The 57,671-nt window shown below is 72.0% G+C and carries 43 protein-coding genes and 1 tRNA gene (2 of these 44 running past the window's edge); 19 read left to right on the top strand and 25 right to left on the bottom strand.

All coding sequences use genetic code 11. The annotated features are described in order from the left end of the window. From I847_RS0113130 to I847_RS0113120, 3 genes are all read right to left on the bottom strand, one after another. A protein-coding gene (locus tag I847_RS0113130; protein ID WP_034610159.1) for a hypothetical protein crosses the window boundary here: on the bottom strand, window positions 1-861 show its 5' portion. 462 nt of this gene lie to the left of the window's left edge; the window shows 861 of its 1,323 coding nt (coding positions 1-861); the start codon lies at window positions 859-861; its stop codon lies beyond the left edge, outside the window. 191 nt (window positions 862-1,052) lie between these two features. After that, on the bottom strand, window positions 1,053-2,303 hold the full coding sequence (locus tag I847_RS25730; RefSeq protein ID WP_028050066.1) for a PASTA domain-containing protein: 1,251 nt from the start codon (window positions 2,301-2,303) through the stop codon (window positions 1,053-1,055). Between the two features lie 143 nt (window positions 2,304-2,446). Continuing rightward, window positions 2,447-4,585 carry a glycoside hydrolase family 3 N-terminal domain-containing protein gene (locus I847_RS0113120; protein WP_051274876.1) on the bottom strand — a complete coding sequence of 713 codons (2,139 nt, stop codon included), beginning with the start codon at window positions 4,583-4,585 and terminating at the stop codon, window positions 2,447-2,449. Between the two features lie 107 nt (window positions 4,586-4,692). On the opposite strand from I847_RS0113120, the gene I847_RS0113115 reads away from it, so the two are divergent. Further along, window positions 4,693-6,219, top strand: coding sequence for a glycosyltransferase 87 family protein (locus I847_RS0113115; protein WP_028050064.1), 1,527 nt, complete (start codon window positions 4,693-4,695; stop codon window positions 6,217-6,219). On the opposite strand, the gene I847_RS0113110 is transcribed toward I847_RS0113115, so the two are convergent. The 3 genes from I847_RS0113110 to I847_RS0113100 all read right to left on the bottom strand — a co-directional run bounded on the left by I847_RS0113110 (window position 6,220) and on the right by I847_RS0113100 (window position 8,428). Further along, window positions 6,220-6,675: a hypothetical protein gene (locus tag I847_RS0113110; RefSeq protein WP_028050063.1), complete on the bottom strand. Its 456-nt coding sequence runs from the start codon at window positions 6,673-6,675 to the stop codon at window positions 6,220-6,222. It abuts the gene before it with no gap. Between the two features lie 125 nt (window positions 6,676-6,800). Continuing rightward, on the bottom strand, window positions 6,801-7,352 hold the full coding sequence (locus I847_RS0113105; RefSeq protein WP_028050062.1) for a hypothetical protein: 552 nt from the start codon (window positions 7,350-7,352) through the stop codon (window positions 6,801-6,803). Window positions 7,353-7,369: 17 nt separating this feature from the next. Further along, window positions 7,370-8,428 carry a hypothetical protein gene (locus tag I847_RS0113100; RefSeq protein ID WP_155856143.1) on the bottom strand — a complete coding sequence of 353 codons (1,059 nt, stop codon included), beginning with the start codon at window positions 8,426-8,428 and terminating at the stop codon, window positions 7,370-7,372. A gap of 570 nt (window positions 8,429-8,998) precedes the next feature. Here I847_RS0113100 and I847_RS0113090 point away from each other — a divergent pair. Next, complete coding sequence (locus I847_RS0113090) at window positions 8,999-9,616, top strand: class I SAM-dependent methyltransferase (RefSeq protein WP_028050059.1); 618 nt, start codon at window positions 8,999-9,001, stop codon at window positions 9,614-9,616. A gap of 60 nt (window positions 9,617-9,676) precedes the next feature. Here the strand turns inward: I847_RS0113090 and I847_RS25725 are convergent, their stop codons facing one another. Further along, window positions 9,677-10,375 carry an ANTAR domain-containing protein gene (locus I847_RS25725; protein WP_051274875.1) on the bottom strand — a complete coding sequence of 233 codons (699 nt, stop codon included), beginning with the start codon at window positions 10,373-10,375 and terminating at the stop codon, window positions 9,677-9,679. Next, the gene (locus I847_RS0113080; protein ID WP_028050058.1) at window positions 10,372-11,115 is read right to left on the bottom strand and encodes a GAF and ANTAR domain-containing protein; all 744 of its coding nucleotides are present in this window, start codon (window positions 11,113-11,115) and stop codon (window positions 10,372-10,374) included. Before I847_RS0113080 ends, I847_RS25725 begins: the two co-directional genes overlap by 4 nt. Window positions 11,116-11,193: 78 nt before the next feature. Between I847_RS0113080 and I847_RS0113075 the strand changes: the two genes are divergently transcribed. Next, window positions 11,194-12,252: an ANTAR domain-containing protein gene (locus I847_RS0113075; protein ID WP_081680896.1), complete on the top strand. Its 1,059-nt coding sequence runs from the start codon at window positions 11,194-11,196 to the stop codon at window positions 12,250-12,252. A 9-nt stretch (window positions 12,253-12,261) separates the two neighbouring features. Here the strand turns inward: I847_RS0113075 and I847_RS0113070 are convergent, their stop codons facing one another. From I847_RS0113070 to I847_RS0113035, 7 genes are all read right to left on the bottom strand, one after another. Continuing rightward, a complete protein-coding gene (locus I847_RS0113070; RefSeq protein ID WP_028050056.1) occupies window positions 12,262-12,708 on the bottom strand; it encodes a hypothetical protein in 447 nt (148 codons plus the stop codon). Window positions 12,709-13,355: 647 nt separating this feature from the next. Further along, the gene (locus I847_RS23635) at window positions 13,356-14,759 is read right to left on the bottom strand and encodes an ABC transporter substrate-binding protein (protein WP_081680894.1); all 1,404 of its coding nucleotides are present in this window, start codon (window positions 14,757-14,759) and stop codon (window positions 13,356-13,358) included. A 622-nt stretch (window positions 14,760-15,381) separates the two neighbouring features. After that, window positions 15,382-16,602 (bottom strand): S8 family serine peptidase, encoded by a 1,221-nt coding sequence (locus I847_RS23630; RefSeq protein ID WP_051274873.1) that lies wholly within the window; start codon window positions 16,600-16,602, stop codon window positions 15,382-15,384. Beyond that, complete coding sequence (gene eccB / locus I847_RS0113050; protein WP_028050055.1) at window positions 16,602-17,981, bottom strand: type VII secretion protein EccB; 1,380 nt, start codon at window positions 17,979-17,981, stop codon at window positions 16,602-16,604. Before eccB ends, I847_RS23630 begins: the two co-directional genes overlap by 1 nt. A 14-nt stretch (window positions 17,982-17,995) precedes the next feature. Next, window positions 17,996-19,342 carry a type VII secretion integral membrane protein EccD gene (eccD, locus tag I847_RS0113045; RefSeq protein ID WP_231384213.1) on the bottom strand — a complete coding sequence of 449 codons (1,347 nt, stop codon included), beginning with the start codon at window positions 19,340-19,342 and terminating at the stop codon, window positions 17,996-17,998. A gap of 66 nt (window positions 19,343-19,408) precedes the next feature. Next, entirely contained in the window at window positions 19,409-20,881 is a 1,473-nt protein-coding gene (locus tag I847_RS27610) for an FHA domain-containing protein (protein WP_155856142.1), read from the bottom strand. After that, the gene (locus I847_RS0113035) at window positions 20,878-22,251 is read right to left on the bottom strand and encodes a hypothetical protein (RefSeq protein WP_155856141.1); all 1,374 of its coding nucleotides are present in this window, start codon (window positions 22,249-22,251) and stop codon (window positions 20,878-20,880) included. The genes I847_RS27610 and I847_RS0113035 overlap by 4 nt, the downstream gene beginning before the upstream one ends. Before the next feature lie 253 nt (window positions 22,252-22,504). Here I847_RS0113035 and I847_RS0113030 point away from each other — a divergent pair, with 253 nt between their 5' ends. The 10 genes from I847_RS0113030 to I847_RS0112980 all read left to right on the top strand — a co-directional run bounded on the left by I847_RS0113030 (window position 22,505) and on the right by I847_RS0112980 (window position 38,159). Then, entirely contained in the window at window positions 22,505-22,816 is a 312-nt protein-coding gene (locus tag I847_RS0113030) for a WXG100 family type VII secretion target (protein ID WP_028050051.1), read from the top strand. Between the two features lie 29 nt (window positions 22,817-22,845). After that, the gene (locus I847_RS0113025) at window positions 22,846-23,130 is read left to right on the top strand and encodes a WXG100 family type VII secretion target (RefSeq protein ID WP_028050050.1); all 285 of its coding nucleotides are present in this window, start codon (window positions 22,846-22,848) and stop codon (window positions 23,128-23,130) included. Between the two features lie 93 nt (window positions 23,131-23,223). Then, window positions 23,224-23,763 carry a hypothetical protein gene (locus I847_RS0113020; protein WP_028050049.1) on the top strand — a complete coding sequence of 180 codons (540 nt, stop codon included), beginning with the start codon at window positions 23,224-23,226 and terminating at the stop codon, window positions 23,761-23,763. A 77-nt stretch (window positions 23,764-23,840) separates the two neighbouring features. Next, entirely contained in the window at window positions 23,841-25,106 is a 1,266-nt protein-coding gene (locus tag I847_RS0113015; protein WP_196804558.1) for a S8 family serine peptidase, read from the top strand. A gap of 61 nt (window positions 25,107-25,167) precedes the next feature. After that, window positions 25,168-26,655 (top strand): hypothetical protein, encoded by a 1,488-nt coding sequence (locus I847_RS25720; protein WP_155856140.1) that lies wholly within the window; start codon window positions 25,168-25,170, stop codon window positions 26,653-26,655. A gap of 828 nt (window positions 26,656-27,483) precedes the next feature. Next, window positions 27,484-31,449 carry a type VII secretion protein EccC gene (locus tag I847_RS0113000; RefSeq protein WP_028050047.1) on the top strand — a complete coding sequence of 1,322 codons (3,966 nt, stop codon included), beginning with the start codon at window positions 27,484-27,486 and terminating at the stop codon, window positions 31,447-31,449. 112 nt (window positions 31,450-31,561) lie between these two features. Beyond that, a complete protein-coding gene (locus I847_RS25715) occupies window positions 31,562-32,329 on the top strand; it encodes a hypothetical protein (protein ID WP_155856139.1) in 768 nt (255 codons plus the stop codon). A gap of 654 nt (window positions 32,330-32,983) precedes the next feature. Continuing rightward, window positions 32,984-36,136, top strand: a complete 3,153-nt coding sequence (locus I847_RS0112990) for an Ig-like domain repeat protein (RefSeq protein WP_081680883.1) — start codon at window positions 32,984-32,986, stop codon at window positions 36,134-36,136. A 135-nt stretch (window positions 36,137-36,271) separates the two neighbouring features. Further along, entirely contained in the window at window positions 36,272-37,237 is a 966-nt protein-coding gene (gene ligD, locus I847_RS0112985) for a non-homologous end-joining DNA ligase (protein WP_028050044.1), read from the top strand. Window positions 37,238-37,331: 94 nt separating this feature from the next. Beyond that, window positions 37,332-38,159, top strand: coding sequence for a PhzF family phenazine biosynthesis protein (locus I847_RS0112980; RefSeq protein ID WP_028050043.1), 828 nt, complete (start codon window positions 37,332-37,334; stop codon window positions 38,157-38,159). A 235-nt stretch (window positions 38,160-38,394) separates the two neighbouring features. Here I847_RS0112980 and I847_RS26780 read toward each other — a convergent pair whose 3' ends face one another. From I847_RS26780 to I847_RS0112965, 3 genes are all read right to left on the bottom strand, one after another. Continuing rightward, complete coding sequence (locus tag I847_RS26780) at window positions 38,395-38,811, bottom strand: hypothetical protein (RefSeq protein ID WP_155856138.1); 417 nt, start codon at window positions 38,809-38,811, stop codon at window positions 38,395-38,397. A 204-nt stretch (window positions 38,812-39,015) separates the two neighbouring features. After that, window positions 39,016-39,089, bottom strand: a tRNA-Met gene (locus tag I847_RS0112970). Between the two features lie 87 nt (window positions 39,090-39,176). Beyond that, window positions 39,177-42,140, bottom strand: coding sequence for a UPF0182 family protein (locus tag I847_RS0112965; RefSeq protein WP_034610196.1), 2,964 nt, complete (start codon window positions 42,138-42,140; stop codon window positions 39,177-39,179). A gap of 173 nt (window positions 42,141-42,313) precedes the next feature. Here I847_RS0112965 and I847_RS0112960 point away from each other — a divergent pair, with 173 nt between their 5' ends. Continuing rightward, the gene (locus I847_RS0112960; protein WP_028050040.1) at window positions 42,314-42,865 is read left to right on the top strand and encodes a PPA1309 family protein; all 552 of its coding nucleotides are present in this window, start codon (window positions 42,314-42,316) and stop codon (window positions 42,863-42,865) included. A 3-nt stretch (window positions 42,866-42,868) separates the two neighbouring features. On the opposite strand, the gene I847_RS0112955 is transcribed toward I847_RS0112960, so the two are convergent. Together I847_RS0112955 and I847_RS0112950 are read right to left on the bottom strand one after the other, a co-directional pair. Then, window positions 42,869-44,008 carry a PDZ domain-containing protein gene (locus tag I847_RS0112955; protein WP_028050039.1) on the bottom strand — a complete coding sequence of 380 codons (1,140 nt, stop codon included), beginning with the start codon at window positions 44,006-44,008 and terminating at the stop codon, window positions 42,869-42,871. A gap of 10 nt (window positions 44,009-44,018) precedes the next feature. After that, window positions 44,019-45,017 carry an NAD(P)H-binding protein gene (locus I847_RS0112950; protein ID WP_231384212.1) on the bottom strand — a complete coding sequence of 333 codons (999 nt, stop codon included), beginning with the start codon at window positions 45,015-45,017 and terminating at the stop codon, window positions 44,019-44,021. Between the two features lie 191 nt (window positions 45,018-45,208). Between I847_RS0112950 and I847_RS0112945 the strand changes: the two genes are divergently transcribed. Continuing rightward, the gene (locus I847_RS0112945) at window positions 45,209-46,594 is read left to right on the top strand and encodes a zinc-dependent metalloprotease (protein ID WP_028050037.1); all 1,386 of its coding nucleotides are present in this window, start codon (window positions 45,209-45,211) and stop codon (window positions 46,592-46,594) included. Window positions 46,595-46,633: 39 nt separating this feature from the next. Here the strand turns inward: I847_RS0112945 and I847_RS23620 are convergent, their stop codons facing one another. Beyond that, entirely contained in the window at window positions 46,634-47,272 is a 639-nt protein-coding gene (locus I847_RS23620) for a M48 family metallopeptidase (protein ID WP_051274868.1), read from the bottom strand. Window positions 47,273-47,458: 186 nt separating this feature from the next. Here I847_RS23620 and I847_RS27135 point away from each other — a divergent pair, with 186 nt between their 5' ends. Both I847_RS27135 and I847_RS0112930 read left to right on the top strand, forming a co-directional pair. Then, window positions 47,459-47,617 (top strand): DUF5679 domain-containing protein, encoded by a 159-nt coding sequence (locus I847_RS27135; protein ID WP_175348182.1) that lies wholly within the window; start codon window positions 47,459-47,461, stop codon window positions 47,615-47,617. Between the two features lie 148 nt (window positions 47,618-47,765). Beyond that, window positions 47,766-48,710 (top strand): ThiF family adenylyltransferase, encoded by a 945-nt coding sequence (locus I847_RS0112930; protein ID WP_028050036.1) that lies wholly within the window; start codon window positions 47,766-47,768, stop codon window positions 48,708-48,710. Between the two features lie 2 nt (window positions 48,711-48,712). Here the strand turns inward: I847_RS0112930 and I847_RS0112925 are convergent, their stop codons facing one another. Further along, on the bottom strand, window positions 48,713-49,060 hold the full coding sequence (locus tag I847_RS0112925) for a WhiB family transcriptional regulator (RefSeq protein WP_028050035.1): 348 nt from the start codon (window positions 49,058-49,060) through the stop codon (window positions 48,713-48,715). Between the two features lie 482 nt (window positions 49,061-49,542). Next, window positions 49,543-51,510 carry an ATP-dependent helicase gene (locus I847_RS0112915; RefSeq protein WP_028050033.1) on the bottom strand — a complete coding sequence of 656 codons (1,968 nt, stop codon included), beginning with the start codon at window positions 51,508-51,510 and terminating at the stop codon, window positions 49,543-49,545. A 160-nt stretch (window positions 51,511-51,670) separates the two neighbouring features. Here I847_RS0112915 and I847_RS0112910 point away from each other — a divergent pair, with 160 nt between their 5' ends. Then, window positions 51,671-51,931: a mycoredoxin gene (locus I847_RS0112910; protein ID WP_028050032.1), complete on the top strand. Its 261-nt coding sequence runs from the start codon at window positions 51,671-51,673 to the stop codon at window positions 51,929-51,931. Here the strand turns inward: I847_RS0112910 and nudC are convergent. After that, window positions 51,928-52,890: an NAD(+) diphosphatase gene (gene nudC, locus I847_RS0112905; protein WP_369751733.1), complete on the bottom strand. Its 963-nt coding sequence runs from the start codon at window positions 52,888-52,890 to the stop codon at window positions 51,928-51,930. The genes I847_RS0112910 and nudC overlap by 4 nt on opposite strands. Window positions 52,891-53,008: 118 nt before the next feature. Between nudC and I847_RS0112900 the strand changes: the two genes are divergently transcribed. Continuing rightward, window positions 53,009-53,956, top strand: a complete 948-nt coding sequence (locus I847_RS0112900; RefSeq protein ID WP_028050030.1) for a phosphotransferase — start codon at window positions 53,009-53,011, stop codon at window positions 53,954-53,956. A gap of 129 nt (window positions 53,957-54,085) precedes the next feature. Here the strand turns inward: I847_RS0112900 and I847_RS23615 are convergent, their stop codons facing one another. Then, on the bottom strand, window positions 54,086-57,671 hold the 3' portion of the coding sequence (locus tag I847_RS23615; RefSeq protein WP_081680910.1) for an ATP-dependent DNA helicase. 5 nt of this gene lie beyond the right edge of the window; 3,586 of the gene's 3,591 nt are visible here — the last part of the coding sequence; its start codon lies off the right edge, out of view — the gene reads right to left on this strand; it ends in the stop codon at window positions 54,086-54,088.

The following is a 57,671-nucleotide window of genomic DNA, read 5'->3' as shown; positions in this document are numbered from 1 at the left end:
CCCCGCAGCTGCACCGCCCCGTCCGGCCGTGGGCGGCGCAGCGGCCGCCGCCGCCGCATCCGCAGCGGCCTGGGCCGCGGCAGCGTCAGCGGCAGCCTGCGCAGCAGCCGCGGCCGCGGGGTCCGTGGTCGGCGACGGCTCAGGGGCCACGGTCGGGGTCGGGGTCGGGGTCCGGGTCGGTGTGCTGGACGCCGAGTGGCTCGCCGTGGCGGTCGGGCCGGCGTCGACGTCGTCGGCGCCGAAGGAAGCGTTCGCGACGGCGGCGGCGCTCAGCACCAGCGCGAGCGCGAGACCCGCGACGAGGGCCGTACGTCGGCTGTGCGACGGTGCGCTCACGACGGGGACGACCTCGGACTCCTCCGGGACGGCGGAATCGCCGTCGAGGACGTCCTCGGACACGTCGGCGAGCATGGAGGTGGCGATGACGTCGGTCTGGTCGGGGTCCGACGACGACACCTGGCCGGTCGTCTCGGGGACGGAGCGTCGCGGGTCCGAGACCGGGGCAGGGACGCTCGTGTACGCACCCAGCGCGGTAGCCCACTCGCTGACGGCCATGCTCGCCGTCTCGACCGAGAGCCCTCGGCCCTCGAGCCGCGCGAGGAGCTCCTCGTCGGTCACCGTGTCCTCGCCGTACCGGCGTTGCCGTAGGTCCGCGCCGACCCCCTCCTCGGCGGCGATCACGAGAGCGTCGATGACCGACCGCTCGTCGCGGGACGCGGCACCCATCGCGTCCGACAGGAGCGCCCGGACCCGCGCCGGCTGGTCGACGATCCGTGACCCGTGCTCCTCGACGACCCTGCCGAGCGCGAGCATCGACGGAGGCGGGAGCTCGGGCGGGTGGCTGGGAGATGTGTCGCTCATCGTCGGTCACTCCTCTGTGGGGCCACAGGCAGATCGTCCCGAATATCGGGGCGAATGGGAACAATCGGACGTTCGCCGATCTGGTTGAACGTCCGAGTTCACCCAGTGGACCGTTCCGCGTTGAAGCCGGGCTGAAGCATCTCCGAAGCCGTGCGTTGGGCTCGGGGGACGTGGCGCCGGCCGGCGCCGCATCAGCCCGCGCTGGCGACCATGACATTGATCGTGCGGCCCTGCCTGACCAGCGTCCCGGGGGCCTCGACCTGGTCGATCACGGTGCCGGGGGGCTGGTCGGAGGGGACCTCCAAGGTCTTGCCGGCGAGCGCCGTGGCATTCAGGACGTCGAGCGCCTCCTGCCTCCGCATCCCGCGAACGTCGGGCACCTCGACGTTGCCGGTGGACACCCACAGGTCGATCTCGGCGCCCGAGGCGACCGAGACGCCGGCGACGGGATCCGTCTTCGCGACCTGGCCCTGCGGATAGAGCGGAGTGTCGGCGATGCTCCGCACCGGGTTCACCGTGAGGCCCGCATCCGTCAGACTGCTGACCGCTTCCTGCTCGGTCTTGCCCGTCACGTCGGGGACGACGACAGCCGCAGGGCCGGTGGAGATCGTGGCCACGACGATCGTGCCCTCGTCTGCCGGTGTGGCTGCGGCCGGGTCGGTCGAGATGACGGCCCCGTCGGGCACCGAGTCGTCGGCCGCGTCGACGGTGGTACCCCAGACCAGGCCTGTCTCCTGGACCGCCGCCTTCGCGGCCGACACCTCCCGCCCGACGACGTCGGGTACCGCCACCTGGTCACCGGCGGGATCCGGTCGCAGCACCAGCCAGAGACCGCCGCCTACGGCCAGCACCGCGACGACCGCCGCCACCCAGGTCCAGGACCAGCGCCGGCGCTCCTCGCCGGCGGCAACCGTCGTCCGGTCCGTACCGGTCGACTCCGAGCGAGGGCTGACCGGAGACTCGACGTCGGGAGGGGCGGCGTCGGCCTCGACGGACGTCTCGGGCAGGTCCGTCCGCCAGGGGTCGTCCTCGGGGGACAGCCGGCCGGTGCTCTCCGGGGCAGAGCGACGTGGCGCGGACGTCGTGGCCGGGATGCTCGTGGAGGCGCCGAGCGCGATCGCCCAGCCGCTCACGGCCGCCGTGGCGGTCTCGGAGGACAGACCCCGAGACTCCAGCCGGGCGAGCAGCTCGTCGTCGGTCGCGGTGCCCTCGCCGCGGCGTCGGCGGCCCAGGTCCGCGGCGACGCCCTCCTCGGCGGCGATGACGAGCGCGTCGATGGCGGACCGCTCGTCGCGCGCCCCGGCGCCGAGGGCGTCCGAGAGCAGCGCACGGACTCGCAGCGGCTGCTCGGCGATCCGCGAACCGTGCTCCTCGACCACGCGACCGAGCGCGATCTCGGTCCGACCGGGCTGCTCAGGCTCCTGCTGCGATGTCTCGGGCATGGGTCATCCGCTCCTCGGCGCGTCCACGTGCGATCGTCCACGACATTCGGGACTCATGGGAACAATCGGACGTTCACTGATCTGGCTGAACGTCCGACGTTCGCCCTGACGTGAGAGCGCGCGCTGAAGAGCGTCTGAAGGCGCTACGCCCGCGTGAACGACACCGGTTCCCCGCTCGCGGAGTCGGGCGCGATCCAGAGTGCGAACTCCCCCGGGTCCACGCGGAACCGTCCGTCCGGCCCGTAGTAGCCGAGCCGCTCGTCGTCGATGGTGAACCGGACGGTCTGCGACGCACCGGCGGCCAGCTCGACGACGGCCCAGTCGAGCAGCTCCTTGACCGGTCGCGTGACCGCGGCGACCTCGTCGCGCACGTAGACCTGCACCACCTCGGTGCACGCGAGGTCTCCGGTGTTCGTCACGACGACGGAGGCGGTCACCGGCGACGCACCTTGCACCATGACGCCCGAGTACTCGACGGAGCCGTACGTGAGCCCGAACCCGAACGGGTAGAGCGGCGCGGAGAGGCTGTCCTGGTACCGACCCCACTGCCCGTCCCGCGCGAGCGCGATGGGGCGCCCGGTCGAGCGGTGGTTGTACACGAGCGGCTGCTGCCCCGCCGACCGCGGCAGCGTGATCGGCAGGCGTCCGCGCGGGCCGACGGCCCCGAAGAGCACGTCCGCGATCGCGTTCCCGCCCTCCGAACCGGGGTGCCAGGCGTAGAGCACCGCGTCGGCGTGCTCGGCGATCCACGGCAGGGACAGCGCCCGTCCACCGAGCACCACGACGACCAGCCGGACGCCGACCGCCTTGATGGCCTGCAGCGTCTCCAGCTGGCCGACCGGAAGGTCGAGCGTCGTGATCGAGTTGGCCTCGCCGGACCGCACGGGGTGCTCGCCGACGAACGCGACCACCGTCGACACCTCGCGAGCCGCCGCCAGAACCTGGTCGCTGTGCGTCCACGGCACCGACCGCGCACCCGGTCCGGTGAAGCGCGTGAGCCCGTCGGCGATCGAGACGACCTCGTCCGCGCGACCGTCCAAGGTCCACGTCCCGAAGAGCGCATCGGTGGCGTCCAGCAGCGGACCCGTGAGCAGGATCCGCTCGTCGGACGCAGCCGCCAACGGCAGGATGCCGTCGTTCTTCAGCAGCACCAGCGACGCTGCGGCCGCCGAGCGCGCCGCGGCGCGGTGCTCGTCGGAACCCGAGACCTGGGCCTCCAGGTCCTCGTCGGTGTACGGGTGCTCGAAGATCCCGCACCGGAACTTCAGGGTGAGCACCCGTCGCACGGCGTCGTCGAGCAGGTCGACGGATACCGCACCGTCGGACACCAGCTGCTCGAGGTGCGCGAGGTAGGCCCCGGAGACCATGTCCATGTCGACACCTGCCTCGAGCCCCTGACGGGCGGCGTCCGCCAGGTCGGCGGCGACTCGGTGCTGCACGATCTCCCCGACGCCGTCCCAGTCGCTGACGATCGCGCCGTCGAAGGCCCACTCGTCCTTGAGGATCTCGCGCAGGTATCGCCTGTTCGCGTGCACCGGGACGCCGTCGATGTCGTTGAAGCTCGACATGACGGTGGCGACGCCCGCCCGGACGCACTCGTGGAACGGGCGCAGCTGCAGGTTGCGCAGGCTGTTCTCGCCGGCCGTCACCGAGTTGTAGTCCCGGCCGCCCTCGGCCAGCCCGTAGCCGACGTAGTGCTTGGCGCACGCCGCGATCGCGTCCGGGGCCGACAGGTCGTCGGTCTGCAGCCCGCGGACCGTGGCCGCCGCCAGCCGACCGGCCAGCACCGGATCCTCCCCCAGGCTCTCCGCGACACGGCCCCAGCGGTGGTCGCCGGTGATGTCCATCATCGGCGTGAACGTCCAGCCGATGCCGACGGCGCTCGCCTCGACCGCGGCCAGCCGGGCGCCACGCTCCACCAGCCCGGCGTCCCAGGTCGCCGCCTGTCCGAGCGGGATCGGGAAGACGGTGCGGTGCCCGTGGATGACGTCGCGAGCCATGAGCAGCGGGATGCCGAGGCGCGACTCCTCGACGGCGATCCGCTGCACCGCGTTGACCGCCCGGACCGCCACGCCCTCGTCGCGCACGTTGCCGGCGGTGGCGCCGCTCGCCGACAGGGACGTGCCGATCCGACCCGCCCGCAGGGACTCGGCGTCGTCGGCAGCGCTGACGTTGGCAGGCTGGTGCAGCTGCCCCACCTTCTCCGCGAGCGTCATCTGGGCGAGCAGCAGCTCGGTCCGCTCCGCGGGGGTGCGGGTGGCATCCAGCCAGGCCTTGTCCATCGGGGCGTGTCCCTCTCGTCGTCGGCGGCACACACCCTATTAGGACCGGCCCCGCGCGGGACGCACCGGGTGCGACAATCGGTCCGCCCGAACCCTGGAGCCCTGCGTTGGCGGTCGACCTGAGCACGACACCCGCGGCACGACGAGCCGCGCGCCTCGCGCTGCCCCGGTTCGCGCCCCGGACGCTCGGACGGCTGATCACGGCCGGCGCTGCGGTCCTGGCGTTCGTGATGCGGTGGATCGTGTGCGGTGGCGCGCGGGGCGTCCGCGGCTACCACGGGTACGACGACGGCGTGTACTTCGCCTCCGCGGTCGCCCTGGTGCACGGCCGGCTGCCCTACCGCGACTTCCTGTTCCTGCACCCGCCCGGGATCACGCTCGTGCTCGCGCCGTTCGCGGCACTCACGCACGTGACCAGCGACTCGAACGCGCTCGTCGCGGCGCGGGTCGGCTTCATGCTCGTCGGTGCCGCGAGCGCCGCCCTGGTCACGCGTATCGCGTGGCGGTGGGGCGCCGTGCCCGCTGTCGTCGGCGGCCTGCTCTACGCGGTGGCGGCGCCGGCCGTCTACACGGAGCGGCTCACCATGCTCGAGCCCCTAGGCACGGTCACGCTGCTCGGAGGTGTGCTGCTGCTCCTGCGCTCGGCCGACGAGGGTGCGCGCCCCTGGTGGACCTGGGCGGGCGGCGCGGTGCTCGGCCTGGGCGTCGTCGTGAAGATCTGGGACGTCGTGCCCGTGCTCGTCGTGCTGGTCTCGCAGCTCGCCGTCCGTGGGTGGCAGCCGGCGCTTCGCGCGGCGCTCGCGGCAGCCGCGGCGGCGTCGGTCGTGGTCCTGCCGTTCGCGGCGCCGGCCGGATCGACCATGTTCCGCTACGTCGTGCTCGACCAGGTGGGTCGGGCCCGCGACGGCCTGCCGACGATGACCCGACTGCTCGACATGACCGGTCTGAACGTCACGAACGTGACCGACGACCCGTCGCAGCGAAGGGTGCTGCTGGTCGTGGTCGGCGCGGTCGTCGTGACGGCGGCGGTCGTCGCCTGGCGTGCGCGCCGGGGACGGTTGTGGGTGGTGATGCTCGCCGCCCAGGGCAGCGTCGTCCTGCTCGCACCGACCTACCTGCCGAGCTACGCGGCCTTCTGCGCGCCCGCTCTGGTGCTGGTCGTCGCCGCCGGTGTCGCGGCCGTCCCCGACCGCACCCGTGTACCGGTCGCCGTCCTGGTCTGCGTTCCGCTCGCGCTGGTGGTGGGCGCGTTCCGACCGTCCACCCTCGTGGACTTCCCGACGGCCGCGATGGCCGCGCGCCTGCCCGACGGATGCATCCAGGCCGACGCACCGGCCGCCCTCGCGCTCCTCGACGTGCTCTCACGGGATCTCGACGAGGGGTGCGACGTCGCCGTCGACCTGTCGGGCCAGACGTTGGATGCGGGCGGCACGGACCCGAGCGGTGCGTCGGTCGATCGGATCGACAACCGGCCGTGGCAGCTGAACGCTCGGACCTACCTGATGTCCGGGGAGGCGATGGTCCTGGCGCGCGCCGTGGGGAACTCCTTCGACCCCGAGACGCTCGCCGTCCTGCACCGGTGGCCCGCCGCGGTGGACGTCCGGGGCATCCAGCTGAGGCTGCCGCCGGGCTAGCTACCCGGCTGCGGCAGTCCCGAGGACGACCAGGTTCGAGTACGTCACGACGAGCTTCACCGCGCCGACGCTTGCCACCGCGAACCAGATGAACCACGTGTAGGCGGACCGCGGGCGGTTGGCCAGGACCAGGAAGATCAGCACCAGCGGGATGGTCACCAGGACCATGAACACCGGGACCGAGCCGACGAACGCCTGCCCGGCCGCAGAGACCGGGTTGCCCTCGTGGATGCCTTCGACGTGCGGGATCCTCGACGTCGTCAGCGCGTCGCCGACCGCGCCGAGCATCGCGAGAACGGCCACGGCGCGGCACCAGCTGCTGCGGCGCCACGACGCCAGCGTGCCGGCGAACCAGTCCACGGAGTCGGCGAGCTGGTCGGTGATCGGCTCGGACGCCGTTGTCGTCGGCCGGTCCGCGGTGGTGGTCCGGGCCGAGCCGGAGGTCAGCACGCTCATCGCGGTCTCACCTGCGGCCTCGCTGCCGCCCTGCTGTAGTCCAGCTGCACGAAGACGACTATCGACTGGGTGCTAGCACCTGTGAGCCGTCGGGTGGGCGTTCACCCGTCCGCGTCCCACGGCTGTCATCCGGTCGCGAGGCTCACGGCCAGCACCACGACCACGTAGCCGGCGACGACCGCGACCGCCGACGCGGGCGGCCACGACACCCGCCGGACCTCCTCCGCTCCACCCTCGCCCCTCGGCCCAGCGCGCCAGTCCGCCGTGAGCCGTTCCACGACGGCGTCGACGCGTCCCCCACCGGGTTGGACCGCCCAGGCACCGACGAACCGACCGGCGTCGAGGATGACGTTGACGCGGGCGTTCGGGACGATCTGGACGACGGCTGCCCACGGCACCCACGTCTCGTGCAGCACGTTGCGGACGTAGATCCCCGCCGATCGCGACTCGACGACGGGAAGCAGCGACCCGGCCAGGCTGAACCACGCGATGGCGAGCCCGACGACCACGTACACCGGGCCGGCAGAGGTGTCGACGGGGTGGAGCGTCCGGGCGACCCCCACCCCGAGCACCAGCAACCCGAACGCCACCCCGAGCCAGCCGAGCACGATCGTGCTCGTCGACATGCGCTCCCGCCAGAGGAGCTCGCCGGAACGGAACGCTGAGCCTGTGGTCACAGCACGTCTCTACACCCTCAGGGCAGGCGGCCGCCGATCATTCCGTCCACCCACGCCTGCTTCTGCGCGCCACCGCAGTCGCTCGTGTAGTACGTCCACGAGGCGCCGAACCGCCGGGCTACGCAGTCGGCGGCCTTCTCCTGCGGGTTGGCGCCGAAGGCAGCGGACATCCGCCTTCCGAGCTCGCTCCACGACAGCCCGTTCGCGGCGGCGAGCCGGCCCTGGTAGATGTGCGCGATCTCGTGCCGGACGACGTCGCGGGTCTTGCCCGGGTTTCCGGCGAGCGCCGCGCCGTTGACCATGATGTACGTCGTGTTGCCGGACCACACTGCGCCGAGGTGGCCGCCGATGTCGGGGTCGTTCCAGTGGATCGTGACGCCGGCGTTGCCCGGCAGGGAGCGAAGGGTCGCCTCCCCGACCTCCTGCACGGTGCCGCCCCGCGGCAGGTTCGGGGTGGTGCGGACGTGGCTCACTGGGGTGGCCCGCGCCGCGCTGCGGACCGAGCTCCGGGCCGCGTCGTGGGCCGCGGCGGCGGCGCTCACGGTGGCGAGCCGCTGCTGCTCGACGGTCCACGCCGCCTCGGCAGCGGACACCTCGCCGGCGAGGCGCGAGGCGTCGGCGGTCGCGACGGCGACCCGCGAGTACACCGTCTCGGGTCCCGAGAGGACGGCGATCGCGGCGGCGAGCTGGGCGCGCTTCGCGTCGTCAGCCTTACCTGCCGAGCCGTCGAGCACGGCGCTCGCGTTCGTGAGCGCCGCGCCCCTCTCGGCCGCCACCGCCGCGCGTTCCGCGGTGACGGTCCCGAGCGTGTCGATGATGGCGTCGCGCCGGGATGCGTCGAGGAAGGACTGCTCGATGGACCAGTCGGCGGCGAGTGCGTGGACCCGGTGCGCGGCCTGCCGTTGGTGCTGGACCTGTTCGGCCCGCTGCTCCGCCGCATCGGTGGCATGCCCGAGCAGACCCGACGCCCAGGCGACGAGCACGACCACGAGACTGCCGAGCACCACGGGGGCGTTGACCCGGCGAAGGTCGGCCAGGGTGATGCTCCGGACCATGGGCAGATCGATTGTCGACATTGACGCGACCTCTCGGTAGGGACAGGCCTCCCATCGGTCGTCCGTGCCGGACCTGCAGGAGTCACAGGCGCCTATGACAGGCCCTTGCCACAGAGATCACCCATCTGGGTGCTAGCACCCATCCGAAGGGCTGAACGCTTCGGAGCGCTCCATATCAGACCCTGGTCAGACCGGCCGCAGACTCCACCCGGCGCGTCGTCGGGAAAAACTCGGACACTCGGCACGCCGAGGGCCACCTATGACCGGCAGCTCGTCGCAGCACGACTCTCGTCGCGAACGGGCGGCGCCAGATCAGTCGATGGACCTGGGGCCCTCGGTCGCCGCGCACAGGCACCGGCCGACTCGGGCAGGGACCGCACGATCGTGCCGAGAGCGGTGCCGACCGGCTGCGTCGCGTCGTCGGCGTCGTGGTGCCCGTCGAGCACGGCCATCACCAGGGCCAGCGCCTGGACCGCCGTGAACACCAGCGGAGGCGGTCGCAGTCCGCGGCCCCCGGTGTCGCCGCCGTACGGCCCCCGCCTTCCGGACGTTCACCGTCCGGAACTCACCCTAGAACCTGGGCTGGACGCCATGACGAGCCGCGACGACCGGCTGCAGCGCTCGTGGGATCGTCGTGCCGGCACCTACGAGGCCCGCATGTCCGCGGCGGAGAAGCGCTGGTTCGGCGCCGCCCGGCCGTGGCTCTGCCACCGAGCGACGGGCCGGACGCTCGAGGTCGCCCTCGGCACCGGACTGAACCTCCCCCACTACCCGGCCGGCATCGACTTCACGGGCGTCGAGTGGAGCCGGTCGATGCTCGCCGTCGCGGCGCGGCGCGCCGCCGATCTCGGGTTCGTCGCCGATCTGCGGCGGGGCGACGCGCGAGACCTCCCGTTCGACGACGCCTCGTTCGACACCGTCGTCATGACCTTCTCGCTGTGCGGTGTCGGGGACGAGAAGCGCTCCATCGACGAGCTGGCACGCGTGCTCCGGCCCGGCGGTCTGCTTCTCCTCGCCGACCACGTCGAGTCGACGAGCCGGGTCGTCCGGTGGCTCCAGAGGCTCGCCGACCTCGTCTCCGTGCCTCTGCAGGGCGAGCGCTACTGCCACCGTCCGTTGCGGCAGGTCGAGGCCATGGGGTTCACCGTCGAGGGCCACGTGCGCAGGAACCGGGGCCTGATCGAGCAGGTCGCCGCCCGTCGGCCCTGACCACGTGGGAGATCGTGCCCATGCCGCCGCGCGAGACGATCGCCATGTCGTGGAACGTGCCTACCTTCGCTGCGCTTCGCCGAGGACCTCGGCCGCCACCCGTCCGAGCGTGGACCTCCGGGCGACGGCACGCTCGACGAGCTCGGCGTACGCAGCCTCCATGTCGAGCCCGAGGTCGTAGGCGAGCACACCCTTGGCCTGCTCCACCACCACGCGACCGGCGAGCGCCTCCGACACCCGGTGCGCGAGGTCGTCGTCGGCCAGCGCCTCGGGCTGGATCACGGCGAGGGTCGCGAAGTCGGCGAAGCTCTGCGCGAGAACGCAGGACGGGCCGTCGAGCCCGTCAGGGTGCGTCGAGAACAGGTTCAAGCCGCCCAGCGTCACCCCCTGCCACCGCATCGGGAAGGCATGCACGGCGAGGAACCCGGCGTCGACGATCGCCCGCCCGACCTCGGGCCAGGCGGCGAGGAGCTGCGCCTCCCCCACCGCCGCGGTCGGGTGGCCGGAGCGAGCCGCGTCGATGCACGGTCCGGTCATCGCCTGAGCTTGGTAGAGCTCGATCTCGACGGCCTTGTGCGAGCTGGCGCTGAGGAGCTCGAACGTGCCGTCGGCCGTCCGTGCGAGAAAGGCTGCGGCGTCAGCGGGGATGAACTGCGCAGAGTCCTGCACGAGCTGGGCGAGGACGCTCGTGACGTCGTGCTGCTGGACGAGGTGGCTAGCCGCGTCGGCCAGGGCCTGCGCAGAGTTGCGCGTGGTCATTGATCCCCATTCCCCGTGCTGTCCTCGGGGCGAGACTCGCTCCGGGTCGTGCTGTCGTCCGGTCCAGAGAAGTCGAGTCGTCGCTCCACCACGTCGGTCGCGATGACGTCGAGCGTCTTGCCCTCCGCATAGGCGTGTGCGCGCAGGATGGCCATCGCGTCGTCGGGACCGATGGCGAGCTGCGCGATCGTCATGCCGACCGCCTGGTGCACGCGCGCGCGGTCCGCCCACGCCGAGAACCGGTCGTCGCGGTCTGTCGAGTCGTCCAGCAGCGCCGCCCCGACCGCGTCAGCCAGGAACTGGGCGTCCTCCAGGCTGTACCGCAGGTCCCCGCCCGCTCGGTACAGGGTGATGACGCCGATCGTCGCGCCCACCGGGTGCATCGGGATCGCCCACACGGTGACCGGGCCGGCGATGTCCCCGGCCAGCTCGACGAACATCGGGAACGGCCCTTCGAGGCTGCCGTCGACGTGCGCGACGACCGCCCTGCCCTGCCGGTAGGCGTCCTGACCAGGCCCTTCGCCGAGCACGTCCTGCAGGTCCTCCAGGCGCGCGGAGGTGTCGTCCGACGTGTCCAGCGTCAGGCGTTCCGGCCTGGTCGATGCGAGGGTGATCGCCCCTCCGTCGGCGCCGAGGACGTCGATGCACGCCCGGCACAGACGCTCCGGCAACGGCGCCTCCGCGGGCGCGCGCGCAGCGGCGACGGCGAACGCGGCGAGCACCTCGGCTCGTCCGCTCACGTCTCGCTCCCCGCGGCATCACCCACACGACCATCTTCCTCCACCGCGGGGCCCAGACGTCGCACGCAACGGGTCGGAATGCTCGCGCAGGGCACCTCGACGCAGCTATGGTCTTTGTGGTGCACGACACCCGCGGGTTCGGAACGCAGCTTTCGCGGGTCGCGGCACCGGCCACGGCTAGGAAACATGACCGACCTCTCCCCCTCAGGGCGTTTTCGCATACCAACGGCCGAGCCGGCGGGCCGGTGGTGGTGGTCTGACGGCCTCTTCGCCATCCACGGCATGTCGGCCGGCGAGGTCGTCCCGACGCAGAGGGTCTTCCTCAGCCACGTCCACCCCGACGACCTCTCGACGGTGCTGTCGGTGCTCGGCCACGCGTTCGCTGCACCCGATTCCGTCGAACCGCACAGCTGTGAGTACCGCCTGCGCGACCTGCAGGGTGCAGAACGGGTCGTCGTGCTCGCGGTCAGTTCCGACGACGCGACGTCGGGCGTCATCTCCGGTTCCGTCGTCGACGTCACGCAGCAACGCCATCGCGTCGTCGCGGAGAGCGTGAACGACCAGCTCTCGCTGGCGCTCGAGGCCCACGCGGCGATCGACCAGGCCAAAGGCATCCTGATGGTCGCGCTCGGCATGGACAGCGCCGAGGCCTTCAGCCTCCTCAGGTCGTGCTCGCAGCGACTGAACATCCGCATCCGCGCTCTCGCCGAACGACTGGTGAACGTGGCCGCCGCGGCCGACGCCGACGCCCTCGAGCAGGGCCACCTGATCGACATCCTCGTCTCCCTCCTGCGCGGCGACCACAGCGACCCCTTGAAGACCATCTCGGCGGACGGGTTCGCGGTGACGGCGGAGCGCGCGGGGTCAGCGCCCGTCCTGAGGGTCACCGGCCGCATGGACGTCTCGCACGCCATCCGGCTCGGCGTCGCGATCCGGCTCGTTCAGCTGGACGCCGGCGCGTGCCGGGTGGTCGTCGACCTGCGCGGGGTGGAGGTGACCGACGCACCGGCGCTGGCCGCCCTCGCCGAGGCCGCACGCTCCAGCGCCGACACCTGCTCACGGGTGGTCGTGCTGGGCGGTGACGCCGTCACGGACGCCGAGCGACCCGACCCGTCGCGTCACAGGTCCCACGCCTAGCCGCGGACGTCAGGCCGCGACGGAAGCCTTCTCGGCGGCGACCAGGGGGTCGCCCTGCCCCACCTGGCGGTCGCGCAGGAGGGTCAGCACCAGCACGAGGGCCGCGAGCAGGGCCACGGACGCGTTCGCGACGACGACGAAGACCGCCTCGCTGCTCGTCAGGTGGGCCAGGTGCTCCAGGTGGAACGCGAAGTGCGGGACGGCGAACACCAGGTACGCCAGCATGGCGGGAACGACGAAGTGCGCCTTCGGCCACACCAGGGCGATCCCGAGCAGCACGGTGATGCCGAGGGTCGCACCGCCGAAGTCCCGCGCGAGGTGCTCGCTGAACGGCGGTGTGCTGTCCACCGTCGGGAAGTGCGCGTAGAACGACTCGGGCGCGATCGCGTTCCACGCGCCGATCATCAGCTCGTTGACGAACAGGACGGCAATGCCGATGCGGATGATGACAGTCACGCGGCGTCTCCTTCGATGCGCGGCCCACGAGCCACTGAGCTTCCGGCGGCCTCCGACACCCCCACCCGACGTTTCACCGCGAGTCGGGAGATGTCGGGCACGACCCGGTCCGGCGGTGAGGCTACCGTCGCGACGGACCCGGTCGCGTCCGGGTCCGTCGCCGGTGCACAGCGCTTGACGTCGTGCGCCCGTCGGGCCTTTCGGCCCTGGCTCCCAGCGCACCCGTCACGGGATCATCGAAGTCATGAACGCACCATGGTGGAGGCTGAACATCAACCGGGAGTCCAAGGACGTCTCGCAGTCCGCGATCCGCGAGACCGACGACGACCTGCTCCCCCCGTTCGTCGACTGACGAGTCGCCAGACGCCGTCGCGCCGTCTGCCGCGTTGCGCGCCCGTCTGCATCAGGCGCGCGACCGCTGTGCCCCAGCCGATCCCGCTCTGCCGTCGCTGACCCGGCTCTGCCGTCGCGACCCGGCTCGGCCGTCGGTGACCCGCCTCTGCCCTCGCTGACCCGGCTCGGCCCCCGCTGACCCGGCTCGGCCCCCGCTGACCCGGCTCGGCCCCCGTGACGCGGAGAGCCGGGGCCCGAGCGGCGACTGCCACTCGAACCCCGGCTCTCTCGTCCGGCTCAGGCCTGCTGCCTGGTCACAGCTGCGGGGCGGTCGCGGCCTTCATCTCGGCGATCCATCCCTCGGCGTCCAGGTCACCCACGAAGTAGGGCTCCATCGCCCCCTGGATCCGGGCCCCGTAGTCCGCCGCGACCGTCTGGTCCCAGGACTGCTGGAACGTCGGAGCCTTGCTCACGAGGTTGAAGACGAAGGACAGGTACGACGCGGTCGTCGGGTCCTTCTGGTCAGCCTGGATGAGGGCACCCGCACTGGCGACCGGCGGGACCTGTCCCAGCGCGACCTCGTCCTTCACGAACTTCTCGCTGTAGAGCTCCTTCAGGAACGCAGCGACCGCGACGGGCTGCTTCGTCTGCGCGTTGACGTTGTAGAAGCTGCTCAGGTCGCCGACGATCGCGCCCGTCTCGCCGCCCTGGAGCTCCGGGAAGGCCAGCCAACCCAGGTTGGTGTCGACGAAGTTCTTGTCGGCCTGCTGCAGCTTCGCGAAGTTCGTGCTGCTCACCAGCTCGTAGGCGGCGATGCCACCGATGACCAGCCGCGACGAACCGGCCGGACCCGACTGCTCGGTGTCGAAGCCCGTCCCGAACGCGCCCATGTCCAGCATCGCCCTCAGGTCGCTCAGCGACGCCCGGCTTCCGTCGCTGTTCCAGATGCTCGCGTTGCCGCCGAGACCGTCTGCGACGACGTCGTTGCCCAGGTGCTGCGAGAACAGGTACTCGAACCACTCCTGCGTCGGCCCTGAGTCCTGACCGGCAAGCGCGATCGGGAGGTTCCCCGCGGCCTTCAGTGGTTCGATCTGCGACACGAAGTCGGTCCAGGAGCTCGGCGGCTGCAGCCCGGCGTCCGCCAGCACCTTCTTGTTGTAGAAGAGGATCGTGGGGTCGACGCCGCCGAAGGGAATCCCGTACGCCGTGCCGTCGAGCACCTCGCCCTGGAAGACGTTTCCGAAGAAGGAGTCCTTGAGCGCCGGGTTGTCTTTGATCAGCTTGTCGAGGGGCAGGACGAGGCCGCGGTCGAGCAGAGGCTTGAGGTCGGGCACGCCCGCGGTGATGAACAGGTCGGGTGCTCGCGCGCTTCCGAGCCGCGACTGCACGTACGCCTGGTAGTCCAGCTCGTTCGAGGCGACCCTGTCGACAACTGCCTTGACCGAGGACGTCTTGTTGAACCGCGCGGCCGCGGCCTCCTGCAGCGGAGCGGAGGCGTCGTCGAGCACGGCGATGTGCAGCTCCCCCGTTGCTGCGGGAGCGCCGTCTGCCGTGCTGGCCGCATTGTCGGAGCAGCCGACGGCCGTCAGCGCGACGAGGGCCGCGATCGCGGCACCTGCGACAGAGGCGGAGCGTCGTGGACGGGGTGTTCCAAGGGAGCGCGGGGGCCTGCCGGCACCGTCGCTACGGGACCAGCTCCCCGCGCGGCTCGTACGCATCACGGCTCTCCTTCGAATGGCGCTCCGTCTCGCGGAGTAGGTGTCGGGGGCTGCCGTCGGCCGTCGTTGGTCGCCCGCGCCTCGTCACCCGGAAACAATATCGTGCCGAGACTAGGTGGTGATAATGGCCATGACAAGGCACGGCGGCCGCTGCAGCGGGTGTATTTTGGAGCCGGCGACGACAAATTCACCGGAATGTGTGCCAATTCGGTAGCACAACGACAAATGCGACGAAGCGGCAGTTCTCGCGCCCCGTCGTCCTCGAGCGGTGGACGATCCGTCAACGCATCTGGGACCGTCCTGAGCACCGCGTCGAGCACGGCCGACCACCGCGGGCACTGGCGCGCGGCGGTCGCGAGCCGATACTAGCGGGACGAGCAGAGCCCCGCGGGCGAGGGCCGCTCCACCGGACAAGTGGCACGCAACAGGCTAATGCGGCCATCGCGCAGGTTATCCGAATATTGGCCCAGATGTCATTACCTGCCACCCGGATGCCTTTCGGGCTATTCGAGGTCGCGCGGGCGAATCGCGCCTTCGCGTATCGCCGCCCCGATGAAGGCGTTACACCTTTGCGACGTCGACACACCGGACCAACGACCCACGGCCCCTGACCTCGGACGACTCAGCGCGCCCGGCGCCGAGGTCGTGCCATACGGGCTGCCAGCACGACGAGCAGCACGCCCGCCACCCCGGCGAGGACCCACCAGGCGGCGCTCAACCGCGCACTGGTCAGCGGAGGCGCTGTGACCGACACGTCCAGCGGCGTGGCGGGTTCGGCCTGGACGGCGGGGCGGGGATGGGTCGGCGAGTCGGGCCCCGGCGCCGTTCCGTCGTCGACGAAGAGCAGCGACTCCGTGGGCTGCACGACGCCCCACCCGAGCGCGTCGTCGCGCGCGTCGGGCTGAGCCCGCGCGGCGGTGACCTCGAGCCGGTACGCCCACTCGGCCGGGCTCTCGTCGGGATGACGCTGGGCGACGAGCGCCGCCGCGGCGCTCACGTACGCCGTCGCCCAGCTGCTCGCGGCAGCGTCGCCGGCGAGCATGCAGTCGCCGGCCGCGTGGAACGTGGTCAGCACGTTGACGCCCGGCGCAGCGACGTCGACCTGTGCGCCGTGGAAGGAGTCATCGGTGGCGTGGCCGTCGGCGTCGGTGGCGGTCACGCCGAGGACGCCGGGGTAGGCGGCCGGGTAGCGCGGACCGTCGGGGGCGTCGGGGTCGGCGGACCGGTTGCCGGCGCTCGCCACGACCAGGGCGCCGACGGCCAGGGCCTCGTCGACCGCCGCGCGCATCGCCGGGTCGTCGGTCGGCGAGCTCAGCGACACGTTGATGATCCTGGCGCCGTTCGTCGCTGCGTACCTGATCCCTGCGGCGATCCGGTCCGTCTGCACGTCCGTGCCGGCTTGCTTCTCCTGGTCGCTCTGCCCGTAGAAGACGCGGACGGGAAGGATCGTCGCGCGCTTGGCCAGCCCGACGACACCCGAACCGTCGACCGACCGTGCGGCGATCTGCCCGGCGATCGCCGTGCCGTGCCCGTCGGTGTCCGCGCGCCCGGTGACCTCGACGTCCTGTCCCACGAGGTCGACGCCCGGCACCACGGCCGCCGACAGGTGCGAGTTGGCCGGGTTGACGCCGGAGTCGACGACCGCGACGAGCACCCCGGCACCCGTGGCGATCGTCCAGGCGCTCTGCGCGGCGAGCGTCTTCAGGGCGGGAGGGGTCTGGTCGACGAGCTGCACCGTCCCCGGATCGCACTGCGTGGGCGCCGCTGCGGCCGCGGCTGGACCGGCCGTTGCCACGCCTGCCACGAGGGCGCCGGCGGCGCAGAGAGCCCAGGCCCGCGCCATCACGTCCGTGTCGTCGGCACCGAGGCCGCCTCGATCGTCAGCGACGGCCCGCTCGGCAGCAGCGCTGTCCAGGCCGGTGGGACGGGGACCACGTCCACGCTCTGGTACCCGAGCCGCGCCAGAAGCTCCTCCGAGGGGTCCGGGATGGGGAACGCCCGTCCGCTCTCGTCGACGAGCTGTGCCTTCGTCGTCGCTCCCGCGGCGGTCTGCGCCGCGACGAGTGCGCCGCCGCCCGGTGCGACGACCACTCCGGCCTGCGCCTGCGGGTCGGCCTCGGTCGTCACGAGGTCGACGCGACCCGTCTCACCCGTGGTCAGGCGCGCGCACGGTGGATCCTGCGGATCGACCAGCTCCGGCAGCCGCGTCGGCCAGTCGGCGGGGGCGACAGGGGTGGACGTCTCGACCTTCGCGACGTCCGCGCTCGTGAACTGCGCGGTCACCCCGACCGCCCCGCCGGAGCCGAGCGCGTAGAGCGGGGTGGCGAAGGTGCTCAGCGGCGCCAGCTCGCCGTTGGCGTCGACGACGTAGTGCTGGTCCGGCGCCCCGGCGGCGCTGACCTCGACCACGGTGCCCACGAGAGTGGCCGGTGGCAGCGCGGACGCGGACGGCACCGGGTCGCCCGCGTGCTTGAGCGTGATCGGTCCGATGTCGGTTCCTTCGGGGAACAGGTTGAGCCACTCGGCGGGGGCGTCGTGCGGCGAGATGCCCTCGACGTCGAGCGCCCGCTCGACCGCAGCGACGTCCTGCACGGCGACGCGATGACGCACCCCGTCCTGGACGAGGTAGAGGTCGCCGGCCGTGCGGACGAGCACGGCGGTCGCCGAGTCGGCAGGCACCGGCGTGCCCGCGGGGTCGGCAGCGCCGTCGCCGTCGGTGTCGACGGGCACGTCGACGCCGATCAACGTCTGTGCACCGTCGGCGACGAGGCACGAGAGCCACCCGGTCGACACGAGGCCGGCGCGTGCCGGCGGGGCGTCCGGTGCGCCGACGATCCCGATGGTTCCGCCTCGGGCCGTGTCCCCGATCTGCCCTTCCGAGACCTGCACGGTGCCGAAGGCTGACGACGGGATCGCCAACCGGGCGCTGGTCACGTTCAGCACCGGGTAGAGCACGCCCTTGCTGCTGACGTACCGGGTGCCCACCTGCTTGACGACGACGAGCCTCCCGTCGTCCCAACCCTGCGGCAGCGACGGCTTCAGCTGGCCCCACGCGAGGGACCCGACGACGATCAGAGTCGTCAGGAGCACACCGGCGACGACACCGCGCAGCGGCTTGGTCGGTTCGGCCTCCTGCCCACCCGGGGCGCCGCTGATGAATGCCGTGAGAAGTCGCCTGCGACTGTAGGTCTGCGCCTCGACGAGGTCGCGCTTGGATGCCACGTCCGACCGTCCGCTCAGACCAGCCCGGCGGCGGTGACGCCGAGCGGCAGAAGGATCGCGAGGCAGGTCACCTCGACCACGTCCCCGAGTCGTGCCAGCCCGACCCGACGTCCCGGGGCCACGAGCCCGACGCCGACGACGAGGATCGCACCGACTCCCGAGGCGGCCGTCAGCACACCGCGCCACTGGGGGTGCAGCAGGGCGGCCGCGACGAGCGTGCCGGTCAGCCCGAGGATCGCGCCCGTGACGACGACCAGGACGTCGGCCCGCGACCACGACTGGCGCGCCGACAGCAGGATCCCGGCGAATCCGACGACGAGCAGGACGGTGCCGACGGCCCCGGTCGCCGCGACGGCCGGGATGGCGAGCAGCGAGAAGATGCCGACCGCGATCCGCAGGGCGACCTGCATCCGCAGGCCGTGCTGCGTCTGCTGCCGCACGAATGCAGGATCGATCGGCGCGGGCTCGAGCAGGATCTCGGCTTCGGTGCGGGCCGGAACGACCCGCAGCGGCGTGCTCGACAGGGCGAGCCAGGGCAGGCCGACGCTGGCGGTGATCACGACAGCGACGACGACGGCCAGGACGGTACCCGACTCCGCACCGGTGAGCTCGACGGCGACGCCGGTGCTCGCGAGCACCAGACCCAGCAGGACGGGCGCGACGGAGATCTCACGCGCGTCGGCGAGCGCGGGCACACCGAGCAGGCCGACGAGAAGGAGCGCGACGCCCGCCGAGACCGTCGGCCAGCCCCAGGACGGGGGTTGGTCGCCCGCGGTGAACCCGGCGACCGCGCCGAGGACGCCGGACGAGAGCACGAGGATGCGACCGGTCACGGGCTCCGCGCCGACGCGCCCGACGACCGCGCCGGCGACCAGCACGAGCACCGCACCGAGGCCTGCGAGCACCGGCGGCAACGTGGCGGCGGTGTCGGCGCCGAGCAGGAGGGCTGCGCTGACGACGACGAGCGCCACCGCACCCCACGCAGCACCGAGTGCGCTGTCGCGGGGCGTCCACGGCCGGTACTGGGACTCGACCGCGTCGGCCACAGCCTCCACGACGTCGTCGTAGACCCGCGGCGCTGCCGCTCGGGCACCGGACTCCAGCGAGAGCACGGCGCCGTCCTCCACGCCCTGCGCGACCAGGCTGCGTGCACCGTCGACCGGTGTGCCGTCGGCTCTGATGAGGCGGTACCCACCGTGCGCCGTGCCGGCCTCGAGCAGACCCAGCGTCCGCGCAAGGCCGGGGACGATCTCGACGACTGCGACGTTGCCGGGGACGCCGAGGTCCACGCGGCGCTCTCCGGCCGTCACCGACAGGCGCAGCAGTGTCCCGACCGGTGTCGAGGACGAGGTCATGGTCATCGGTTTCCTTGGTGGTGCGCAGGACTGTCGGTGGGCGTGGGCGGCGCCCAGGACCGGGTGCGGGCGTCAGGGAGCATGGTGCACCTCGGTGACCGTGAAGGAGCGCTGCCCGAGGCGCACGATGGAGCCTGTCGGGACCGGTGTGCGCGAGTCCGGCGGCGCGACGAAGGCACGCCCGTCCGTCAGGACGACGATCGTGCCGTTCCCCGATCCGGCGTCCTGGACCCAGAAGCCCTCCGGTCCCCCGCCGAACGCCGCGTGCGTGCGGGACACCGAGCGGGTCGAGTCGTCGATCGTGACGACGTGGTCGACACCTTCACCATGCGGCGACCGCCCGACGACGCCCGACCCCTGCACGACCAACCGCCTGCCGTCGTCGAGCGTCAGAAGGAAGCTCCTGGGCGCCGGGGATCCGGGCGGCGAGGTGATGAGCCCCGGCGGCACCGTCCGAGCGGTACTGGCCTGCACAGGTGTGGTGACCGGTGCGGCGGGCACCGCGACCGGTGCCGGGGGCGCTGCAGGCAGCACGGTCACGGGCGACGGGGTTGAGACGGTCGGGGCGAGGGGCGCGGGCGGCGGGGAGGCGGCTGACGTCGGCGCGACCGGCGGCGCGGGCGGGGCCGCCGGGGCGACCGGTGGCGCGGGCGGGGCCGCCGGGGCGACCGGTGGCGCGGGCGGGGGCGGCGGGGCGACCACCGGCCGCGACGGGACGGGCGCGGGGCGGCTGGCCGGCACCGGCACGGGCACGGGCACGGGCACGGGCACGGGCACGGGCACGGGCACCGGAGCCGGAACTGCGGGCGCGGCTCCTTCAACGGAACCGGAAGCGGCGCTCGCTGCAGCGGGCGGGGTCCGAGGCGCCCGGACGTCGACGACGACGGCCCGGCCCACCTTGTCGTGCCAGCCCTGCCGGAGGGAACCGCGGTCGAACCCGCTCGATCCGACGACGACCCACTGACCCAGGCCGGCCACCGCCGTCCCGGCGAGCACCACGAGCCCGCGGGCCGCGGCGCGCGGTGAGCCGATCGCGTACGGCGCCTCCGCCCGGGCCGCCCGGAGGCCGAGGAGCAGGTTCCCGAACGTCCGCCCGGTGCGTGCCTCCCAGACGACGACGCCGACGACAAGCTCCGCGAGCACGAGCCCGGCGATCAGCACGCTGCGCGTGAGCACGAAGGCGATCGCGGTCGCGGCTGCGACTGCCGCCGAGTCCACGGCGAATGCGGCGAGCCTTCGACTTGCCCGAGCAGGCGCCGTCCCGGAGAAGTCCTCCCCCAACGCTGCCACCGGCGCGCCGACGGTCGACTGCACGCTCGTCGTCAGCTCGCCGACCGTCGCGACGTCACTTCCTGGAGCGGCGCCAGGCGCCCTCCCGGACCGCGACCGCCGAGTCGGCGTCGCGGGCTCGCCAGCCGGTCGTGCCGGGCGGTGCGGCTCGATGACGACGACCTCGGCCGCGGACCGGCAGTCGTCGCACATGCGCGTCGTGGCGTCGACCGGGCGTCCGCACGACAGGCACGTCTGCACAGTTCCTGCGCTCATCCGGAGGCCACCGTTCGCAGAGTGTCGATCAGGTTCGCCGCGCAGAGCGCGGCGGGGAGCGAGAGGCTGACCGCCAGCAGCTCGAGACCGTCGCCGAGGTGTGAGACCAGCACCGACTGACGCCCGCGTCCGACGGACGGCACGAGCGCGGCGAACACCAGCGCCAGGACCAGAGCCCCGATCGCGAGACCGATGCGCGCACCCGGGACAGGGGCGAGCACTGCCGCCTCCACGAGCACGAACGAGCCGGCGAGCCGCGGCGCCCACCGAGCCGTCCTGCCTCGCTGACCCCGGGGGCCGAGGGTGAACGCGCCGACGAGGCAGGCGACCAGGACGGCGGCGGCCACGCGGGACACCGTGCCCGATCCGGTCGACCAGGCGGAGATGAGCACCCACGGCAGCAACGCTGGGGCGAGGACGGAGGCGACGAGCGTCGCGACCTGCTTGCGACGCTCCGCCGTGGCCACGGTGCGCAGCACGAGCCGGTCGTTGACCCGCCCGAGCGGCCGCGTCGGTCGGGCGCGCACCGACAGGGCCATCCGCGAGACCCGCGAGAGGTCGATCAGCTGCTCGTCGGGAACCGTGATCGAGAGCTGCGGGGCGAGGCGCACGACGAGCGGCGCGGCACCCACCAGCACCGCGGCGGCGAGCACGGCAGGCAGCGCGGCGAGCAGGACGGCAGCCTGGACGACAGCGATCGCGGCGCACGTCGTGAACAGCGGACCGGCGAGGTCGTCGGTGGTCCGGGCGGTCTTCGACACCAGCAGGCGTGCACCGGCAAGCAGGGTGGCGACCACCAACCCTGCGGTCACGGCGAGCCGGGTGCTCGACGAGTCCGTCGGGTTCAGGACGAGGACGGCGGCGGCGAACCCGAGCGTCGGTCCGGCGACGGACGCTGCCGGCTCCGCGGTGCGGGTCAGCACCGTGGCGACGGCCGCCGCGCCGAGGAGCGTCGCGGCGATCGTCGCCGGGAGGTTCTCCAGAGCGCCGGGCGCCAGGCCCACGACCGCGGCGACGATGCCCAGTGCTGCGGCCGTGGCGAGCGCACCGCGCTGGGCGGGCGGCCGCCGCAGGACGACGTCCTGGCGCTGCGCGGCCCATCGCCTCCCGCGTGCGCCGGGCGCGGCACGTCGCACGACGTGCAGCAGACCACCGTCCGTGACGACGTCGCCGACCGCAACGTCGAGCGGCACCTGTCGACCGGAGGAGTCCAGCACGACGACGCCCTCGTCACCGACGGGGAGCAGCGCGCTCCGCATGGCGTCGCCCAGCTGCATGTCGGGGCGCAGCGCGATGTCGCGTCGTTCGTCACCGACGTCGATGCCGAGCCGGACGTGCGGGTGGCGGCGTGCGGCAGTCGGCGCGCTCACGACCACCTCCTGCCCCCTGCCGGCCGGGTGCCGGGAGCCACATCGTAGACGGGCGTACGGCTGCGCAGCGGCGCGCCATCGAGCTATCACCCTTCCACCGGGAGGGTGATCGGTATCCCCAGTTTTCCGTTTCGTCCGTGATGTGTCACCTGGACCGTCTAGGCTCCCTATCGGTCCCTGGTGTTCCGCCAGGGTGACGCCTGCCGTCGTGGGCGTCCGGGTCGGCCCGTGGGTCGTGTGCAGGGGAGGTGTCATGGCTGCTGAGGTTGCTGCGGCTGATGGTGCGCTCAAGGCTGGTGCTGATGTGGTCGCGCGTTCGCGTGCAGAGCTGCAGCGTGAGCTGAGCTCGCTCGAGGGCAAGCTGGCCGGTATCGGGTCGCACTGGCAGGGCCAGGGTGCGGTCGCGTTCAACGCGTTGATGGCGCGCTGGCGCGAGGACGCGACCAAGATCGTGTCCGCGTTGAACGAGTTCGAGGCCAACCTGGTCTCCTCGCAGTCCGCCTACGTCGCGTCCGACGACGCCCAGCAGTCGCAGTTCTCGCGGCTGCAGGGTCGCCTCGGCTGAACCCCAGACCCAGGAGAGAGGGAACGCTGATGAGCGACCTGAAGGTGAACTTTGGTGGTCTGGCCACCGCAGCGGCGGACATCCAGTCCGGCGCGACCCAGATCGAGGCCCGTCTGGCCGACATGGACCAGTCGCTCGCACCGCTGCGGGCGAACTGGTCCGGCGAGGCCGCCGCGTCCTACGAGGCGGCGCGGGCCAAGTGGACCGCCGCGATCAGCGACATGAAGGCGCTGCTGGCCGATGTGGGCCGTGCCGTCTCGTCCTCCGGCGAGGACTACCAGTCGACCGAACGGTCCAACGCAGCCCGCTGGTAGGGCACGACGGAAGACTGATCGCACAGCGCCGGTCCCCCTCTGGGCGGGACCGGCGCTGTGCGGCTCGAACGACACTGTGAAAGGGGGCCGGTGATGGCTGGTGAGGTCACACTTGACCGGGACAAGCTCGAGCGCAGCCTGAACAAGCTGCTCGAGCTGCACGAGAACGTCACGATCCTGCACGAGGGTCTGCGCAGGATGCAGGCACGTCAGGACAGCGACACGTGGTCGGCGTTGGGTGGCTCGTTCTCGAGGCCGTACAGCGCTGCCTTGCACGAGGCCGTGTCGAACATCAACAGCCTGCGTGAGCAGCTGTGCGCATACCGGGACACGCTGACGGCGTCCGCGGACCGGCTCGCGTTGATCGACGCCGAGGTACAGGACCGGCTGGCCCGGTTGGCGGCCCGCGCCGACGGGATCGTGACGCCGATGCCCGCCCAGAACGCCCCCTGGCAGGCCCCCGCCGGCCCCACGACCGGCTACGAGTACAACCCGGCCACGAACACCGGGTACGACCCGAACACCGGCGTGACGCAGCACGCCCCGGTGCACGCGGTCCTGACGGCACACCTGCCCGTGCCCGAGTCCGGCACCCCCACGGTCCCTCCGTCGCAGGGCTCTGGCATCGGATGAGGCTGTCGTTCACCGCACGACCACCGCGCGCGACCACCGCGCACGCCGCCGGGCCGCGCAGGCGTCGCCTGCGGGCCGTGCGTGCCGTGGCCGTCGCCGCGGTGATGGTGCCGGTCGGAGCCGCGTTGCTCGGTGCTGCCGCTGACCCGCAGGGCGGGCTCTGGTACTACAACGACTCAGGCATGGACACGATCCACAAGTCGACGACCGGCGCTGGCGTCACCATCGCCGTCCTGGACACCCCACTGAACCCGAACGCCCCGGACCTCGCCGGGCTGGACATCACCTCCGCCGGAGCGTGCGCCACGAAGGACGGCGGCCCTGCGCTTCCATCCACCGGCACGGACGTGTCGGCCCAGCACGCCACCGGCATGATCTCCCTGATCATCGGCACCGGCGCCGGCGTCCCGGGCCAGCCCGGGGTCAAGGGGGTCGCCCCCGGCGCGAAGGTCCACCACTACAGCACCGTCATGAACCAGGACGCCGACGCCTGCCACTTCGCCGACACCGTGCTGGACGGGTCCTCGACGTTGATGGACGCGATCCACGACGGCGCAAGGATCGTGAGCATGTCATTCGGAAGCGCTGCCCCGACGTCCCAGGTCCCGGTCGAGGACATCCCGGCCGCGTTGGCCTCCGGGACGATCCTGGTGGCGGCGACGCCCAACCACGCCGATGCTGCCCCGCAAGCGCCCGGGGCGTTCAACGGGGTGGTCTCGGTAGCACCGATCGGCCCGGACGGATCCCGGACGGACTTCGCGTCGTCGAGCCCTCACCTCGGGGTTCTGGCTCCCGGTGAGCAGATCCTGACGCCGGTGGCGAACGACAACTGGACGCGGTACGGCTTGGCCGAGGGCTCGTCACATGCGGCGGCGTACACGTCGGCGGCGTTGGCGTTGGTGTGGTCGGCGTTCCCGAAGGCGACCCCGAACCAGATCCTGCAGTCGCTGGCCATCAACACCGGCGCGGCGGACCACCCGCTGACCCATGACGCGGAGCACGGGTACGGCATCGTCAACGTGCGGCACATGCTCGAGCACGACCCGACCCAGTACCCCGACGTGAACCCGTTCCTGTGGGACGACCCGGGCGAGTTCGGGCCGACCAAGGCAGAGGTCCTGGCCGCCGCCGGCACGCCCACCGGTCCGGCGACGTCGTCGCCGGACCCGAGCCCGACCAGCAGCGCCACCACCCCGGCCGACGGCACGCCAGGTACCTCCTCGACGCCGTCGCACCTGCTCGGCCTGGGCGCGGTCATGCTCGTGCTCGTCGCGGTCGTGGTGCTCGTCGTCGTGCTCCTCGTGCGGCGTCGCTCCGGGGCCGTTCCCGGCCGGGCGTCATGACCGGCCGATGTGTAGTCGTCGTAGTCGCTGTTCGTTCGGATGACAGGGGTGCACCGTGGGTGTGAACGCAAATCAGCTCAAGAAGGTTCTGGACGCCGACATGTCGGCCCTCGACGGTGATCCAGAGCTTCTGACCGCCGTCATGCGTGACTTCAAGCAGTACTCCGGAGAACTGGTCGCGCTGGTCGAGGACCTGGGGATGACCGGCGAGAGCGCGGACGCCGCCAAGGCCCGCATCGGGACGCTGGCCGACAACCTGACCGCGACCGGGGCGAGCCTTCAGCGGGCTGCCGATGCCGCGACGCAGGCCAAGACCGCGATCGAGACCGCCCAGAAGGCGTACCACGACCTGCCCCACGAGTTGAGCACGCTCGAACGGCTCGCGCTCGTGGGGGGCACCGCGACGGCCGGCAGCGCGCTCGGGCCGGAAGGAACCATCGGCGGTGTGGCCGCTGGTGTCGTGATCGCCAACCAGCTCGCCTCCCGGCGCGAGGACCACGCAGCCGCGGCCCTGAGCACCCTCCAGACCGACCTTCGCGCCGCCGCAGGTCAACTTGGCCCAGACATCTTCGATAGCAACGTTCATGTCCTCCCGGCCGCGGGCGGAACCTCCTCGCCGACCGCGAGTCCGAGTACCGCTGGTGGGTCCACCGGTGGTGGGCACGGCGGGCGCGTCCCACTGCTCCCGACAGGGGGCCCGGCAGGACCGACCTCGACCTCGACCGGGTCAGGGACTGGGACTGGGTCAGGGTCCGGGTCAGGGACTGGGAACGGGTCAGGGTCCGGGACTGGGAACGGATCGGGTTCCGGGACGGGATCGGGATCGGGTTCGGGTTCCGGGACGCCTGATGGTTCGACGGGGGGCGTGATCCCGCCGAGTACCGGCGGAACGGGCTCTGGCGGCTTCCCCGGTGGCAGCGGCGGAACGGGTGTCGGCGGTGGGACCGGTTCGAGCGGGACGTTTCCCGGGACCGGTGCGGGTGGCGGCTCTGGCGGCGGTTCGAGCGTCGGTGGCGCGCTGGCCGGTGGGGCGACCGTCGGTGGCGCGATGCTCGGTTCGGGTGCGATGGGTCGCCTCGGCGGCGGCGTGGGCGTCGGCGGGATCGGTGCTGGCGGGACGGGTGTCGGCGGGTCAGGTGCCGGTGCCGGACTCGGTGGCACCCGTGGCGGGTCTGCGGGTCTGACCGAGGGCGCCGGTCTCGGCGGTCGTGGGCCGGGCACCGGTGCGGGCTCAGCGTTCGGTGGAGCCCGGGGCGCGGGGTCGTCGTCGCTGAGCGGGGCATCGTCGCTCGTCGCCGGCGAGCAAGCCGCCGGAACGGGCACGGCTGCTGGTGCGCGCGCCGGCGGAGCCGGTGGGCCGATGCCCGGTGGTGGCGGTGGCGGTGGTGGCCAGTCCGGCAAGCGCCGTCGCAACTCGCTGGGCTACCTGGCCCCGGATCTCGGTCTGGATGATGACGAGGATGCACGGGCCAGCAGCTCCGGCCGGGCCGGATCCCGTGACGCCGGACCCCATGTGACCCTCGACACCCCCGACGACGACACCTGGTAGCAGCTCGCGAGCTCACTCTGCGGGGCGCCTTGGCGGAAGCCAAGGCGCCCCGTTTCGCGTCTCTGGACACCAGGGGTCCCGACGAGCCGTCGCGGATGGCGGTCCCGACGAACGACATCACGCCCTGACCCGCCGCATCAGCCGTGCGGCAGCTCGCGGAAGGACGTCACCCTTTCGGTCGCCGTCGGGGTCGTGTCCGTGCGGAGTCAGGCCTCTCGGCCGGTGTTCAGCGACGCGCGCAGATCGGCGACGACGTCGAGGAGCATCTCGAAACCCTCGGCGTCGCCCTGGGTTGACGACGATCCCCGTGCCGGGCGGCATCATCTGGACGACCGGTCATGGACGTCGCGTACGGCGCGATCGCCGCCACGTCTCCCAGCCGAGCCAGTGACGTGAAGACCGCGAGCATCGGACCTCCGTCGCGGTCGTAGAGGACCGGGACGAAGCCGGAGAACCCTTCGTCGACCTGCGCTCCGCTGGCCACGACGACCGTCGACCGACGGACACCCTCTCGCCACGGGCGCCGGCCGCAATCAGGGCCTCGAGGCGCCCTTCGTCTCGTCGTCGGTGTTCAGCGCTCTCTCTCGCCGCGTCACGTCACGCGCGCTCGTGGCATACCGGGCGTCTTCACCAGCAACCCCACGGGCGACGAGGCGCTCACAGACTCGCGCTCCCAGGCTCCCGTGCAGACGGACGGCGACCGATCCGTCGGCGGGTACCCCCCGGACGGCGGGCGGCGGGGCTGGACGTAGCCGGTACCGTAACGGTCGGTATTCGAGTGGGCGGCTGACGCCGCCTCGCGGGCAGCAGGACAAGGACGGCGGGGGCATGTCGATCACGGCGCAGCGCAGCACCGACATCGGCCCGGGGCCTGTGCCCACTGGGCAGGTCGTCCTTCAGCCGCCGCCGGAGATCCAGCCATCCGACGGGGTCAGTGGCGTCCTGGCGAACATCATCCCGATGCTGGGGAGCGTCGGGTCGATCGTGTTCGTCGCGGTCTCGTCACCCGGTCCGAAGGGCATGATCGCCGCCGGGATGTTCCTCGTCGCGTCACTGGGGTTCGTCGGGGTCAACGGCTGGCGCCAGCGGGCACAGCACCAGGCTGCGGTGATCGGTGCCAGACGCGAGTACCTCGCCTACCTGACGGACCTGCGCAAGACCGTGCGTCAGGTCGGGCGCGCGCAGTACCAGGCTGCGCTGTGGGACGCCCCGGACCCGCGGGCGCTCGCGGCGATCGCGGAGGAGCGGACGCGCGTGTGGGAACGAGGCGCAGACTCGCCCGGCCTCCTGACGGCCCGGGTCGGCACGGGGCCGCAGCAGCTGGCGCTCGAGCTCGAGCCGCCGCAGACCGCGCCACTGGCCCAGCTCGACCCGGTCGCGGCGTCCGCAGCCCACAGGTTCCTCGTCACCCACCGGGTCCTGCAGGACGTGCCCCTGGCGTTCGACGTCCGGAGCGCAGCCACCGTCGAGGTGGCCGGAGCCGAGGCGGAGGCGCGCGGCTTCGCGCGGGCGCTCGTCGCGCAGCTGTGCACCTTCCACGCGCCGGACGTGCTGCAGGTCGCCGTGATCGCGTCCGACCGCGCCCTGCCGGAGTGGGACTGGGTGAAGTGGCTCCCCCACGCACACTCCACGAGCGTCCACGACGCCGTCGGAGCCGCGCGCATGATCGGCACCTCGCTCGCCGAGGTCGAGAACCTGCTGCCGGACGGCCTGCGCGACCGACCCCGCTTCGGACCGTCGGCAGGCGCCGGCCAGCTGCCGCACGTCCTCGTGATCGTCGACGGCGGACATGTGCCGCTGGGCAACGCCATCCTCACGACCGACGGCGTCCTCGGTGTCACGCAGCTGGTGCTGCCCGAGCGCTGGGACGAGCTCGACGACCCGTACACGCTGCGGTTCCTGCTCGGTGAGGCGACCGCGGACGGGACGAGCGTGCCGCTCGAGGTGCAGCGCGACGGCCTGGAGACCACGCAGATGCGCGGCGACCTGCTCTCTCTGGCGGAGGCCGAGGCGACGGCTCGCCGCCTGCTGCCGGTCGCGCCGGTCAGCGGGCCGGAGCGTGCCGAGGGCCTCGCGTCGTCCGAGCTCACGGACCTGCTCGGCATCGGGGACGTCCGCGACCTCGACCTCGCCACGACGTGGCGACCGCGGTTGGCGCGCGACCGGCTCCGGGTTCCGATCGGGCTCACCCCGCAGGGCCAGCCCGTCGCGCTCGACATCAAGGAGTCCGCACAGCAGGGCATGGGCCCGCACGGGTTGATCATCGGCGCGACGGGTTCGGGCAAGTCCGAGGTGCTGCGCACGCTCGTCCTCGCGCTGGCGATCACCCACTCGCCCGAGGACCTCAACTTCGTCCTCGTCGACTTCAAGGGTGGTGCGACGTTCGCCGGCATGGCCGACATGCCGCACGTCTCCGCGATCATCACCAACCTCGGCGAGGAGCTCACGCTCGTCGACCGCATGCAGGACGCCCTGCAGGGCGAGATGGTGCGCCGCCAGGAGCTGCTGCGCTCGGCGGGGAACTTCGCCAACGTGTCGGACTACGAGAAGGCTCGTCGCGACGACCGCCCGGACCTGGCCCCGCTGCCCGCCCTGCTGATCGTCTGCGACGAGTTCTCCGAGCTGCTGACGGCCAAGCCGGAGTTCATCGACCTGTTCGTGACCATCGGCCGCCTGGGCCGGTCCCTGCAGATGCACCTGCTGCTCTCCAGCCAACGGCTCGAGGAGGGCCGGCTCCGCGGTCTCGACTCGCACCTGTCCTACCGCATCGGCCTGCGCACGTTCTCCGCGGCCGAGTCGCGCACCGTCCTCGGAGTGCCCGACGCCTACGAGCTCCCGCCGGTCCCGGGCGTCGGCTACCTCAAGCCGGACCCGACGTCGATGGTCCAGTTCCGCGCGTCCTACGTGTCGGGGGCTCCGAAGGGTCGCCGCCGGGCGGCGTCGCCGGAGACGCGGGCCAGCTCGCGCGCCCGTCTGGAGTCCTTCACCGCGGCGCCCGTGCTCACCGTCTCCGTCCTCGACGAGCCGGAGGCGGTGGTCGAGGAGGACGAGGAGAAGCGCGTGACCTTCGACATCGCCGTGCAGGCGATGGCAGGCAAGGGGACGCCGGCGCACCAGGTCTGGTTGCCGCCACTGGAGATCCCGAGCACGTACGACGAGCTCATGCCGGACCTCGTGGCCGACCCGGAGCTCGGTCTCGTCTCGCCGGGCTGGCGGAACGCGGGCATGCTGCGTATCCCGCTCGGCATCGTCGACAAGCCGCTCGAGCAGCGCCGCGAGACGCTCGACATCTCCCTGGAGGGTGCATCGGGCCACCTCGCGATCGTGGGCGGGCCGCGCTCGGGCAAGAGCACGCTGCTGCGGTCCGTCGTGACCGGGCTCGCGCTCACGCGCACCCCCCGTGAGGTACAGGTCTACGTCCTCGACTTCGGCGGCGGCACGTTCACACCGTTCGCCGGCCTGCCGCACGTCGCGGGCGTCGCCGTGCGCAGCGAGCCTGACGTGGTCCGCCGGGTGGTCGCCGAGATCGAGGGGATCGTCAACGCCCGTGAGCGGTACTTCCGGGCGCAGCGGATCGACTCCGTGGAGACCTACCGGACGCGTCGCGCGCAGGGGACCGCCGACGACGGGTACGGCGATGTGTTCCTCGTCGTCGACGGCTGGGGAACCGTCCGCACGGAGTTCGAGGAGCTCGAGGCCCGGCTCCAGGCGCTTGCGGGTCGAGGGTTGACCTTCGGCGTGCACCTGCTGGCCTCCTCCAGCCGGTGGATGGACTTCCGCACCCAGGTCAAGGACCTGTTCGGCACGCGGATCGAGCTGCGCCTCGGCGACCCGAGCGACTCCGAGCTGGACCGGAAGATCGCGGCGAACGTGCCGGCGGGGCGGCCCGGTCGCGGCATCGTCGCGTCGCGCCACCACATCCTCGCGGCGCTGCCCCGTGTCGACGCCGACGGCTCCGCCGACACCCTCGGTGCCGGCGTCGACCACCTCGTCCGGACCGTCGCCGAGCACTGGCGCGGGGAACCGGGTCCGAAGCTGCGTCTGCTGCCGGACAAGGTCAGCCTCGACGAGATCCGGCGCGTCGCCGGGCCCGACGACCGCCGCCTGCTGCTCGGCGTCGACGAGGCCGCCCTCGCGCCGTTCGGTCTGGACCCGGCGGAGGACGCCCACCTCTACGCGTTCGGCGACGGAGACGCGGGCAAGTCGACGCTCCTGCGGTCCGTCGCCTCCGAGGTCCGCCGCCTCTACACGCCGGCTCAGGCGCAGATCTTCGCCGTCGACCTGCGCCGCGCCCTGCTCGGTGAGATCCCCGACGAGTACCTCGCGGGCTATCTGACCACTCAGGACCAAGCCAGCAGCGAGCTCTCGGACCTGGCCGCCTACCTACGCAACCGGCTGCCGGGCCCGAACGTCACCGCGGAGCAGCTGCGGGCGCGGTCGTGGTGGTCCGGTGCCGAGGTGTACGTCCTGGTGGACGACTACGACCTCGTCGCGACCTCGACCGGGAACCCCGTCGCCGCGTTGGCCCCGCTGCTCGCGCAGGCCGGCGACATCGGGCTTCACCTCGTCCTGACGCGTCGCGCCGGTGGTGCGAGCCGGGCCCTGTTCGACCCGGTCCTGCAGGCGTTGCGCGACCTGGCCGTCCCCGGGCTCGTGCTGTCGGGCAGCCCCGACGAGGGACCGCTCGTCGGGTCGGTCCGGCCTGTCCCGTCGGTCGCGGGTCGCGGGCAGCTGGTGACCCGGTCGCACGGGCGTCAGGTGGTCCAGCTCGGCTGGCTGCCGCCGACCACATGACCACGATGGGTGGCGTGCGGGCTCTCCTCGGCGACCGAGCGACGTCGAGCCGCTCGGCAACGGCCCACGTGCCCACACGATCGGCGCGACGATGACCGGGGTCGAGCCTCCGGTGACACGCGAGAATGTCCGCGCGTGGGCGACCGAGACCGCGCAGGATGCGACCACCGTCGTCGAGATCGTCCACGCAGGCTTCAACGACGACCCACGGTGCGGCGGATTCGCGTTCGTGTGCGACCGGCGCCTCGCGATCCACGCCGTCGACGGAGGTTTCAGAGAGTCGATCGACCCGGGCGACGACCCCACGCGGACCGCGGCGGTCGAGGACTACTGGCGCACCGTGCAGCACAGGAGCCGCCCGCTCGCGCTCGACGACGTCAGCGCGTGGCACCGCGCCGCTATCGTCACGCTGGAGGCCGGTCTGAGCAGCGTCGCCGATCTGGCACCCGAGCTCCGAACGGACGTGACGGACACCGCCAGGGCCGACGCGTTGCTCGTGCGCCTCCGCCGACTCACCAAGGAGCCGACCGCGTCGGGCGCGCTCCGGGCACTCGCGTCGACCGACTGGCTGCTCGCCGTCCCCGGGGAGCACGACCGAGCCCACCCGTGTCCCCTGTGCGGGCGTCCTGCGCTGGGCCCGCCGCGGTACCCGACCGCCGTGTGCGACGACTGCTACCCCAGGAGCGTGTGCGGCGAGGGCCGCCCGGTCATGGGCTACAACACGTCCCTCGGCGGCGGGTTCGAGGCGCAGCACGCCGACGACCGCTCCGTCTGCGCGCAGGTCACCCGCGACGGGGTCGTCTGGGTCGACGGCCAGGAGTGCCTCATGGGCGAGGCCAGGTTCGGCGGCGTCGTCGTCAGCGTCCGGCAGGACACGTAGCCCAGAGCTTCGAGGGCGCTCAGGACCCCTCCTAGCTCACCGCCCGTGCGACGGTCCTCGTCCGGAGCACGCCGTCCGCTGCGGCATGCACGGCGGGTTGCGGATGGGCCGATCGGCGGGCCGACACATCACGCGATGAGGCCGATCATCGGCGTCGGGCGGAGATTCATGACGCTCCAGCAGCACATTCCCACGCGCGTACCGCGTGCGCCAACGAGCGGCGCCTGGACCATCACGTCCGGACCGCGTCATTTGCCTGAGGACAACCGCCCCCGTCCGAGGCGTCGACGGGCCCGCCTGGGCGCGCTGGGCGAGGCGTCGGACGCCCTGTGAGCGTGTCTTGAAGGGCCCGGACCCGCCGAACAGCCAGCATGTTCCCCCATCCGCCGGCCGCTCAGAGGGCACGCATTCACTCAATGGAATGACCATTACCTCGAATGGGCGAATAGGCGCAACGGGCGTGAATGCCTGTCCGAAAACCGCAGGCGAAATCCTCATCGATCAACTTTGGTCGCCGATTTCACAGAGGACACGACCAGCGGGGATCGAGCCGACGCATTTCGGTCCGATTGTCCGTCATGCGCCCCGCCGGGACTTTTCGGTGGGGATGGGTCCGTGTCAGCCACACCGCAACGCCAGCCACGGAGGCCGCAGATGCCCGATCGTTCCTCGCGCGTGAGCGCCATCGCCCTCGGCGCCGCGGCGTTCGTGGGGCTGAGCCTCGCTCTCCCGTCTGCGGCCGTGGCGGCAACAGCCTCGGCCGTGGGCGCTCCGTCGCTTGCGGCGACGACATCGTCCACAACCGCCCTCACCGGCACCCTCGTCAAGTTCGAGGCTGACGAGCTCACTGGCAGCGTCGACACGAGCTACGCGATCCTGACCGCCGACGGCCAGTTGCACACGGTCGACCCGGCTGCCAAGGAAGCCGCGTTCGCGAACGCAACCTCCGGCGACAAGGTCGTCGCCACCGTCGAGGCGATCGCCGCACCGACCACTACGGGTGGCGACGCGCCCGACGTCCTTGCCGCGACCATCACACCGCAGGCCGCCGTCGCAGTCACGCCGGGCAGCATTCCGCTTCACCTGTTCGTGGTCAACGTGGCCGACAGCACCCAGACAGCGGCGAACAGCGTTTCTCTGGACGCCGCGAAGACGTCCGCGGCCGACACCCTCGCCTACTGGGTTCGCGAAGGGCGAGGCGCATTCGGCACAGCCGACGTCGCTGCCTCGGCCACGCTCACCAAGCCAGGATCGTGCGGCGTCGCAGCCGAGACCTTGTGGAACGCGGCGAGCGCTCTGTTCCCGGGCGTGAGCTTTAGTGGCGCCGACGGCAACGGCAACCACCTCATCGTGTACTCCGCCTGGTCATGCAGCAGCAAGTACCCCTACGCCGGGCTCGCACAGGTCGGGACCAGCCTGGCTTCCGGTGGCTACATCCACTCGGTCGGCAGCATGCTGACCGTCACGACCCACGAGCTCGGACACAACGTGTCCCTCGGCCACTCGAACCTCGAGTACCCCTCGTCGACCGGTGCGCTGACGATCAAGGAGTACTACGCCGCGTACGGCCCGATGGCGTTCGCCAACAACAACGCGGGCGTCGGCCCCGGTTCTCTCGACGTGTCGTTCCAGGCTCGTCTGGGAACGCCCGGCACAGACGCCGCCGTCACGACACTCACACCCGGAGCCGAAGCCACGACGACCGACGTCACGCTCGCACCGTCGAATGGCACCTCTGGTACCCGCGCGGTGAAGTTCACGCTGCCCGGCAGCACAGTTCCCTACTGGATCGAGTACCGCGCAGGGACGGGCTCGGACGCGAACGCCATCTACAAGATGCTCGGCGAGGGCCGGTTCCCCCTCGCCGGCTCTCCGGTGTACTACAGCCCCGGTGTCCGCATCTACCGGGAAGAGAGCGGTGGCTACACGCTCGTGAACGTGGCGAAGCGCGACGGAACAACGATCCGCACCAGCTTCGCCGCCGGGCAGAGCTACGCGAGCCCCAACAACCGGTTCACGGTCGCGGTCAACTCGGCAGACGGAAGCACCGCACAGATCAAGGTGTCCCTCGCCGGTGCCAGCACCCCGACCACCAAGACCGTGCCCAAGACCACGGTGACGGCCGCAACGAAGAACCTCGACGGCTCGACGAACGTGAAGGTCGCAGTCACGGCTGCCGGGACGGTCGTCGACGGAACCGTCGACCTGTTCTCCGGCACGACCAAGCTCGGCACTGGAACCCTCAGTGACGGGTCGGTCAGCATCCCGGTCGACTACGCGTTCAAGGTCGGGACGTACCCACTGACAGCGAAGTACACCGGGTCGGCCTGGCTGGCGCCCTCCACCGGGGCCGGAACGCTCACGGTCTACGGCAAGGGCTCGGAGCTGACGGCCACGACAGAAGGCAGCGTCTGGGGCAAGGCCGCGACGATCAACGCCGCCGCCACCGTCGGCGGGGCGAAGGTTCCCGCGGGGGCCGCCGTCACCGTCTACAACGGCACCGCCCGGCTCGGTGGCGGCGTGACGAACGCAGACGGGGCCGTCGCGGTCCCGCTGGCGGCCAGCCTCGCCGCCGGGTCGTACACCCTGACCGTCAAGTACGCAGGAGCGCTCGAGATCGCACCCGCGTCGGCCACTGTGGCTCTCACGGTCGCGAAGGCCACCCCGACCGTCCAGCTCACCGCGCCGACCGGCCTGGTGTACGGGAAGGTCGGGTCGGTCAAGGTTCTCGTCACGACGAACGGCGGCGTCCCCTCCGGGATAGCGACGCTCTACTACGGGGACACGAAGATCGCCGACAGGCCCGTCTCTGCGGCCGGCGCGACGTTCCCCATCCCTGCAGCGACTGCCCTTCCGGTCGGTGACGCAGCGTTCAGCGTGTCCTACGCGGGGACAGCCAACATCGACGCCGGCACCGGCACGGGGACTCTCCCGGTCAGCCGTGCCGCTTCGACGACCACCTCCGTGATCACGGCCCTCGTGTACGGCAAGCCGGCAACGGCCACCGTCACCGTTCGGGGCTCCGCAGCCGGCACCGTCGACGGCAACGTGGAGATCTGGGAAGGCACCGAGAAGGTCGCGGGCGGCACGCTGACAGCCGGCACCGTCGCCCAGATCGCGACCTCGACGATCGCACTGCCGGCAACGCTCAACGTCGGCGCGCACAAGCTGTCGGTCCGCTACGTCGGCAACGACACGTTTGCTGCGTCGAGCGCCGGGGACCGGGCCGTGACCGTCGCCAAGGCAACGGCGACGATCGAGGTGACGCCCTCGGCGCTCACGTTCGGCACAGCCGGAGCCCTCACGGTGACGGTCAACAGCACGGGCGTCGTGCCGGGCGGCACCGTCCAGGTGTTCAAGGGCACGGTCAAGCTCGGCGAGGCGACGCTGGCGGACGGCCAGGCGAGCGTCACCCTCCCGGCGACGCTGCCCGCTGGTACGAACTCCCTGACCGTCAAGTACCTCGAGAGCACAACGGTGAAGGCCGCGACCAAGACCGTTCCCGTGAGCGTCGCGAAGGCGGCGTCCACCGTCGCTGTGACGACCATCGAGAACGCCCTGAAGGGCAAGGCGGCCACGGTCGTCGTCGCCGTGACCGGGGTGGACGGGCAGACCCCGACCGGAACCGTTCGCGTGAAGGTGGGAACGGTGTACGTCTCGGCAGCCAAGGCGGTCACTCTGGTCGGCGATGTGTGGCAGGCCACCATCGTCACCACGGCACTGCCGGCCGGGACGATGTCGGTGGAGTACAGCGGCAACGTCAACCTGCTCGGCGCGTCGACGGCTACCTCGACGGTGGTCGGCTGACGCATCTCGGGCGGGTTCGCCGGGCACCTGACCCCGCCGACCTGGGCCGCACGCCGGCTGCAGGAACGACGAAGGCCCGGACCATCAAGGTCCGGGCCTTCGGCCGTGATCGCCGGACAGGGTCTTGAATGAGGCATGGCCCCGGAACACTCACCCGCCGTAGAGCTCGAGGTCGGCCCCCGCACGGTTCGGATCTCCAACCCCGACCGTGTCTACTTCCCCGCCAGCGGGGCGACCAAGCTCGACCTCGCGAACTACTACCTCGCCGTGGGTGACGGGATCGTGCGTGCGTTGCGGGAGCGCCCGTGCATGTTGCACCGCTACCCGACGGGCGTCACCGGGGAGAAGGTGCACCAGAAGCGGTTGCCGCGCGGCGCCCCGTCGTGGATGGAGACGGTGGAGGTCTACTTCCCGCGCTTCGGCCGCACGGCCGACGAGCTGTGCGTGACGGAGCTGGCCCACGTCATCTGGGCGGTGCAGATGTCGACCGTCGAGTTCCACCCGTGGAACAGTCGCCGGGTCGACACCGAGCGCCCCGACGAGTGGCGCATCGACCTGGACCCGATGCCGGACTGCCCCTTCGACCGGGTGCGGCGAGTGGCGCACGTGGCGCGAGAGGTCCTGGACGAGCTGGGCGCTGTGGGCTGGCCGAAGACCTCCGGCGGCTCGGGCCTGCACGTCTACGTCCGGATCGCGCCCGAGCACGGCTTCGCGGATCTGCGACGAGCAGCGCTCGCCTTCGCCCGGGAGGTGGAACGCCGTGCCCAGGGCGACGTCACCACCACGTGGTGGCGACGTGACCGGGATCCCTCGCTCGTGTTCGTGGACTACAACCAGAACGCCCGGGACCACACGATCGCCTCGGCCTACTCGGTGCGCGGAACCCCGGACGCGACCGTGTCGACCCCTCTGCGCTGGGACGAGATCGACGACGTCGATCCACGCGACTGCACGCTGCGCACCGTGCCCGCACGCTATGCCGAGCTCGGTGATCTCCATGCCGGCATCGATGACGCCGTGTTCGACCTCGCGCCGCTGCTGCGCTGGGCCCAGCGCGACGAGCGCGACGGCGCCCCGTCACCCCCCGACGACGACGCGTGAGTCGACCGGCAGCCGCGCCCCGGCGTCAGGGACAGGGCCATCGCCCTCCGATTGGCTATCGAGATCCCGGGTGGTCCGCGGAGACGATCAGCACATGGAGATCCTGAGGTACCGGTCGTTCACCACCGCCACGCCGAACCGCGAGTCCGGAAATCCGGCAGGAGTCGTGCTGGACGCGGAGGAGCTCAGCGACGCGGACATGCTGCGGACAGCGGCAGAGCTCGGCTTCAGCGAGACCGCGTTCCTCACCGGGATCGAGCGGGACGCCGCGCGGGCCCGGTACTTCACCCCGCGTGCGGAGATCGCGTTCTGCGGGCACGCGACGATCGCGTCTGGCGTGGCCCTGGCGCGCCGGCGGAACGCGGCGTCAGTGGTTCGACTGACGACGAACGCCGGACTCGTGCCCGTCGAGGTGACCACGGAGCGCGCCACCCTGGTGGCGATCGACACGACGGTCGAGGAGCTCGACGGTGGCTTCGTCGACGAGCTGCTGAGCGCCGTGCGACTCGACAGGCGAGACCTTGACCCGGTGATGCGTCCGGCGCTCGTGCACGGTGGCAACCTGCATCCCCTCCTACCGGTGCGAGGCGGCGTCCTCGAGCGGCTCGACCATGACGGCGACGCGGTCCTGGATCTGCAGAACAGACACGGGTGGGACGGCACCGTGCCGGTTGTGCATCGCCTCTCACCGACGCGGTTCGCATCGCGGAACCCGTTCCCTCGGGGTGGGATCCGGGAGGATCCGGCGACGGGGTCCGCAGCGGCCGGGCTTGGGGCGTACTTGAGGGCAGGCGGGCACATCGACGTGCCGGCAGTACTCACCGTCGACCAAGGGGCCGAGGCCGGGAGACCTTCACTCATCGTCGTGGAGGTTCCGCGCGAAGGCCGCGTTCGTGTGACGGGGACCGCGGAGGAGATGTAGCCGCGCAGGCCGCTACCGCCGAACGACGAAGGCCGGACCATCCGGTCCGGGTCTTCGTCATGCGGGGGAACCTCCCAGGGCTGTCATCTCCGGGTCGGCGGTGACACGTCTCCGCAGGTCACGCGACTATGCCAGGGCACGTGCGGGGGCAGTGGGGTAGTCATATCAGGATCGAACCAGGCTGCTCGGACAGCGATCGATCGCCGGGTGCGAGCCCGAGGATCGACCCGACGACTCATCGGCCCCCGTATCGCTTGATCGCGCCCTGATGGGTGATGCCGAGTGCAGCACCGATCTCAGTCCACGTCACGCCAGCCGCACGGGCGGCGAACACGGCGTCCTCGACGTCCTGCTCGGCGACGCGCTTGGCGTGCACGGCCGACTCAATGTGAGCGACGGCCGACCGGTCGCGCATGATCGCTGTCGCCGGCTCGAACCCTTCGAGCTGGGCGAGCAGTTCCGCGTCGTCCGTTCCGGCGTGGTGCGACCCGGTGTTTGCGACCGTGCGCTGCCGTACAAGACGACCCCTGTCGGCCGACTTCGCGATGGAGTTCTTGCCCGCCGCCGGGGGGCCTTCTTGATGCCGGACTTCGTGTTCTTCATGTCGGCGCCCTTCCTCTCGCTCCGGCCAGAACTTCCGACGCGCGGGCATCGGGTGGATGGTTCGGGGGTCGGTCCACCGCCGTCGCCCGCGCCTTCAGCAGGAGTTTGACCGTGCCGGGCTCCCTTGACGCGCCGCGGCGGCCAGCGCACCGGGACGTGGGCCGCACTGCGGCTCGGGCGCATGCGGTCAGATCGGGCTGGTTGCGTGAACGACGAAGGCCCGGACCATCAGGTCCGGGCCTTCGACGCTGTGTAGCGGGGGCAGGATTTGAACCTGCGACCTCTGGGTTATGAGCCCAGCGAGCTACCGAGCTGCTCCACCCCGCGTCGGTAGTAACAACCTACCCCACGGGCGGAGGAGCACCCAAATCGCGGGCCCGCGAACGACCGTCGCCTACGTCACACAAGCCTCGGTCACGGCGTCTCCGTCGGGGTCAGACGGGCCTCCGCCGCGAGCGCCGCGTCGATGGCCGAGTCGAGGCTCTTCTGCGCGACGCCGTAGGCCGCGAAGTCACCGATCGCGAGGGCGGCCTGGCCGTCCTGGATCGCCTTGTTCGCCTGCTCCAGAGCCTTGGTCAGGTCGGCACGGGCCTGGGCCTGCGACGCGCCATCGGTGCCGTCACCGGTCGTGGGCGGCGGCGGGGGTGTCGTGGGAGTCCCGCCTGGATTGGTCCCCGCATCGCCGGCGGCAGCTCCGGAGTCGCCGCCGAACACCTGGTCGAGGGCGCCGTCGAGGGTGTCCGCGAAGCCGATGTTGTCCCCGAAGCCGACGAGCACGCGTTGCAGGGTGGGGTACGTGGTGCCGGTCGCGGCCTGGACGTAGACGGGCTGGACGTAGAGCAGTCCGCCACCGACGGGCAGCGTCAGCAGGTTGCCGCGGCGGACCTTGGAGTCTCCACGACCGAGGATGTTCAGCTCGTTCGAGACCGTCGGGTCGGACGTGAACTTGTTGTTCATCTGGCCCGGTCCGGGCACGGTCGAGTCGCGGGGCAGCTCGAGCAGGCGCAGCTTGCCGTAGTCGGCCGACGGCTTGCCGTCCTGGTTGCCCGCGTCCGCGTCGACGGCCAGGTAGCCGGTCATCACGTTGCGCGCATTGTCTCCTCGTGGGATGAACGTCGACATCAGCGAGAACTTGGCCTTGTCCTGGTCGGGCATCTTCAGCGTCAGGTAGTACGGCGGCTGCGGGACCTTGACGGTGCTGGTCGGGTCGTCCGGGGTGTTCCAGAAGTCGTTCCCGGAGAAGAACTGGACCGCGTCGGTGACGTGGTACCGGGTGAGCAGGTCGCGCTGCACCTTGAACAGGTCCTCGGGGTAGCGCAGGTGGGCCATGGTGGCGCCGTCGATCTCGGAGATGGGCTTGAGCGACGTCGGGAACGTCTTCGACCACGCCTTGAGGACCGGGTCCTTGGCGTCCCACGCGTAGAGCGTGACCGCGCCGTCGTAGGCGTCGACCGTGGCCTTGACCGAGTTGCGGATGTAGTTCACGTTCTTGGGCTGGAGGGCCTGGATGGTCTCCGAGGTCTCGGTCAGCGAGTCGGTCGTGGCGGCGTCCAGCGAGCGCGACGCGGAGTACGGGTACTGGTCGGACGTCGTGTACCCGTCGATGACCCACTTGACCCGGCCGTCGATCACTGCCGGGTAGACGCGGCCGTCGAGGGTCAGGTACGGGGCGACCTTCTGGACGCGTTCGCGCGGGTCGCGGTCGTACAGGATCTGCGACGCGGACGTCACGCGGTCGGAGAACAGGATGTTGCCCTGGCCGAACTTCAGCGCGTAGAGCAGCTTGTTCAACGGGTTCCCGATGCTCGGTCCGGCACTCACGCTCTGCGTCGGGAACGCCGTGTTCGCTGCGCCGGAAGGCCCGTCGTCGGGGTAGTCGAGCTCCCACCCCTTCGCACCCTGGGGCGCACCGACGATCGAGTACTCCGGCGACTTGGGGCTGAAGTAGATGCGTGGCTCGTAGGGGCCCATCTCGCCCGTGGACGGGATGCTGTGCTCCCAGAACTCCGGGGCACCGCGTGCCGCCGTGGTGTTGCCGAACGCGGCGACGACGCCGTAGCCGTGCGTGTAGACCGTCGCGTCGTTGGTCCAGTTCCGCTGCTGCGTGTCCAGGCCCGCCAGATTGAGCTCGCGCACGGCGATCACCGTGTCGCGGCTCTCGTCGTTGACCTCGTAGCGGTCGACCGACAGCGAGTCGGGGAAGTCGTAGAAGCCGCGGATCTGCTCCAGCTGCTTGAACGACGGGCTGACGACCTGCGGGTCCAGGAGCCGGATCGACGCCGTGGTGTCGGCGTCCTGACGCAGCGCGAGCGGCTCGGCCGTGACCTTCGCCGCGTAGTCCTTCTTCGCGACGTCCTTGAGCCCGTACGCGTCGAGCGTCGCGTCGATGTTGCGCGAGATGTACTCCGACTCGGCGTCCTGCTGGTTCGGCTGAACCTGGAACTTCTGCACGACGGCCGGGTAGATGCCGCCGATCGCGATGGCCGCGATGATCATGAGGCCGACGCCGATGAGCGGCCAGCGCCAGTTGCCCCGGATCGCCGTGAAGATGAAGACCCCGGCGATGACGACGGCGACGCCGGCCAGGATCGCCTTGGACGGGATGACGGCGTGCACGTCCGTGAACGAGGCCCCGGCGAACTTGTTGCTCTGGCTCTTGGTGAGGATCGAGTACCGGTCGAGCCAGTAGTTCGCGGCGATGATCAGCATGATCACCGCGCCGATGACCGCGAGCTGCACGCGCGCGGCCCGGGTGGTGCGGGGCGCCCCGCCGCGCTGGCCGCCGATCCGCAGACCGCCGTAGAGGTACTGGGTGGCCAGCGCGCCGATGCCCGCGAGCACCGCGACCGCCATGAGGAACGACGCGACGAACCGCAGGCCCGGCAGCGTGAACATGTAGAAGCCGAGGTCGATGTTGTACTGCGGGTCGACCTGACCGACCGTGCCGCCGTGGATCCAGAGCTGCACTGTCTCCCACTGCTGCGAGGCCGCCGCTCCTGCGAAGAGCCCCAGGACCGCGGGGCCGACGATCATCACCAGCCGACGCAGCGGCTCGATCGCCTCGCGATACTGGTCGAGGTTCGCCTGCTCCTGGGTCGAGGGTGCGTACACCGGTCGGGAGCGGTAGCCGAAGCTCAGGCTCCACCCGACCGCACCGGCCATGACCCCGAACCCGACGACGAACAGGGCGAGCCGGGTCCCCCACTCGGTCAGCAGCACCTGGCCGAAGCCGAGCTGGCGGTACCAGAGCACCTCGGTCCACACCTGGGCGAGGATCAGGACGACGATCACGAGCACACCCAGCACGATCAAGGTGGGCACGAGCGCTCCCCGCCGGCGCTGACGAGCGGCTGGGCGGGGCGGGTTTGCTGATGTCACGGTGCTGCGGTCCTCGTCGTCGGCGAAACCTCGGTGCAGGTCTGGCACGGTACCTGACCGGCGCGAACGGACGCACCGGGCGAACCGCTCGAACGCTGAACGCGTCGCCCGCAGCCCCGGTTCCCGCCGTTACCGGTTCGAGTCCGACCGAGTTCTGGTGCGACGATCAAGGCATGACCGAACCTGCCCAGGACCCCGCACTGCGCGCGCTCGCCGACTCCGTCCTCGAGATCGAGCGCCACGTCGCCGACGCGGGGTGGGACGGACCGGTGCGGGTGTTCGCGCTGGTCCGCACACAGGAGGCGCTCCTGACCGAGCCCGGACTCGCCTCGCAGCTCGACCCGGCCGTCCTGGCGGCCGCGACGGTGCAGCCCTGGCACCTGACGTCGATCGAGCAGGAGGAGCTGCCGGTCGCGCCGGACCTCGAGTCGCTCCTCGCGGGGCTGTCCTGGCCGTCGACCGTCGACGGGATGGCGGTCACGGTCGAGCGTGTCGTGCTGCCGCCCGCCGCCGAAGAGGCCATGCCCGCCGATGCCGCCGCTGCCCTGGAGTACCTGCTGGCCCATCCCGAGCGGCAGGACGTGCGCCTGGTGGTCGGGGCGCTGCGCGACGGACCGTCGTGGTGCGCGGTCCGCGCGCGAGCGAACGACGACGCAGACCAGGTGGGTCAGGGGCCGGACCTCGTGCCCGGGCTGGTCGCCGCGGTGCGCTCGACGTTCGACTGAGCGCTACGACGTGCAGGTGGCCAGGTCGTCGCCCTTGCCCGCGCCGATCGCGGTCACGGCCTCCCGGGCCTCGTGCAGCGTGGAGATCTTGACCACCCGCAGCCCTTCGGGCACGTGCCCGACGACCTCGTTGCAGTTCGACGACGGCGCCAGGAACCACGTGGCACCGTCGCGGAGCGCACCGGGCATCTTCTGCTGGATCCCGCCGATCGGGCCGACGTCGCCGTTGACGTCGATGGTTCCCGTGCCGGCGACGTTCTTGCCGCCCGTCTCGTCCTGCGGTGTCATCTTGTCGACGATCCCGAGCGCGAACATCGTGCCGGCGCTGGGGCCCCCGATGTCCTCGATGCTGATCTTCACGTCCACCGGGTAGTCGAAGGTCGGGTCGATGAAGATGCCGATCTGCGCGGTGCCGTCGGGCTTGGTGCCCGTCACGATGGGCACGTCGACCGGCTGACCGTCTCGGTTGACCTTCAGGGTGATCGTCGAGCCCGGGTCGACCCCGGCGAGGTGGTCCAGCAGCGTGGTGTAGTCCGGCACGGTGACCCCGTCGATGGAGACGATGACGTCGCCCTTCTCGATCTTGCCGTGCGCGTCCGAGCCCTCGACCGTCCCAGCGACGGTCAGGGTGGCCGGGACCTCGTACCCGAGCTCGGTCAGCGCCGCGACGGTCGCGTTCTCCTGCGAGGAGACCATCTCGGCGTTGTTGGACTTGTTGATCTCGTCCTGCGAGGCGTCCGGGGGGTAGAGCGTCTCGACCGGGACCACCACCGACGTCGCGGAGACCCAGCCGCCGATGACGTCGCGGATGCTCGAGGGGAAGCCCGGACCGCCGGTACCCGAGACCGTGGTGAGGCGCAGCTCACCGGTCGTCGGGAAGGTCTCGGCGCCCTTGATCTCGATGAGCGGGGTCCCGTCGTGCTCGCCGAGCACGTTGCGCGTGGGACCGGGGCTGTTCACCGCATACGGGGCCGGCAGGACGATCAGCACAGCGAGGAGCACGGCGGACGCGAGCATCCCGGCCGAGAGCATGATGGAGCGCGGGCTGGTCCGCGGCGCGGGTTCGTCGAAGGCGTACGACGGATCGATCTCGGATTCCGACGGCACCGGGGGCTGCTCGAGCACCTGCTGATCATCCCTCACGGGATGTGGCTCAGCGCCCTCGCCGCGCGCGCGCCTGTCGCCACACGGCCGCGGTGCCGACGAACGCGACCGCCGCTCCCGCGGCACCGATCGCCGCGGCGTCCCGGCTGCCGAGCCGACGACCGGCGACAGCCAGCCGACCCTGCACTCCCTCGAGCAGCGCGTCGAGGCACTGCGCGCTCGACCACCGTGGCGTCCAGCCGGCGGCGAGCAGTCCGTCCGAGGCCACGGTCCAGGGATAGACGACGAAGGCCAGCTCCGCCGCCGGCGAGGGCAGGACACCGACCTTGTGCAGGCGCTCCGCCGTCCCGAACGCGGTCGTCGCCGCGAGCTCGATCCGTCGCATCCCGGCGGCCCGCTCCACCTGCTCGGGCCCCAGCACGTCCGTCGCGCCGACCGTCAGCGGACCGAGCAGCCGGTGCTGCACGGCGAACCGCGCGGCGGCCGCGAGGTCCTCGACGTGGACGAACTGCCACTGTCGGGCCGCACCCCGGACTGTCAGCAACCTCGGCGCCTCGAAGTGCCGGGAGACGAACGTGTCGACTCCTCCGCCTGCCAGCGCGGCCGGGCGCAGGATCGTGATCCCGGGCCTCGACCGCCGCGCACCACGCTCGAGGACCGCCTCCATCGCGAGCAGGTCCCCGACGAGCCCGCCCCGAGAGGCCTCGTCGAACGCGGCGACGGCGTCCCCGTCGAGGATCCGCGGACGGTCGGGCCAGGCGCCGTGCACGGTCGCCGACGAGATCGCGACGAGCTGCCGGGCACCGACCGCCCGCGCCGCGGACAGGGTCCGCTGGGTGTGCGCGACGATCGCCTTCTGGCGCTCGCGCGCACCGCGGGTCCCCGTCGGCACCATGTCCCCGGTGTGCCCCACGAGCACCACGACATCCGCACCGGCGAGCACGTCCTGGGCACCCTGCGGCGGCAGCTCGTCGACCGTGCGCACCTCGCCCCCGGAGCCGTCCGACCATGCGGCGGCGAGCGCCCTGGCGACCGGTCCGCGCCCCACCACGACCACCACATCGGTCGGTTCCGCCGCCGACGGATCGTCACCGCGCCGAGGGCTGCGCCCTGAGCGAACCTGCTCCCCCACCGTGCCCCGTTCTCCCCGCTGCGTGGTTACCGTGGTTCGCAGCCGCCCCATCGTCGCAGGTCGGCGTTTCCCGCAGTCGTTCCACGCCGTCGTTCCAGGAGGACATCGTGAGCCCCGACAACTCGGCCGTGCCAGGTGAGGGTGTCCCCGCCTGGGAGCAGATGATGCGAGCGATGCTCGGCGACGGCGCCGACGAGGCGATCCGCGAGCTGCAGGAGCAGGGCTTCGACCCAGCGGCGATGGCCGCGGCCTCCGGACTGCCCGACGACCCGGCCGCGCTCCAGCAGGTCGTCGCGCAGGTCCAGGCGCTGCTGTCCGCCTCGGGCGACGAGCCCGTCAACTGGCAGATGGCGCACGACCTGGCCCGTCAGCAGGCGGCCTCCGGCGGTGACCCCTCGCTCACCGCCCAGCAGGCCAAGCAGGTGCTCGATGCCCTCACGGTCGCGGAGCTGTGGCTCGATGCCGCCACCGACCTCCCACCCTCGACCGGGGCCCCGCACGCCTGGAGCCGTGCCGAGTGGGTCGAGGCCACCCTGCCCACCTGGCGGACCCTGACGGAACCGGTCGCATCCTCGCTGTCCACCGCCCTGGTCAACGCGCTCGGCGGCTCGCTGCCGCTCGGGCTGGACGTCCAGGACGAGGTACCCGGACTGGATCCCGCGCAGCTGCTGCGGCAGCTCGGGTCTGCGGTGTTCGGCATGCAGGTCGGACAGGCCGCCGGCACGCTCGCGCACGGCGTCTTCGGCACCACCGACATCGGCCTCCCGCTCCTCGACCGACCCGCACCGGCGCTCGTCGCGGCGAACGTCGACGCGTTCGCCGAGGGTCTCGACGCCCCCGCCGACGAGGTACGCCTCTTCCTCGCCGTCCGAGAAGCCGCCGCCACGCGACTGTTCACGCACGTGCCATGGCTGCGCTCGCACCTCCTGGCGACGGTCGAGGCCTACGCCCGCGGCATCACGATCGACGTCGACCAGCTCGAGGAGGCCGTCTCCAGCATCGACCCGACGGACACAGCGGCCCTGCAGCAGGCACTGTCCGGTGGGGTCTTCGCACCGCACACGACACCCGAGCAGGTCGCTGCTCTCGAACGCCTGGAGACCGCGCTGGCCCTCGTCGAGGGCTGGGTCGACGAGGTGGCGTCCAACGCGTCGCTCCCCCACCTGCCGCACACGATGGCTCTGCGCGAGATGATCCGCCGCCGCCGCGCCGCCGGTGGTCCGGCCGAGCAGACGTTCGCCAACCTCGTGGGACTCGAGCTTCGACCGCGCCGGCTGCGTGACGCGGCCGCGCTCTGGGCGCAGATCGCCCGCGACAACGGTCCGGCCGCACGCGACGCCGTCTGGGACCACCCCGATCTCCTGCCCGGCACCGAGGACCTCGACGACCCGTCGGGCTATGCCAGCCGCCGCGCCACCGCGGTCGACGACGCAGCCGAGGTCGACCGTGCGCTCGCCGAGATCCTGGGCGAAGATCCGGACGACCAGCGCTGAACCTGCCGGCGACTCGTCGCAGGTCCGCCGGCGAGGTCGCTACCCGTCGCCGAACAGGGTCTCGCTGAACTCGTCGTCCACCCGGTCGTCGGTGCGATCAGCCGAAGCGGCCTGCGGTCCCTCGCCTGTGAGATCGTCGAGCCCCTCGCCCCCGGGCCGCCCCTCGGGCCGGTCCGCGCCGTACGCGTAGCCCTCGAGGAATCCCCTGGCCCGTGCCGTGCGCGGGTACGACTCGAGCTCCGCCCAGAACTCCGGACCGTGGCCGGCGTGCAGCAGGTGGGTCAGCTCGTGAAGGACGACGTAGTCGAGCACCCACCGTGGCATCCCACGGACGCGGTCGGAGATCCGGATCGTGCCGTCCGACGGCGTGCAGGAACCCCAGCGACGGCCCTGGTTGGTGGCCCAGCGGACGGTCGTGGGGGTGGCTCGGCCTCCGAGGTACCGCGTCGAGAGGTCCTGCGCCCGCGCGGCGAGCTCGACGTCCGACGGCTTGCGACGACGCTCCTGCGCCTCCAGGCGAGCGAGCATCCGCTCGACCCACTCGTTCTCCTGAGCCCGGGTGAACCGTGCGGGAACGGCAACGATCGTGCGCTCGCCCTCGCGCCAGGCCGAGACCGTGCGCACGCGTTTGCGCGACCGGCGGATCTCGACCTGCGACAGGTCCTGCGTGGACGGCACACGCAAACGCTAGCGCGCTGGTCCGACACTGTTCCCCCGTACGCGCACGGCGCGTCCCGCGAGATCTCGCCGATCCCAGGGAATCCGCGCACTACTGTGATCGTCGCGCGGGCGTCGGTGCTTCACCACGCCCGGCCGCCGGCCGGCGGATCCCCGGCCCGGTGCACGACACCGAGGGAGGCCACCATGGCTGAGACGTATGCAGGCGAGTTCTACTGCGTGAAGTGCAAGGAGAAGCGCGAGGCCGAGGGCGACGTCGTCATCTCGGAATCGGGTCGGCGCATGGCCAAGGCCGTCTGTCCGGTCTGCGGCACGAAGCTGAACCGGATCCTCGGCAAGGCCTGACCCGGCCGAGAACTCACCCGAGCACCGAGCCACGGGGCATCGTCCGGACGGACGGTGCCCTTCGGCATGCCCGGGGCGGTCGATGCCCTGACTGGCGGACTGTGGATGACGGCCGCCGCCCGCACCACCGTCGTGCGAGAGTCCCCGGATGCGACTGCGTGGAGGGCTCCGGGTGCTGCGCCGGACCGCGACGGAGGTGCAGGTGGGCACGGACCCGCGCTGGGCGGTGCGACTCACCGACCTGACGCCGTCGCAGGCTGACCTGCTCCCCGACCTGAGTGCGGTCGACCCTCCTCTGACCGACCTTCTGACGCAGGCTCACCTGACGCAGGACGCGGAGGTGCCGGTCCCGGGCTGCCCAGCGGCCGTCGACGCACGGATCTGGTCGCTGCTCCGGCCGAGCGCGGACGGGGACGTCGTGGTCGATGCGCGCACCCAGCGGGTCGTCGCCGTCCTCGGCCTCGGTCCGACGGGCCTCGGGATCGCCGTGGGCCTCGCAGCGGCAGGCGTCGGTACGGTTCTGCTGGACGACGAGCACCCGGTCCGACCCGTCGACGTCGGACCGACCGGGTACCGCTGGACCGACATCGGGTCGGCGCGTGCCGCCGTCGCGGCCCGACTGCTGCGCGACGTCGCACCGCAGGTGTCGACGGATGCCGTGCGCTCGCCGGACGTCGTCGTCCTCGTCGAGACCGATGTCGCCGACCCCCACCGCGCACCCGTGCTGGTCTCCGTCGGGACCCCCCACCTGTCGGTCGTGGTGCGGGAGGCCGACACTGTCGTCGGCCCGCTCGTCGTGCCGGGGCAGGGGCCCTGCCTGCGCTGCCTGGACCTGCACCGCACCGCCGCCGACCCCGGGTGGCCGACCCTGCTCGACCAGCTCCGCGGCGGCGCCACCGCGGACGAGCCCGCGGTCACGGCGGTCGTCGCCTCCGGGCTGGGCACCGCAGCCGTCCTCGGACACCTCGACGGCGCCGTCGGGTGGCCGCCAGGGTCCGTGCTCGAGGTCGCCGCACCGGACGCGATCCCCCGACAACGCACGTGGGCGGTGCACCCTGACTGCGGGTGCACCGCCCTCCCGGCCGCCCCGTAGCGTCAGGCTGCGGGTGCCGCGTCCTTCCGGGGGCGTCCACGACCACGCTTGGTCGCGACCACCACACCGCCGATGAACACCTCGCCGCCCCAGACGCCCCAGGGTTCGGCCCGCTCGAGAGCACCGGCCAGGCAACCCTCGATCAGCGGGCACTCCCGGCAGAGAGCCTTGGCCTGCTCGACCTGGGCGGTCCGCTCGGCGAACCAGAGCTCCGGGTCGTGCGACCGGCACGGGATGAAGTCGGCGACCAGCCGGTCGAACTGCTGCTGGTCGTCGGTCGTGCTGTCGGTGAGGGGCCAAGGACCGGATCCGCCCTGGTTCACCGTGTCGAGCAGCGTCGTGAGCCGCACGATGTCCTCCTGATGTCCTTGCTGGTGAGCTTGTGCGTCGGTGCCGGACCGACCGCCTCGTGCTCACCCGATTCATCGGGAGAAACGACAAAGGCCGCGGATCCGAGTTCGGACTCCGCGGCCTATGGCCCTCTTCAGGGCCTAGATCATGGAAGTCCGGCTGATGTACGTACGACGATCGGTCCACGTCCGCTTCGACACGTGACGGCCGGTCAGTTCACGGGCAGCGCCGCCGGTAGGCAGAGCGCTCCCCTGGTCGCCGAAGGCGATGGGCGCAAGGGATCGCGGAAGGAACGCGCACACGGCGTTCGTCGTCTCGATCTTCGTGATGTTCATCAGGGCACCCACCTCCTTCACCTCGGACCCACGCGTCTCCGCGCGGTCCATCAACAGGGACATCGTCACCCTAGGACGGCCTTCCAAGGGCGGACAACCGATTTAACGAGAATTCTTCGACGAGTTTCTGCCATCGGCCATTCGGCTCAACGCACTGCCGCCCGGGCCGCTTCGAGGACCTGTTCGCCGACGTCCGCCAGCATCGTCGGGCCGACGCCGCGCACCTGACCGAGCTCCTCCAGCGTCGTCGGGCGACGCTCGGCGATCGCGCGGATGGTCGCCGTCGTCAGCACCGAGCCGGGTTGCCGGCGCAGCTCCGCCGCGCGGGCGTCGCGCCACCGGGTCAGCGACTCGACGATCTGCGCGTCCGGTGCCGCTGCGCGCACCGTGGCCGACCGGCGTTCGCCGGGCCAGAGGTCGGCGAGGAAGCGCGACACGTTGCGTGACGCGCGCGACCTCGGATGACGGGCGCGCGAGTAGGACAGCTCGAGGTGCTCACGCGCGCGGGTGATGCCGACGTAGAGCAGCCTGCGCTCCTCGGCGATCGCGGCGTCGGTCTGCGCCTGCACCGTGGGCAGCAGGCCGTCGGAGAGGCCGACGAGGAAGACGGCTTCCCACTCGAGGCCCTTCGCAGCGTGCAGCGACGCGAGGGTGACCCCGTCGACCGCCGGAGCGTGCTGCGCCGCGGCGCGTTCGTCGAGCTCGGTGACCAGGTCCGACACCGTCGGCGGGGCGCTCGTCGGCGGTGCTGCTGCGATCGCGTCCGCGAGCGACACCAGCGCCTGGAGCGCGTCCCAGCGCTCGCGGCTCGCGCCGCGGCCTTCCGGAGCCTTCTCCGTCCAGCCTGCCGAGCGCAGGATGTCCCGCACGGACTCCTGCATGGGTACCTCGGAGTCCGCGCTCCGGGCGCCACCGCGCAGCAGGACCAGCGCCTTGCGCACGTCGGCGCGGTCGAAGAACCGGGCGTTGCCGCGCACCTGGTAGCCGATGCCGCGGTCCGCGAGCGCAGCCTCGAAGGCCTCCGACTGCACGTTCGTCCGGAACAGGACGGCGATCTCCGCGGCAGGCACCCCCCCACGGATCAGGGCGGCGATCCGCGCTGTCACGCCGGCCGCCTCCGCGTCGTCGTCGGCGTAGGAGACGAACGAGACGTCCGGGCCGTCGGGCCGTTGCGCACGCAGAGCGAGCGCTGCCGGACCGTCGGCTCTGCGCATGAGGTGGTTGGCCAGGCCCACGACCTGAGGCGTCGAGCGGTAGTCACGGACCAGCTCGATCGTGGTGGCCCGGGGGTAGGACGCCGTGAACGCTGTGAGGTGGTGCGCCGTGGCGCCGGCGAACGAGTAGATCGTCTGGCTCGGGTCACCGACCACGCACAGCTCGTCGCGACCGCCCAACCACTGGTCGAGCAGGTACTGCTGCAGCGGGCTGACGTCCTGGTACTCGTCGACGACGAAGTACTTGTACTGCTCGCGCACCGAGTCGGCCACGTCGCGTCGCTCGCCCAGCATCGCGGCGAGCAGGAGCAGCACGTCCTCGAAGTCGATGACGCCCTGCTGGTCCTTCGCCGTCTCGTACGCCGCCATCAGACGGGCGACCGACTGCGGGTCGATACCGCCCGGTGCCGGGCGGTCGGTCGCGGCCGCCGCCTTCGCGTAGTCGTCCGCCGTGACGAGCGAGACCTTGGCCCACTCGATCTCCGAGGCCAGGTCGCGGACGCTCTCCCGGTCCGTCTCGACGCCGACCAGCTGTGCGGCGTGCGCGACGACCTGCAGCTTCTTCTCGAGGATCCGCGGCGGCGCGCCTCCGACCACCTTGGGCCAGAAGAAGCCGAGCTGGCGCAGCGCGGCCGCGTGGAACGTCCGCGCCTGCACGCCCGAGGCGCCGAGCAGCCGCAGTCTCGTGCGCATCTCGCCCGCGGCGCGGGCCGTGAACGTCACCGCGAGCACGTTGCCGGGACGGTACGCACCCACCTGGATGCCGTAGGCGATCCGGTGGGTGATCGCCCGCGTCTTGCCCGTCCCGGCCCCTGCCAGCACACGGACAGGGCCACGCAGCGTCGTCGCGACCACGCGTTGCTCGGGGTCGAGCGCGTCGAGGAGGGGTTCGGAGGACATCGCGCCCAGTCTCGCAGCCCGCACCGACAGCGCGGCACGGCCTGTGGAGAAGACTTGACCGGCTGCCTCGTCGTGCCGATCAGTCCAGGAGCCGCGGAATCGAACCCTGCTCCCGCGTGTTGTTGCCTGCAGCACCGACCACCGACCAGCCTGAGGACCGATGACCACGCAGACCCTGCCCGCGACCGGCACCGTCACCATGTACTCCACGACCTGGTGCGGCTACTGCCGTCGGCTGAAGACCCAGCTCGACTCCGCGGGCATCGGCTACACGGAGATCGACATCGAGGACCACCCCGATGCGGCCGCGCTCGTCGAGTCGCTCAACGGCGGGAACCAGACCGTCCCGACGGTGGTCTTTCCCGACGGCTCGGCGGCCACCAACCCGTCGCTGGTCCAGGTCAAGGCCCGCCTGTCCTAGAGCGGTCCCCCGAACCACTCCTCGACGAGGGCCCGCGCGATCGACGCCCGGCCCGGCGGGACGACGTCTCCGCCGGCGACCGCCGAGGCCAGCTCGGCGCGCGAGAACCAGCGCGCTTCGGCGAGCTCGACCCCGTCGACGGTCACGTCCGTGCTGAGCGCCGCTGCCCGGAAGCCGAGCATGAGCGACGCAGGGAACGGCCACGGCTGGCTGCCGCGGTAGGACACGTCGCCGACGACGACGCCCGTCTCCTCGAGCACCTCGCGCCGGACCGCGTGCTCGAGCGACTCCCCCGACTCGACGAACCCGGCGAGCGTCGACCACCGTCCCGGCGCCCACGCGGCGGCATGACCGAGCAGGATGCGGTCGTCGTCGTCGACCACCGCCATGATCACCGCGGGGTCCGTGCGCGGGTAGTGCTCCGAGCCGTCGACCACGCAGACCCGGGTCCACCCCGCCTGCTGCACACGGGTCGCGGCGCCGCACCGCGGGCACCGGACGTGCCGGTCGTGCCACGCATCCAGCGCCACGGCCGTCGTCGCCAGGCCGGCCTCCGAGCCGTCGAGCGACGCGCCGAGCATCCGCAGCGACGTCCAGCCCGCCGGCTCTGCCTCCGCGCGGTTGTGCACGAGCACGTCCGACGGTCCACCGGTGAGCGGCAGCGGCTCAGGCTCGGGGACGCGCCGCGCGAGATAGGTGACGCCGTCGCCGTCCTCCCCGAGGAACAACCAGTCGGCATCCGGCTCGGCTGCGTCCGCGTGCGGGAGGTGGGCGACCTCCGCGGCCGACCGGAACGCGATCGACTCCTCGGGTGTGGTGCCGACCGAACCGCCTCGGACCAGCAGGATGCGCGTCGACGAGGTACGCAGGGCCGTCGCGAGGACGTCGGCCTCGGTTCGACGGTGCGCGGCGCGGTCGATGTCGGCGCGGGACAGCGGGAGGTCGTCGGAAACGATCACGGCGTCACGCTACGCGGCTCCGGCAATCGGGACGGCGCCGTACCAACGGTGCAAATCAGGCACGGACACGCCGGGCGGCTCCCCGGGATGCACGGCGCCCCGCTCCTATCCTTGGCGCGTGGTCCGCTCACCCCTCGCCCTGGCCGCACTGGCAACCGTCGCCGTGCCGGGCCTCGACGCGTTCGACGTTCGTCGTCCGCCTCGACCCGGCACCGACTACGACACGGCCGTCGTCATCGACTCCACCCGGCAGCGCTGGGTGGTTCGCGCGCCCCAGCACGCCGCGGCCGGGGCAGCCCTCGAGGCGGAGGCCGTCCTGCTCGGTCTCCTGGGCCCCGAGGCGACCGCCGGACGACTGCCGTTCGCCGTCCCGGTTCCCGCCGGGTTCGCGCACCTGCCCGAGGGCGGCCGCGCCACCGTGCACCTCGAGATCCCCGGTCAGTCGCTGGACATCGAGCACCTGCAGCCCGGTCCGGGTCTCGCGGCGTCGCTCGGTCGCGCGCTCGCTGCGCTGCACGAGCTGCCGACGAGCATCGTCGAGAACGCCGGCCTGCCCGTGTACGACGCGGCCGCGTACCGGCAGCGTCGCCAGGCCGAGGTCGACGAGGCCGCTCGCACCGGCAAGGTGCCGCCTGCGCTCCTGCGCCGGTGGGAGTCCCGGCTCGAGGACGTCGCGCTCTGGCGGTTCCGACCGACCGTCGTGCACGGCGACCTGAGCACCGAGCGCGTCCTCGTGGGCGGCGACACGATCACGGGGATCCTGCACTGGGGCGACGCATGCGTCGCCGACCCGGCCGACGACCTCGCCTGGCTGCTCGTCGCGGCGCCGACCGAGGCGGCCGACTCGATCATGGAGGCGTACCAGCTGCGCCGGACCGAGCTCCTCGACCCGCACCTGGTCGACCGGGCGCTCCTCGCCGGGGAGCTCGCACTGGCCCGCTGGCTGCTGTACGGCGTCCGGACCAACGAGGCCGAGATCATCGACGACGCCGTTGCGATGCTGGTGGACCTCGACGACCACACGCGAGCCCTCGACGAGGCGGAGGCCGAACGCCAGATGGCGTGACGGGCGCGCCTCGTCACTCGTGGCCTCGCCACGCAGTCACTCGCGGGATTCGTCCCGCAGCCACTCCCCGGGGCGCCTCACGCACGCTGTGCGCTCTGGGCTCAGCGCTCTGGGCTCAGCGCTCTGGGCTCAGCGCTCTGCCGGCGCCTCGTCCGCGAGCCCGTCGAGATCGAGCGTCATCTGGTCCGGTGCGCGCCGAGCCTTCTGTCCCGCCCAGCCGGACCGCGTCCGAGCAGGCGAGTTGTCCCGGCTCCCAGCCCGGTTCGTGCCCGCCCCCGCCGGGCGGACGGGACGCGGTTCGGGCATCGCCTCGCGGGCGGTCGCCGCACGCAGGAGCGCCGTGATCTCGACCTCGTCGAGCAGCCGCTCCGGGTAGACCGTCGTCGCCGAACCGACGTAGCAGAACGCCGCCCGGACGCGATCGAGCGGAACGCCGGTCCAGCGCGACCACGCCAGCCGGTATACGGCGAGCTGCACCTCGCGCGCCGCTCGGCTCGCCGCGTCCGTGGGAGGTGCGCCGGTCTTCCAGTCGACGACCACCACTCCGTCGCGACGGGCAGGGTCGGTGAACACGGCATCGATCCGAGACCGCAGCACGTAACCGTCCACCGGCGTCTCGACATCCACCTCGATGGCGATCGGCGACCGGTCCGCCCACTCGGTCGACTGGAACGCCTCGCGCAGCGCTTCCTCGTCCAGGTCCGTGGCGGCCGTGTCGTCGTCGGCACCGGGCAGCGCATCGACATCGACCAGGGCTGCCGAGCCGTACCAGCTCTCCACCCAGGCGTGGAACCGGGTGCCGCGACGGGCCTGCGGCGACGGCTCGGCCGGCACCGGCCTGCGCAGATGTCGCGCGAACTCCGCCGGGTCGTTCTCCAGCCGGACCAGCGCCGAGGCGGACAGGTGCGCCGGCAGCTCCACCACTGCCGAGGGCGTGCGGACGCGTTCCTGCTCGGCCAGCAGCCGGGTCGCGAGAAGCTCCCAGGGATGGGCTTCCGCACCGCCGACCGCCCCCTGCTCCGCCGTCCTGTGGATCGCTGCCCGCACCCGGTGCGCGGCGCTCTCGACGTGCGCACGTCGCGTCGACGCACCGTCGGTCCCGAACGGGTCCGCCGGCCAGGAGGCCGCCAGGACGAGGGCGGCGCGAGGGTTCTCCTCGCCGTCAGCCGGCGCAGGCTCCCACGCGTCGAGCTCGACCAGCCCAGCCTCTGCCAGCTCGTGCAGGAACGTCGACACCTTGCGTGCGCGCGACCCGTCCCCCCACCACGCGGCCGTCAGGAACAGGTGGGTGCGGGCCCGCGTCAGCGCGACGTACGCCAGTCGGCGCTCCTCGGCCACCTGGTGGTCGCCCGCGCGGAACACGAAGTCCTTGCGGCGCTCCTCCAGGTCCTTCGGGTCCGCGGCTCCCCCGTAGGCGAACTCCGGCAGGTCGTGTCGGTCGCCGCGCAGCGGGTACGGCAACGAGCCCAACCCGGTCAGCCACGCCGAGTCCTTCGGTCCTTCCTTGCCCTGCGTCGCGGTCGCGGGCAGGCCGCCGTCCACCAGTCCGGCCACCGCGACCAGGTCCCACTCGAGCCCCTTGGCCGCGTGCACCGTGATCAGCTGCACGGCATCCGGGTCGGGCTCGGCGACCGGCATGTCGAGCCCGTGCTCCTTCGCCTCGGCCGCCTCCAGCCAGGCCAGGAAGCCGCCGAGGTTCGGATGGTCCGCGGACCGTGCGAACTCGCCAGCGACGTCGCGGAACGCATCCAGCTGGGCTCTCGCCCGGCCGGGCGTCGTGCCGGCACGGGCAGCGACCTCGATGTCCAGGCCGAGGAGGCGCTCCGCCTCCCCGACGAGCTCGGGCACCGACAGGTAGGTGTGCGACCGGACGACCCGGAGCAGCGCGGCGAGGTCGAGGAGCCGCGCCCGTCCGGTTGCGCTCAAGGTCCGCCCGCTGCGACTGGTCCACCCGGCTGCCGGAAGCTCCCCGATCGCGTCGAGCGCGTCGACGATGCTGCGCTCGTCGACAGCATCGGCCTCCACCAACGGCGCGACGCCGACGTCGCACGCGTCGCCCGGAGCGGCTGCGCGCGCGCCCGGGATGGCCTCGACGCGATCGGTCGGAACCCGCGACGTGCCCGTGTGCCGGGCCGCAAGCTCGCCCGCCCATGCCGCCAGTGCGTGCAGATCGGCGGCGCCCAGTGCGGTGCGCGCGCCCGTGAGCAGGCGCATGAGCGCGTCGCCACGCGACGGGTCGTGCGCGGCCTGCAGCACGGCGACGAGGTCCACCACCTCGGGCGCGGACAGCAGTCCGCCGAGTCCGACGACCTCGACCGGCAGACCTCGGGCCCGCAGGGCACGCCGCAGCGGCTCGAACTGCGAGCGCTTGCGGCACAGCACCGCGGCGCTCACCCGCGCCGACCCGTCGACCGCCGGTCGCCACCGCTCGGCGACGAACGAGGCCACAGCCGTCGCCTCGTCCTCGACCGTCGCTGCCACGAACCCGTGGACGCGACCCTCGCCCGCGCCGGGGCGGGCGGCGAGGACCGGAACCTCGACACGGGTGCTCGCTGCGCGCAACGGACCCGCGACGTGGTTGGCAGCGGCGAGGATCCGTGAGTCGTTGCGCCACGACGTCGACAGCTGGTGCACGTCAGCCGGGTTCCGGGAGCCGTCCGCGTGGACCTGCGGGAACTGGGTCGGGAACCCTTCGAGGCCACCCGCGCTGGCACCCCGCCAGCCGTAGATCGACTGGTGCGGGTCGCCGACCGCGGTCACGGGATGCCCCTCGCCGAACAGGGCGCCGAGCAGCGTCAGCTGCGCGTAGGAGGTGTCCTGGTACTCGTCGAGCAGCACGACGCGGAACCGCGTGCGCTCTGCGACACCCACCTCCGGGACGTCGAGAGCCAACCGCGCGGCGAGCGCCACCTGGTCGCCGAAGTCGATGGCGTCCGCGGCGCGCTTGCGCTGCCGGTACTCCGCGACGAGCTCCAGCACGCGGACGCGTTCCCCGAGCGACCGGACCAGCTTCTTGATCTCCGCGTAGGGCTCACGCGGCGGCGTCCCCGACGGCGTCGCGAGCAGACCGTCGACGATGTCCTCGATGCCGCCGCGCGCCGCGGCCGGGTCGAGAAGGTGCTCGTCGAGGGCGCCCGAGAGGGTCAGCACGGCCTCGATCACGGTGGAGGTCGCCGCGTCGGTGTCGAGATCCCCGCTCCACGCCTCGACCACGTCGCTCGCCAGCTGCCACTGCGCGGCCTCGCCGAGCAGGCGGGCGGACGGGTCGAGGCCCAACCGAAGCGCATGGTCCGTGACGAGCGAGGCGGCGTAGGAGTTGTAGGTGGAGATCGTCGGCCGCGCGAGTCCCGAGAGTGCGTCGCCGCCTGCGGTCTCCGCGAGCGCGACCCCTTGGGCGGCCGCCGCCCGGGACAGTGTCCGGAGCCGCTTGCGCACCCGTTCGGCGAGCTCACCGGCGGCCTTGCGGGTGAACGTCAGCCCGAGGACCTGGTCTGGCTGCACCACGCCGTTGGCCAGCAGCCACACCACGCGGGCCGCCATCGTCTCGGTCTTTCCCGATCCCGCACCGGCGACGACGAGCGACGGCGCGAGCGGCGCCTCGATGATCCGACGCTGTTCGTCGGTCGGCGCAGGCTGGTCCACGAGCTCCGCGATCCGGGCGGCCGACAAGGTGGGTGTCGTGTGGGGCCCGAGCAGCAGGTCCGTCGTCGGGAGG

The organism is Cellulomonas sp. URHD0024 (assembly GCF_000426185.1).
In the GTDB taxonomy this organism is placed as follows: domain Bacteria; phylum Actinomycetota; class Actinomycetes; order Actinomycetales; family Cellulomonadaceae; genus Cellulomonas.
Note: the sequence above shows the minus strand (reverse complement) of the source record. Positions and strands in the feature narration are given on the sequence as shown.

Coding starts and splice junctions, on each gene's coding strand:
- I847_RS25730 (WP_028050066.1), bottom strand. CDS start 2,303: ATGCCCGAGACATCGCAGCAGGAGCCTGAGCAGCCCGGTCGGACCGAG.
- I847_RS0113120 (WP_051274876.1), bottom strand. CDS start 4,585: ATGGACAAGGCCTGGCTGGATGCCACCCGCACCCCCGCGGAGCGGACC.
- I847_RS0113110 (WP_028050063.1), bottom strand. CDS start 6,675: ATGAGCGTGCTGACCTCCGGCTCGGCCCGGACCACCACCGCGGACCGG.
- I847_RS0113100 (WP_155856143.1), bottom strand. CDS start 8,428: ATGTCGACAATCGATCTGCCCATGGTCCGGAGCATCACCCTGGCCGAC.
- I847_RS0113090 (WP_028050059.1), top strand. CDS start 8,999: ATGACGAGCCGCGACGACCGGCTGCAGCGCTCGTGGGATCGTCGTGCC.
- I847_RS25725 (WP_051274875.1), bottom strand. CDS start 10,375: ATGACCACGCGCAACTCTGCGCAGGCCCTGGCCGACGCGGCTAGCCAC.
- I847_RS0113075 (WP_081680896.1), top strand. CDS start 11,194: ATGCTCGCGCAGGGCACCTCGACGCAGCTATGGTCTTTGTGGTGCACG.
- I847_RS23635 (WP_081680894.1), bottom strand. CDS start 14,759: ATGCGTACGAGCCGCGCGGGGAGCTGGTCCCGTAGCGACGGTGCCGGC.
- I847_RS23630 (WP_051274873.1), bottom strand. CDS start 16,602: ATGGCGCGGGCCTGGGCTCTCTGCGCCGCCGGCGCCCTCGTGGCAGGC.
- eccD (WP_231384213.1), bottom strand. CDS start 19,342: ATGACCATGACCTCGTCCTCGACACCGGTCGGGACACTGCTGCGCCTG.
- I847_RS27610 (WP_155856142.1), bottom strand. CDS start 20,881: ATGAGCGCAGGAACTGTGCAGACGTGCCTGTCGTGCGGACGCCCGGTC.
- I847_RS0113030 (WP_028050051.1), top strand. CDS start 22,505: ATGGCTGCTGAGGTTGCTGCGGCTGATGGTGCGCTCAAGGCTGGTGCT.
- I847_RS0113025 (WP_028050050.1), top strand. CDS start 22,846: ATGAGCGACCTGAAGGTGAACTTTGGTGGTCTGGCCACCGCAGCGGCG.
- I847_RS0113020 (WP_028050049.1), top strand. CDS start 23,224: ATGGCTGGTGAGGTCACACTTGACCGGGACAAGCTCGAGCGCAGCCTG.
- I847_RS0113000 (WP_028050047.1), top strand. CDS start 27,484: ATGTCGATCACGGCGCAGCGCAGCACCGACATCGGCCCGGGGCCTGTG.
- I847_RS0112990 (WP_081680883.1), top strand. CDS start 32,984: ATGCCCGATCGTTCCTCGCGCGTGAGCGCCATCGCCCTCGGCGCCGCG.
- ligD (WP_028050044.1), top strand. CDS start 36,272: ATGGCCCCGGAACACTCACCCGCCGTAGAGCTCGAGGTCGGCCCCCGC.
- I847_RS0112980 (WP_028050043.1), top strand. CDS start 37,332: ATGGAGATCCTGAGGTACCGGTCGTTCACCACCGCCACGCCGAACCGC.
- I847_RS26780 (WP_155856138.1), bottom strand. CDS start 38,811: ATGCCCGCGCGTCGGAAGTTCTGGCCGGAGCGAGAGGAAGGGCGCCGA.
- I847_RS0112960 (WP_028050040.1), top strand. CDS start 42,314: ATGACCGAACCTGCCCAGGACCCCGCACTGCGCGCGCTCGCCGACTCC.
- I847_RS27135 (WP_175348182.1), top strand. CDS start 47,459: ATGGCTGAGACGTATGCAGGCGAGTTCTACTGCGTGAAGTGCAAGGAG.
- I847_RS0112930 (WP_028050036.1), top strand. CDS start 47,766: ATGCGACTGCGTGGAGGGCTCCGGGTGCTGCGCCGGACCGCGACGGAG.
- I847_RS0112915 (WP_028050033.1), bottom strand. CDS start 51,510: ATGTCCTCCGAACCCCTCCTCGACGCGCTCGACCCCGAGCAACGCGTG.
- I847_RS0112910 (WP_028050032.1), top strand. CDS start 51,671: ATGACCACGCAGACCCTGCCCGCGACCGGCACCGTCACCATGTACTCC.